At 60.5% G+C, this 52,450-nt stretch carries 67 protein-coding genes and 1 other RNA gene; 22 read left to right on the top strand and 46 right to left on the bottom strand.

Annotation, left to right across the window (positions count from 1 at the left end; all coding sequences use genetic code 11):
- Positions 1 to 195: 195 nt before the first annotated feature.
- The 19 genes from KHY18_RS06775 to KHY18_RS06685 all read right to left on the bottom strand — a co-directional run bounded on the left by KHY18_RS06775 (position 196) and on the right by KHY18_RS06685 (position 16,363).
- Positions 196 to 1,113, bottom strand: coding sequence for a hypothetical protein (locus KHY18_RS06775; RefSeq protein WP_213296228.1), 918 nt, complete (start codon positions 1,111 to 1,113; stop codon positions 196 to 198).
- Positions 1,114 to 1,188: 75 nt separating this feature from the next.
- Complete coding sequence (locus KHY18_RS06770; RefSeq protein WP_213296224.1) at positions 1,189 to 2,037, bottom strand: DUF2971 domain-containing protein; 849 nt, start codon at positions 2,035 to 2,037, stop codon at positions 1,189 to 1,191.
- Positions 2,038 to 2,046: 9 nt separating this feature from the next.
- Complete coding sequence (locus KHY18_RS06765; RefSeq protein ID WP_213296216.1) at positions 2,047 to 2,562, bottom strand: hypothetical protein; 516 nt, start codon at positions 2,560 to 2,562, stop codon at positions 2,047 to 2,049.
- On the bottom strand, positions 2,559 to 2,984 hold the full coding sequence (locus KHY18_RS06760; RefSeq protein ID WP_213296214.1) for a glycoside hydrolase family protein: 426 nt from the start codon (positions 2,982 to 2,984) through the stop codon (positions 2,559 to 2,561). The genes KHY18_RS06765 and KHY18_RS06760 overlap by 4 nt, the downstream gene beginning before the upstream one ends.
- Positions 2,981 to 3,388: a phage holin family protein gene (locus KHY18_RS06755; protein ID WP_213296211.1), complete on the bottom strand. Its 408-nt coding sequence runs from the start codon at positions 3,386 to 3,388 to the stop codon at positions 2,981 to 2,983. Before KHY18_RS06755 ends, KHY18_RS06760 begins: the two co-directional genes overlap by 4 nt.
- A 61-nt stretch (positions 3,389 to 3,449) precedes the next feature.
- A complete protein-coding gene (locus KHY18_RS06750; RefSeq protein WP_213296208.1) occupies positions 3,450 to 3,899 on the bottom strand; it encodes a hypothetical protein in 450 nt (149 codons plus the stop codon).
- 2 nt (positions 3,900 to 3,901) lie between these two features.
- Positions 3,902 to 5,359: a hypothetical protein gene (locus KHY18_RS06745; RefSeq protein ID WP_213296205.1), complete on the bottom strand. Its 1,458-nt coding sequence runs from the start codon at positions 5,357 to 5,359 to the stop codon at positions 3,902 to 3,904.
- A complete protein-coding gene (locus tag KHY18_RS06740; protein ID WP_213296202.1) occupies positions 5,356 to 6,291 on the bottom strand; it encodes a hypothetical protein in 936 nt (311 codons plus the stop codon). The genes KHY18_RS06745 and KHY18_RS06740 overlap by 4 nt, the downstream gene beginning before the upstream one ends.
- Positions 6,288 to 11,861 carry a tape measure protein gene (locus KHY18_RS06735; protein ID WP_213296199.1) on the bottom strand — a complete coding sequence of 1,858 codons (5,574 nt, stop codon included), beginning with the start codon at positions 11,859 to 11,861 and terminating at the stop codon, positions 6,288 to 6,290. The genes KHY18_RS06740 and KHY18_RS06735 overlap by 4 nt, the downstream gene beginning before the upstream one ends.
- Positions 11,862 to 11,976: 115 nt before the next feature.
- A complete protein-coding gene (locus KHY18_RS06730) occupies positions 11,977 to 12,189 on the bottom strand; it encodes a hypothetical protein (protein WP_213296197.1) in 213 nt (70 codons plus the stop codon).
- Between the two features lie 65 nt (positions 12,190 to 12,254).
- Entirely contained in the window at positions 12,255 to 12,668 is a 414-nt protein-coding gene (locus KHY18_RS06725) for a putative periplasmic lipoprotein (protein WP_213296195.1), read from the bottom strand.
- Between the two features lie 80 nt (positions 12,669 to 12,748).
- The gene (locus KHY18_RS06720; protein WP_249728966.1) at positions 12,749 to 13,012 is read right to left on the bottom strand and encodes a DUF1799 domain-containing protein; all 264 of its coding nucleotides are present in this window, start codon (positions 13,010 to 13,012) and stop codon (positions 12,749 to 12,751) included.
- A gap of 68 nt (positions 13,013 to 13,080) precedes the next feature.
- A complete protein-coding gene (locus KHY18_RS06715) occupies positions 13,081 to 13,494 on the bottom strand; it encodes a phage tail assembly chaperone (protein ID WP_213296193.1) in 414 nt (137 codons plus the stop codon).
- Positions 13,495 to 13,625: 131 nt separating this feature from the next.
- Complete coding sequence (locus KHY18_RS06710; protein WP_213296191.1) at positions 13,626 to 14,273, bottom strand: phage tail tube protein; 648 nt, start codon at positions 14,271 to 14,273, stop codon at positions 13,626 to 13,628.
- Between the two features lie 104 nt (positions 14,274 to 14,377).
- Positions 14,378 to 14,785: a DUF4128 domain-containing protein gene (locus KHY18_RS06705; RefSeq protein WP_213296189.1), complete on the bottom strand. Its 408-nt coding sequence runs from the start codon at positions 14,783 to 14,785 to the stop codon at positions 14,378 to 14,380.
- Positions 14,782 to 15,186, bottom strand: coding sequence for an HK97 gp10 family phage protein (locus tag KHY18_RS06700; protein WP_213296187.1), 405 nt, complete (start codon positions 15,184 to 15,186; stop codon positions 14,782 to 14,784). The genes KHY18_RS06705 and KHY18_RS06700 overlap by 4 nt, the downstream gene beginning before the upstream one ends.
- On the bottom strand, positions 15,186 to 15,560 hold the full coding sequence (locus KHY18_RS06695; protein WP_213296170.1) for a hypothetical protein: 375 nt from the start codon (positions 15,558 to 15,560) through the stop codon (positions 15,186 to 15,188). Before KHY18_RS06695 ends, KHY18_RS06700 begins: the two co-directional genes overlap by 1 nt.
- Before the next feature lie 3 nt (positions 15,561 to 15,563).
- Positions 15,564 to 15,944, bottom strand: a complete 381-nt coding sequence (locus tag KHY18_RS06690) for a ParB N-terminal domain-containing protein (protein ID WP_213296162.1) — start codon at positions 15,942 to 15,944, stop codon at positions 15,564 to 15,566.
- Between the two features lie 2 nt (positions 15,945 to 15,946).
- On the bottom strand, positions 15,947 to 16,363 hold the full coding sequence (locus KHY18_RS06685; protein ID WP_213296159.1) for a DnaT-like ssDNA-binding protein: 417 nt from the start codon (positions 16,361 to 16,363) through the stop codon (positions 15,947 to 15,949).
- 66 nt (positions 16,364 to 16,429) lie between these two features.
- On the opposite strand from KHY18_RS06685, the gene KHY18_RS06680 reads away from it, so the two are divergent.
- Positions 16,430 to 16,780 carry a KTSC domain-containing protein gene (locus tag KHY18_RS06680; protein ID WP_213296148.1) on the top strand — a complete coding sequence of 117 codons (351 nt, stop codon included), beginning with the start codon at positions 16,430 to 16,432 and terminating at the stop codon, positions 16,778 to 16,780.
- Here the strand turns inward: KHY18_RS06680 and KHY18_RS06675 are convergent.
- The 9 genes from KHY18_RS06675 to KHY18_RS06630 form a co-directional block, all read right to left on the bottom strand.
- Positions 16,777 to 17,043, bottom strand: a complete 267-nt coding sequence (locus KHY18_RS06675) for a HeH/LEM domain-containing protein (protein ID WP_213296137.1) — start codon at positions 17,041 to 17,043, stop codon at positions 16,777 to 16,779. The genes KHY18_RS06680 and KHY18_RS06675 overlap by 4 nt on opposite strands.
- A 39-nt stretch (positions 17,044 to 17,082) precedes the next feature.
- Positions 17,083 to 18,051, bottom strand: coding sequence for a major capsid protein (locus tag KHY18_RS06670; protein ID WP_213296136.1), 969 nt, complete (start codon positions 18,049 to 18,051; stop codon positions 17,083 to 17,085).
- Positions 18,052 to 18,071: 20 nt separating this feature from the next.
- Positions 18,072 to 18,809: a DUF6651 domain-containing protein gene (locus KHY18_RS06665; RefSeq protein WP_213296130.1), complete on the bottom strand. Its 738-nt coding sequence runs from the start codon at positions 18,807 to 18,809 to the stop codon at positions 18,072 to 18,074.
- A 999-nt stretch (positions 18,810 to 19,808) separates the two neighbouring features.
- Positions 19,809 to 20,918 (bottom strand): putative phage head morphogenesis protein, encoded by a 1,110-nt coding sequence (locus KHY18_RS06655; protein ID WP_213296113.1) that lies wholly within the window; start codon positions 20,916 to 20,918, stop codon positions 19,809 to 19,811.
- Positions 20,918 to 22,336 (bottom strand): DUF4055 domain-containing protein, encoded by a 1,419-nt coding sequence (locus KHY18_RS06650; protein WP_349630258.1) that lies wholly within the window; start codon positions 22,334 to 22,336, stop codon positions 20,918 to 20,920. The genes KHY18_RS06655 and KHY18_RS06650 overlap by 1 nt, the downstream gene beginning before the upstream one ends.
- Complete coding sequence (locus KHY18_RS06645) at positions 22,333 to 23,619, bottom strand: terminase large subunit domain-containing protein (protein ID WP_213296111.1); 1,287 nt, start codon at positions 23,617 to 23,619, stop codon at positions 22,333 to 22,335. Before KHY18_RS06645 ends, KHY18_RS06650 begins: the two co-directional genes overlap by 4 nt.
- Positions 23,606 to 24,070 (bottom strand): DUF2280 domain-containing protein, encoded by a 465-nt coding sequence (locus KHY18_RS06640; protein ID WP_213296099.1) that lies wholly within the window; start codon positions 24,068 to 24,070, stop codon positions 23,606 to 23,608. The genes KHY18_RS06645 and KHY18_RS06640 overlap by 14 nt, the downstream gene beginning before the upstream one ends.
- A gap of 30 nt (positions 24,071 to 24,100) precedes the next feature.
- Positions 24,101 to 24,739 (bottom strand): putative metallopeptidase, encoded by a 639-nt coding sequence (locus KHY18_RS06635; protein ID WP_213296096.1) that lies wholly within the window; start codon positions 24,737 to 24,739, stop codon positions 24,101 to 24,103.
- Between the two features lie 44 nt (positions 24,740 to 24,783).
- Positions 24,784 to 25,020: a DUF2158 domain-containing protein gene (locus tag KHY18_RS06630; protein ID WP_213296085.1), complete on the bottom strand. Its 237-nt coding sequence runs from the start codon at positions 25,018 to 25,020 to the stop codon at positions 24,784 to 24,786.
- Positions 25,021 to 25,594: 574 nt separating this feature from the next.
- Here KHY18_RS06630 and KHY18_RS06625 point away from each other — a divergent pair.
- Both KHY18_RS06625 and KHY18_RS06620 read left to right on the top strand, forming a co-directional pair.
- On the top strand, positions 25,595 to 26,089 hold the full coding sequence (locus KHY18_RS06625) for a DUF4760 domain-containing protein (RefSeq protein ID WP_213296075.1): 495 nt from the start codon (positions 25,595 to 25,597) through the stop codon (positions 26,087 to 26,089).
- A 255-nt stretch (positions 26,090 to 26,344) separates the two neighbouring features.
- A complete protein-coding gene (locus KHY18_RS06620) occupies positions 26,345 to 26,644 on the top strand; it encodes a hypothetical protein (protein ID WP_213296073.1) in 300 nt (99 codons plus the stop codon).
- Between the two features lie 119 nt (positions 26,645 to 26,763).
- Here the strand turns inward: KHY18_RS06620 and KHY18_RS06615 are convergent, their stop codons facing one another.
- The 9 genes from KHY18_RS06615 to KHY18_RS06575 form a co-directional block, all read right to left on the bottom strand.
- Entirely contained in the window at positions 26,764 to 27,405 is a 642-nt protein-coding gene (locus tag KHY18_RS06615; protein ID WP_213296071.1) for a hypothetical protein, read from the bottom strand.
- Entirely contained in the window at positions 27,402 to 28,010 is a 609-nt protein-coding gene (locus KHY18_RS06610; protein ID WP_213296069.1) for a recombination protein NinG, read from the bottom strand. Before KHY18_RS06610 ends, KHY18_RS06615 begins: the two co-directional genes overlap by 4 nt.
- Entirely contained in the window at positions 28,007 to 28,462 is a 456-nt protein-coding gene (locus KHY18_RS06605; protein WP_213296067.1) for a recombination protein NinB, read from the bottom strand. The genes KHY18_RS06610 and KHY18_RS06605 overlap by 4 nt, the downstream gene beginning before the upstream one ends.
- Positions 28,459 to 28,776, bottom strand: coding sequence for a hypothetical protein (locus KHY18_RS06600; RefSeq protein WP_213296065.1), 318 nt, complete (start codon positions 28,774 to 28,776; stop codon positions 28,459 to 28,461). The genes KHY18_RS06605 and KHY18_RS06600 overlap by 4 nt, the downstream gene beginning before the upstream one ends.
- The gene (locus tag KHY18_RS06595) at positions 28,773 to 29,429 is read right to left on the bottom strand and encodes a DUF6475 domain-containing protein (RefSeq protein ID WP_213296063.1); all 657 of its coding nucleotides are present in this window, start codon (positions 29,427 to 29,429) and stop codon (positions 28,773 to 28,775) included. The genes KHY18_RS06600 and KHY18_RS06595 overlap by 4 nt, the downstream gene beginning before the upstream one ends.
- The gene (locus tag KHY18_RS06590; RefSeq protein WP_213296061.1) at positions 29,419 to 30,450 is read right to left on the bottom strand and encodes a YdaU family protein; all 1,032 of its coding nucleotides are present in this window, start codon (positions 30,448 to 30,450) and stop codon (positions 29,419 to 29,421) included. The genes KHY18_RS06595 and KHY18_RS06590 overlap by 11 nt, the downstream gene beginning before the upstream one ends.
- Entirely contained in the window at positions 30,447 to 30,725 is a 279-nt protein-coding gene (locus tag KHY18_RS06585; protein ID WP_213296059.1) for a hypothetical protein, read from the bottom strand. The genes KHY18_RS06590 and KHY18_RS06585 overlap by 4 nt, the downstream gene beginning before the upstream one ends.
- Positions 30,726 to 30,964: 239 nt before the next feature.
- Positions 30,965 to 31,171, bottom strand: a complete 207-nt coding sequence (locus KHY18_RS06580; RefSeq protein WP_213296057.1) for a YlcI/YnfO family protein — start codon at positions 31,169 to 31,171, stop codon at positions 30,965 to 30,967.
- Between the two features lie 2 nt (positions 31,172 to 31,173).
- Complete coding sequence (locus KHY18_RS06575) at positions 31,174 to 31,380, bottom strand: hypothetical protein (RefSeq protein ID WP_213296054.1); 207 nt, start codon at positions 31,378 to 31,380, stop codon at positions 31,174 to 31,176.
- Positions 31,381 to 31,460: 80 nt separating this feature from the next.
- Here KHY18_RS06575 and KHY18_RS06570 point away from each other — a divergent pair, with 80 nt between their 5' ends.
- The 5 genes from KHY18_RS06570 (at position 31,461) to KHY18_RS06550 (ending at position 35,198) form a co-directional block, all read left to right on the top strand.
- Entirely contained in the window at positions 31,461 to 32,168 is a 708-nt protein-coding gene (locus KHY18_RS06570) for a S24 family peptidase (RefSeq protein ID WP_249728960.1), read from the top strand.
- Between the two features lie 9 nt (positions 32,169 to 32,177).
- Positions 32,178 to 32,981 carry a hypothetical protein gene (locus KHY18_RS06565; protein WP_213296051.1) on the top strand — a complete coding sequence of 268 codons (804 nt, stop codon included), beginning with the start codon at positions 32,178 to 32,180 and terminating at the stop codon, positions 32,979 to 32,981.
- Positions 32,982 to 33,095: 114 nt separating this feature from the next.
- Positions 33,096 to 33,374, top strand: a complete 279-nt coding sequence (locus KHY18_RS06560; RefSeq protein ID WP_213296043.1) for a hypothetical protein — start codon at positions 33,096 to 33,098, stop codon at positions 33,372 to 33,374.
- A gap of 286 nt (positions 33,375 to 33,660) precedes the next feature.
- Positions 33,661 to 34,686, top strand: coding sequence for a BstA C-terminal domain-containing protein (locus tag KHY18_RS06555; RefSeq protein WP_213296040.1), 1,026 nt, complete (start codon positions 33,661 to 33,663; stop codon positions 34,684 to 34,686).
- 98 nt (positions 34,687 to 34,784) lie between these two features.
- Complete coding sequence (locus KHY18_RS06550; protein ID WP_213296038.1) at positions 34,785 to 35,198, top strand: DUF3223 domain-containing protein; 414 nt, start codon at positions 34,785 to 34,787, stop codon at positions 35,196 to 35,198.
- A 113-nt stretch (positions 35,199 to 35,311) separates the two neighbouring features.
- Here the strand turns inward: KHY18_RS06550 and tnpC are convergent, their stop codons facing one another.
- From tnpC to tnpA, 3 genes are all read right to left on the bottom strand, one after another.
- Positions 35,312 to 36,826 (bottom strand): IS66 family transposase, encoded by a 1,515-nt coding sequence (gene tnpC, locus KHY18_RS06545; protein WP_213296035.1) that lies wholly within the window; start codon positions 36,824 to 36,826, stop codon positions 35,312 to 35,314.
- A gap of 65 nt (positions 36,827 to 36,891) precedes the next feature.
- Positions 36,892 to 37,224 carry an IS66 family insertion sequence element accessory protein TnpB gene (gene tnpB, locus KHY18_RS06540; protein ID WP_213296026.1) on the bottom strand — a complete coding sequence of 111 codons (333 nt, stop codon included), beginning with the start codon at positions 37,222 to 37,224 and terminating at the stop codon, positions 36,892 to 36,894.
- On the bottom strand, positions 37,221 to 37,748 hold the full coding sequence (tnpA, locus tag KHY18_RS06535) for an IS66-like element accessory protein TnpA (RefSeq protein ID WP_213296008.1): 528 nt from the start codon (positions 37,746 to 37,748) through the stop codon (positions 37,221 to 37,223). The genes tnpB and tnpA overlap by 4 nt, the downstream gene beginning before the upstream one ends.
- Before the next feature lie 82 nt (positions 37,749 to 37,830).
- Here tnpA and KHY18_RS06530 point away from each other — a divergent pair, with 82 nt between their 5' ends.
- Positions 37,831 to 38,031: a hypothetical protein gene (locus tag KHY18_RS06530; RefSeq protein ID WP_213296005.1), complete on the top strand. Its 201-nt coding sequence runs from the start codon at positions 37,831 to 37,833 to the stop codon at positions 38,029 to 38,031.
- A gap of 47 nt (positions 38,032 to 38,078) precedes the next feature.
- On the opposite strand, the gene KHY18_RS06525 is transcribed toward KHY18_RS06530, so the two are convergent.
- Together KHY18_RS06525 and KHY18_RS06520 are read right to left on the bottom strand one after the other, a co-directional pair.
- The gene (locus KHY18_RS06525) at positions 38,079 to 38,795 is read right to left on the bottom strand and encodes a hypothetical protein (protein WP_213296002.1); all 717 of its coding nucleotides are present in this window, start codon (positions 38,793 to 38,795) and stop codon (positions 38,079 to 38,081) included.
- 652 nt (positions 38,796 to 39,447) lie between these two features.
- Entirely contained in the window at positions 39,448 to 39,864 is a 417-nt protein-coding gene (locus tag KHY18_RS06520) for a hypothetical protein (RefSeq protein ID WP_213295999.1), read from the bottom strand.
- A 289-nt stretch (positions 39,865 to 40,153) separates the two neighbouring features.
- Here KHY18_RS06520 and KHY18_RS06515 point away from each other — a divergent pair, with 289 nt between their 5' ends.
- The 7 genes from KHY18_RS06515 to KHY18_RS06485 all read left to right on the top strand — a co-directional run bounded on the left by KHY18_RS06515 (position 40,154) and on the right by KHY18_RS06485 (position 44,864).
- Complete coding sequence (locus KHY18_RS06515) at positions 40,154 to 40,537, top strand: hypothetical protein (protein WP_249728959.1); 384 nt, start codon at positions 40,154 to 40,156, stop codon at positions 40,535 to 40,537.
- Positions 40,538 to 40,819: 282 nt separating this feature from the next.
- On the top strand, positions 40,820 to 41,044 hold the full coding sequence (locus tag KHY18_RS06510; RefSeq protein ID WP_213295991.1) for a hypothetical protein: 225 nt from the start codon (positions 40,820 to 40,822) through the stop codon (positions 41,042 to 41,044).
- Positions 41,041 to 41,343 carry a hypothetical protein gene (locus KHY18_RS06505; RefSeq protein ID WP_213295988.1) on the top strand — a complete coding sequence of 101 codons (303 nt, stop codon included), beginning with the start codon at positions 41,041 to 41,043 and terminating at the stop codon, positions 41,341 to 41,343. Before KHY18_RS06510 ends, KHY18_RS06505 begins: the two co-directional genes overlap by 4 nt.
- A complete protein-coding gene (locus KHY18_RS06500; protein WP_213295986.1) occupies positions 41,340 to 41,648 on the top strand; it encodes an XkdD/Y8K6 family phage-associated protein in 309 nt (102 codons plus the stop codon). The genes KHY18_RS06505 and KHY18_RS06500 overlap by 4 nt, the downstream gene beginning before the upstream one ends.
- Before the next feature lie 99 nt (positions 41,649 to 41,747).
- The gene (locus tag KHY18_RS06495; protein WP_213295985.1) at positions 41,748 to 42,701 is read left to right on the top strand and encodes a recombinase family protein; all 954 of its coding nucleotides are present in this window, start codon (positions 41,748 to 41,750) and stop codon (positions 42,699 to 42,701) included.
- Positions 42,698 to 44,524 (top strand): YqaJ viral recombinase family protein, encoded by a 1,827-nt coding sequence (locus KHY18_RS06490; RefSeq protein WP_213295983.1) that lies wholly within the window; start codon positions 42,698 to 42,700, stop codon positions 44,522 to 44,524. The genes KHY18_RS06495 and KHY18_RS06490 overlap by 4 nt, the downstream gene beginning before the upstream one ends.
- 67 nt (positions 44,525 to 44,591) lie before the next feature.
- A complete protein-coding gene (locus KHY18_RS06485; RefSeq protein ID WP_213295981.1) occupies positions 44,592 to 44,864 on the top strand; it encodes a KTSC domain-containing protein in 273 nt (90 codons plus the stop codon).
- A gap of 18 nt (positions 44,865 to 44,882) precedes the next feature.
- Here the strand turns inward: KHY18_RS06485 and KHY18_RS06480 are convergent, their stop codons facing one another.
- A complete protein-coding gene (locus KHY18_RS06480) occupies positions 44,883 to 45,536 on the bottom strand; it encodes a hypothetical protein (protein WP_213295979.1) in 654 nt (217 codons plus the stop codon).
- Between the two features lie 368 nt (positions 45,537 to 45,904).
- Between KHY18_RS06480 and KHY18_RS06475 the strand changes: the two genes are divergently transcribed.
- The 6 genes from KHY18_RS06475 (at position 45,905) to KHY18_RS06450 (ending at position 50,640) form a co-directional block, all read left to right on the top strand.
- Entirely contained in the window at positions 45,905 to 46,636 is a 732-nt protein-coding gene (locus KHY18_RS06475; RefSeq protein ID WP_213295977.1) for a hypothetical protein, read from the top strand.
- Between the two features lie 173 nt (positions 46,637 to 46,809).
- Positions 46,810 to 47,445: a hypothetical protein gene (locus KHY18_RS06470; protein ID WP_213295974.1), complete on the top strand. Its 636-nt coding sequence runs from the start codon at positions 46,810 to 46,812 to the stop codon at positions 47,443 to 47,445.
- A 7-nt stretch (positions 47,446 to 47,452) separates the two neighbouring features.
- A complete protein-coding gene (locus tag KHY18_RS06465) occupies positions 47,453 to 48,001 on the top strand; it encodes a hypothetical protein (RefSeq protein ID WP_213295971.1) in 549 nt (182 codons plus the stop codon).
- Positions 48,002 to 48,033: 32 nt separating this feature from the next.
- Complete coding sequence (locus tag KHY18_RS06460) at positions 48,034 to 49,164, top strand: hypothetical protein (RefSeq protein WP_213295969.1); 1,131 nt, start codon at positions 48,034 to 48,036, stop codon at positions 49,162 to 49,164.
- A gap of 91 nt (positions 49,165 to 49,255) precedes the next feature.
- A complete protein-coding gene (gene xisR / locus KHY18_RS06455; RefSeq protein ID WP_213295967.1) occupies positions 49,256 to 49,504 on the top strand; it encodes an excisionase family protein in 249 nt (82 codons plus the stop codon).
- Entirely contained in the window at positions 49,465 to 50,640 is a 1,176-nt protein-coding gene (locus tag KHY18_RS06450) for a site-specific integrase (RefSeq protein WP_213295958.1), read from the top strand. Before xisR ends, KHY18_RS06450 begins: the two co-directional genes overlap by 40 nt.
- A 117-nt stretch (positions 50,641 to 50,757) precedes the next feature.
- Here the strand turns inward: KHY18_RS06450 and ssrA are convergent.
- From ssrA to ubiG, 3 genes are all read right to left on the bottom strand, one after another.
- Positions 50,758 to 51,135: a transfer-messenger RNA gene (gene ssrA / locus KHY18_RS06445) on the bottom strand.
- A gap of 12 nt (positions 51,136 to 51,147) precedes the next feature.
- Entirely contained in the window at positions 51,148 to 51,822 is a 675-nt protein-coding gene (locus KHY18_RS06440) for an HAD family hydrolase (RefSeq protein WP_249728958.1), read from the bottom strand.
- On the bottom strand, positions 51,819 to 52,450 hold a 632-nt coding region (gene ubiG, locus KHY18_RS06435; protein WP_213295955.1), incomplete at its 5' end, for a bifunctional 2-polyprenyl-6-hydroxyphenol methylase/3-demethylubiquinol 3-O-methyltransferase UbiG. The genes KHY18_RS06440 and ubiG, both read right to left, overlap by 4 nt.

Raw genomic sequence — 52,450 nt, 5'->3', positions numbered from 1 at the left:
CATCTACTTTGGAGAGGGGTCAGTCGAAGTCGTGCGGTCTCCGGCACCGTTTTAGCCACATGGGGCTATTCAGCCGCATCGCTCCACGCAAGCGACTGATCCAAAGCAGTCTTTAACTTTGGGCTGGCTGGAAGCCAGCTTAATTCTATACTTTGGGAGCATGGATTTGAAATTAATATTTCATTAGGATCTCGTTTATTGGTCTTCCCCGCATGTGCAACAAATATCATATTCAAGGCTTAATACATTGCCTGGACAACCGCCTTGGCAACAGTCTTCTCGCACGACACTGTGCAACGAATCACAGACAAAACAGAATAAACTTTCAGAATTGGGCTCATTTGGTCTTAAGACGGCATATCTAGTCTCAAAAAAATCAAACCTATCAGCCTCATGCTTACACTCAGGGCAGATATAGAGGCGACTTCGTTTATTAACATTAAAAAACTTAAGTGCTTGCGCAGGCTCCAAGAACTTAAATACAGCCGAAAACTCTCTAACAACCAAAGCCTCGACATGTTCAGTGTCGAAAAATACCCGTGCGGCCGCTGAGTTATAAAGAAAATCCCGCCTTGTCTCAACCCAGCTTGCATCACCATATAAATTCTTGTGAAACTCGATAATATTTACCAAGACCTCCTTCACGGAGACATTAATATTTCTATCTACCGTATGCATCGCCTTATTACGCAACTTTCTGAGACTATCAAATAGAACAGAAAATTCAGAATTCAGCTTTTCCTCATGAACAGCATCATGAACTTTAATTAAATCTTGAGCATCAATTGCTCTAAAATCAGAAAAGCTTATTCCCGCTCCGGTGCTATCCTTAGGCCAATCTGAAGGACTTCCAGCAATGAGAAGAAAGGGACTAACTGCAACAATTCTACCCTTTAATGCAAGTTCAACTCCTTGCTGGGTAACGATTAGCGCTGTCATTACTCTCTGACGTGCTGCTTCCCAGAAGGCCTTTTCATCCTCCTCTTCGACCCCAGCATAGCCGCGCGCTTCTTCCAAGCTTAACAAAAATGAAATAGCGATATCCCAGGCAAAATCGAACTGGGCTTTTGCGGCGGAATCAAATTCCGCTACAGTGGGAATATCTTTAATCATAGATCTATAAATTACAGTTTTCCCACAACCAACACCAAACAACTAAACGTTTAAAAAATAAAACCTCTTAGAGAATCAAAACTGCCGAAGCGTGCACACAGAATGACTAACTCTACAGTCGATGCCATTTTTTTTCAAAATATTACTCAAACCCAATTCTGAAAGCTCGCGATTCACACTGGGGCCAACAATCACTTCCTTTATTGCCGCAGAGGGAATTTTTGCGCCAATATAAGGAGTAACAACGCCTCCAAAATTTCTAAATCTGGTTTTCAAAAATGGTTTGCCTATTTTTTTTGTCTGAAAAATCATCCGAACTTCATTCTCATCGGAAAACTGCTTCGACTTTACTGAGCAGCAGCCAAACAATGCGTCTTGTGCAAGTTCAACCATTGCCACAGCCGCATTTGACTCCTTGACTCTGCTCATTATTTTATCTAAGCTGCTTGAGTTACGCAGACGCATCCACTCGCCGTACTCAACGTCTTGCAAAGAATAGACAACGTCATTTGATATATTGCTTATCGACAATATATCATTTGACTCCAGTAATTTTCGATCAAATCCAATGCTATACGAAGAATTAGGCTTCCCATAAGACATCCATTGCCTTAAGCTATCTCTGGTTTTTGTAAATGACGAAATGAATGTGTCTTTTTCCTTAACATTATCCCTAATAACTCCCTCAAGTTTATTATAAAAATCAATACGAATATCGTCTAGACTTTTTTCTTTGTAAATAGATTTTACATTTTCCATGCAGGATTCAAGCTCTCGAAGTCCGGCAACGAGCTCCTCATAGTCATTTAAAAATCTAATATTGGTCGCCCAAATTTCCTTATTCTCTAGTATTCCTATAAGCCCCTCTGTTGTTGTGTGGTGGTAGATCAGGGCCGAGTCAACTTCGTCAATTAATACATTCATGGCTATAGTCTATCGCCCTGCCAACACCCCATCTGCCGCGACCTGACCCTGCAGCGCCCTCACTTCGGAGTCGCGCTGCTCGACCAAGCCGACAAACTCGCCAACCACTCCCGCGCCTTCTGCAACAAGGGCTGCGAGTTGCTGGTGTTGATCTGCGAGATCTCGCGCGGCAGCGGCGTCACCGGCAAGCTGGGCGTTGCGGGTGGCAGCGGCGCGCATGTCGTGCTGCAGGCCTGCAATGCGGCCAGCATCAGCAGCGCGGGTAGCTTCCAGGCGATGGAGGTCTTGTGTGTAGGCATGGGTGTTCTCCTGTTGCGCGCCGGCGTGTAATAGCAGCGCGCCGGCTTTCTTGGTGGTTTCGGCCTGGCCCTGCTGAGCCTGGGTAGCGGTGTTTGTGGCCAGGGCTTGCTGGGCTTTGGCCGCGGCTACTTCGGCGCCGGCCAGGCGCAGGGTCTGCCATAGCAGCAGGCCGGAGAGCACCAGGGCCAGTGACTGCCAGCCATAGGCCTTGATGCGCGCGATCATTGCCACACCCCCGACCGCATCTGTACGGAAAGGCGCTGCGCGCGTGCCGGCGTCTGCGTGGCCCACTTGCTGTGCAGCATGCCGGCCGCCGCGCCCGAGTAGTCGCCCGCCTTCACCATGGCCAGGGTGTTCTTGAAGCCCAGCAGGCCGTCGACTCCCATCTGAAATGCCATGTTCAGCATGACGCCGAAGCGCGCGGGGTCCAGCTGGGCCATCCACGGCGCGCGGCGCAGCAACTCGGACTGGCGCTTGTCGATGTCATTGCTCAGCAGGTAGGCCGATTCCTCGGCCGTGATGCCGCCGCCCTTGCGCTTGTCGATCAGCCGACCCACGCCGATCGTCCAGTAGCCCAGGTGGTCGGTGTAGGCGCTGAGCACCTCGCCCTCATCCCGGCGCAGTTGCTTTGTCAGTTCTGCCTTCATGGAGCCTCCTTCTGTTGATCGATTCCCAGCTTCTTCTCAAGCAGCTTCTGCCCTGCAGACTCGACCCAGATCAGCCCCTTGGCGCCGGCGTGGCCACTCATCCCGACGATGGCTGAGGTAAGCAGCGGGTTGAGGGTGAAGTATTCGCAGAGCCAGAACGCCACCAGGCCGGCGAAGGCGCTCACACACAGCTCGCCTATCAGCGACGAGAGATTCCAGGCCAGGATCTCGCCGCGGCGGACTTTCATCCACCACGACGCAAGCCCGCCGAGCAAGGCCGTGCCCAGCACGATCCCGTATTCCTGCAGCGAGTAGCTAAGGGGCGTTTTGACCACCGACTGGGCCCAAACACCGATGGGCACCAGCAGGTGCAGCGAGACAAGGATTGCGATAAATAAGCGCATCAGCTATTCCGATCGGGCGTAAAAAAACCCGCCGAAGCGGGTGCGGGTGGAGCGGCGCCGGTCAAAGCGTGACCGCCATTCGGAATAGGTCATCGAGCTGCTCGGGCGTGCCGCCCAGCTGCGCCCACATGGCTTGCACGAACGGGTTACCGCGCTCCCAGGTGTGGGCCTCGTACTCAATCTGAGCATCGCGGCGCTCGAGCGGATCGGCAATGGCCGCGATTGCCGCTTCCACATCGTCAAGGTGTCCGTGCACCAGCAATGCCCGCTGGCCCTGCCGGCGGGTGCAGGAGTGCGGCACAGGGTCGGGCTCAGGGCCAGGCGCCTCAGGCAGCGGCGGAACGTCCGCATTCGCCACCTGCTGCCATGCCGCGCCATCCCATACGCGCGTCTTGCCCGACTTCTTGCCGGGAAGTGCTTCGTAGACCGCGCCGGGAGGCTGCGGGCCCATCGGGTCGATAGTCTCGGTGCGCAGGTAGACCCCGCGCGAATCAATGATGTGCGCGTCCATACTCAATCTCCTGCCTTGATCCACGTCTTCAAGCCCACCACGCCTAGCGGGGCGGGGACATAGAACTGCGTGGCGGTGTTGTAGGGAAACAGAGGCGCCGTCTGCATGACCGTGCCGGCAGCGATGATGAGCCCGTTCAGATTTCGGAGAACGGTATACGCCCCCACCGGGATCTGCCGAGGTGTCCAGGTAACTCCGTCTGGGCTATCGGAAAATACTTCGTTTCCAGAGGCCGTAGCACCAATGGCAATGAATCGCCCGCTATAGAAATCCACGGCGGTATAACCGTAGCTGGCAGTAACGCCGGGAATGAATCGCGCCGTCCACGTAACCAGGTCGGGACTAGTCATCGCCCCCCGGGTCCCCACCGCAACCCACACCCCATTGCCGTAGACTACCCCATACAGAGTTCCCAAACCCGTAATGGAGGATAGTGCCGTCCACGTGATGCCGTCCACGGAGGAAGCCGCTTGTCCATTGCTGGCGAAAGCCACGAACTTCCCGCCGCTATACGTAACGCCGTATCCGTTCGACAGCCCGCTAGTGCGCAATGTCCACGTTGTGCCATCTGGAGATGTAGCGATTTGTCCTGCTACAGCGACCGCCACAAAAAGTCCGGCGGCATAAGTAACGCCGCGCCAAGCGAAAGCGCCAATTGTTCTCGCAGTCCAAGTGACGCCGTCTAACGAGGACGCCGCCACGTTTGTTCCAACCGCAACAAATACCCCGTTACCGAACGCGGCGGCCTCGCCCGCGCTAACTGTACGGGCTGTCCATGTAATTCCGTCCGGGCTGCTGGCCCCTGTATAGGCGGAGGAGGCATTAGTGCCTACAGCCACATACATCCCATTGCCGTGAGCGACGCCGCGGATAGTGGTGATCCCAGTCGGCGTCCGCTGATTCCAGGGGGCTACGCCGGGCACCAGTCCCAGCGCCGCAAACAGCACTGGGTAGCTCGACTGCAAATAGACGGCGTCAGTGTCCAGCCAAGCGCCAAGCGTGGGCTTCTTCGCGCCCACATAGATGCCGCCGACCTCAAAGCCGGCTGCCTTCCATTCGACGCCATTGCCTGCGGCGTTGACCGTGAGGGTCATACCAGCCTTGCCCACCATCGACGGCAAGCCCGCCGCCGCGCCGGCCGCTGCAGCAGCAGCCCAAGCGCTCGCCGCGCCGGCCTCGGATCGGATCGCCTCGATCTGACTGCGATTTGCCTCATTGAAAGCGGCGAGCGCTGAGGCAGCCGCCTGCTTCTGAGACTCGCCGGCCGCCAACGCCGTTTCATAGGCCGCCACGGCATTTGTGTACGCGGTCAAGGCAATCTCGCGGTCGCGCACCGACTGCGCGCGCGTCGAGTCACCCCACGCCACCACTTTCGGGTTGAACGTCCCTGCGGTGCGATCTGCGTTCGTCGGGAATTCCGTCGAATGCACGCCCTCAGGAACCGGAACGATGTCGGTCATATGAAGCCCTTGCCTGTGATTTGAAGTTTTGCCGTGCGCCAGGTTTCGGCCGTGGCCGTCCCGGAAATCAGGCCGAAGGTGTTGAGGTATTCGTAGCGCGGCAGGCCGCTGAGCACGATGGCCACCGGCTTTGCCAGCACCTGCGTCAAGACGTCGACCGCCTTGTTGGCCTGCTCCGCGTCGATGACGACGCTGCAATTGATGTTGGTGGCGGACGCGCGCGGCACGATCGAGGTCGAGCCGTCTTCCTCGGTCTTGATGTAGCTGTAGGTCTTGATTTCGGCTGACGCGCCGTACTCGACGCCGCCGAACTCGCCGGTTCCGAGCAGCGTTTCCCAGAACCCGCAGACCACCATGCCCACGCCGCAGACCCCGGTGCCGGCAGCCGTAATCCGGATGGTCAACTCGGCATCGGTGCCCATTGCGAGATCGGCGGCCAGGCGCTTGGTGATCTGGCGCAGCGGCATGTAGAGGTACTCGAACAAGCCGAATGGCTGCTCGAACATGTCGCCGATCCATTGGTAAATGATCGTCCCGCCCGGCGTGTTGCGCAGCGTGATTTCCAGCTGCTCGCCCACCAAGCCGTAGAGCGCCAGGCCGTTGAAGAACCCGGGCTTGATGACCAGTTTCAACTCGCCTGCGCCGATGCTCTTGGTGCTGAGCTTGTCGTCAAACGCCGCCATGCGATTGCTGGGCCCAGTCTCGCGCCACTTGGTCGTGTCGGTGCCCGGCTTCACCCCGGTACTCGCGGCCACTGCTGCCCACAACTTCCCTCCGTCGTTGATCTTGGTTTCCACGCCCGTGTAGGCCGTGCCGATGCTCCATGCGACCTCACCACGCGCAGAATCGACAACGGGCACCGAAGTGCCCGCTGTGATCATTGCCGCCGTGATTTGGTTTGGCAGGAGCAGCATTGCGCTGCCCTGTGTCATGCCATAGCCTCCGTGAGCAGGGCGTTACCGCCCGCCGATACGCTGTCGAACTGCTCGGCCAGCTTGGAAGTGCTGGCCTTGATTTCAGCCAGCTCTGCCGACATGCGCGCGTTCTGAGCAGTAAGCCGATCAACCGCCGCGACCAAAGCCGCGTTGTTGTTGCCCCCCAGAGCACCGGCGAGCTGCGACTGGTTCCAGACGCGGCTTGGCCCCGTGGCCTCGAGCTCTGGCCCACGCTCGCCCACGATCCGCAGGCCGCCTGCATGGAAACCGCCTTCTGCGAACTGCGGCACGCTGATCGCGGCAGCCGACGACATGGCCGAAGCCAGGCCAGCAATTGCCGGAATTAGCGATGTGCCGATGGCGCCCGCAAGCTCGGCAGGCAGGCTCTGCAGCGCAGTCGTGGTCATCACGCCTTGGTCGATCAGCTTCTGCGTCAGCGTCGCCTCGGTTTCGAAGGCCGTGGCCGACTCCACCAGCAGGTCATCAATCAGCTTCTGCGTTGCCGCGCTGACCTTGAACTGCTCTGCGGCGCTGGATGCAACCGACTCAGCCGCGGCAATCTGGCGCTCGAGCTGGCTGACCTGGCTGGATGCCGAGGCTTCCTGTATCGCCGCCGTGGCCGCAAGCTCTGCAGCAATCCGTCCCGACAGGACCGAGTAGTCCTGCTGGCTGACAGCCATCTGCTGCGCAAGCGTCAGATAGTTGCCCGTGACGCCCTGAAGGTCCTGCATCGCACCGGTGTCGCCGGCCCGGGCCTTCGCCAGCAGGTCACGGCGTTCGCTGTCCAGGGCTGCCAGGCGCTCAGTCTCGCCCAGCCCGGATGCCTCGCTGAAGCCCAGAGACTTGGCATAGCTGCCCAGGCCCTGCGCCGCGGTCAGGAGCTGCTTTGCCGCATTGACCTGCTCGCGCGCCGCATTGGCCCGCGCCGTCGCCGCTGCAGCTTCCGCCTGGCGCGCTGCCTGCTGACCATTCCACAGCCCCTGCTCGAGGTTGATGATCTGCTGCAGCGCCGCCACGCGGCCGTCCGTGGTTGTCGCGCTGGCATAGCTGCCCTGCACGACGCCAAGCTGCTGCGACAGGCCCGACGTGTTGCCGGTGTACTGCGCGGCCAGGCCCGCCATCGTCCCGAAGTTCGACCAGGCGCCGGACATGGACTGCACCGCCGACTGAGCCAGGTCATCGAAGAACTGTTTCGCGTAGTCGGCAGTCGAGGCAAACTCTCCGGACATCGCCAGCAGCTTGGCTGCCAGCTCGGTCTGGCCCGAGGCCATCGCTCCTTCGACAGTGCTGCGGAAAAGCTCCTTCGCCTTTTCGCCTTCGGCCGGATCGATGTACAGCCCCATTTCAGCCAGGGCAGCCATCTGCTGCGCGCGCTGGCTCAGTGCCCGCTCGCCCTCGCTGTAGAAGCCTTGGTTGAAGGCGCCCACATTGCTGACCAACGAATCCATGCCGCCAGAGGCCGTCACCAGCCCCGACTGCACCTCGGCCGAGAGGCCGGAGAACATCGCCAGCACCTTGCCCAGACCCGTCCACGATGTCGCCGCGGCCGCCGCTTCTTGCGCAGCATCCTTGGCCGCTGTCGCGGTCGCGTCCAGAAGGGTTTGGCCGTAATCAGCGGTCTCCACGAACGATGCCGACATGGCCAGGAGCTTTCCGGCCAAAGCCACCTGCCCCGAAGCCATGGCCTCTTCCACCGTCAGCCGCAACATCTCCTTTGCTGCATCGCCCTGGAAGGGGTCGATGTACAGGCCCATGTCGCCGAGAGCGCCCATCTGCAACTCGCGTTGCGTTTGCGCGCGATCGCCATCGCTGTAGAAGCTCTGGTAGAACGCCCCTGCGTTGGTGCCGAGTGCTTCGATGCCACCGGATGCGGCCAGCAATTGCGTCTGCAGCTCTCCGGAGAGGTCCGCAAACATACCCATGGTCTTGCCCAGGCCATCGAACACCGATTTCACGGTGGCGATCTGCTGCAACGCGGCATTCAGGCTGTCGAGGTCCGTTGCGGCCTTGAGCAGGCTATCCGACCATTCCGGCAGGTCCATTGCCAGGAACGCCGCCTTCACATCAACCGCGACCGCCTTCAGGTACTCCTCGTAGCCCTCCTTGCCATCCGCGAACTCCCGCGGCGCCCACTTGCTAGCCCGGTTATCAGACCAATCCACAAGCGTGCTACCAAGCTGGTCCAGGATCTTGAGCGAACCCCAAGACCCGTCATCGCTGCTGTCATCGGCGAAAGCGGTGGCCACGCTGTAGCCCGCAGACTTGCCGAAGGCCATTGCGAATGCATCGAGCGTCTGGCCCAGGCTCTGCGCAATGCCGCTGATGCCGGCCTGCATATCCGCGCTGTGCTCGTCGCGATGACCCATGCCGAAAGTGGCCTGGTTGTAGATGCTCGCGCCCTCCTGCACTCCCGTCGCTTTGCTGTACATCGCGCCAGCACCCATGTGCTTAGTGCCAGAGTCGTCCAAGCCATCCAGCAGACCGCCCAGCATGGAACCGATCATGGTTCCTATTCCCGGGAAGATGTAGGTGCCGATCGCTGCACCAGCGGCAGCTCCAACCTTTCCTTGCGAGAGGGAGTAGAGGGCGCCAACGTAGCCCGCAGCAGAGCCGATGCCACCAGACATGCCGGGGATGTCCTTGAGGTAGGTGTCGACACTGGTGATGGTTCGGCTCAGGCCGAGCATGGATGAGCCCATTCCCTCCCAGCCGTTCGTCACCAGCTTGAAGCTGGCATCAGATGCCCAGCCGCTAGCCTTGCTGCCCCAGGTGCTCCAGTCGGTGAAGCTACCGCCTGGCATGCCACCGCTGGCCGAGCTCGAGCCAGAGCCCTGCCCCAGCATCGACTGGATGCCACTGGTGATCGGCGCGGCGATGGGGTCAACGATCGCCTTGATGATCGGGCGCAGGATCAGCGTGCGGAAATAGTCCCGCAGCAGTTCCCCGCCGTCCTTGCCGCCGCGCATCAGCGCATCGGTCAGTGCCTGGCTTGTCTGATCGAATGCCTTTTCCCATTCCGAGACGTAAGCCTTGGTCTGGGCGTTGGCCTTCGCCTTCATCGCTTCGGCTGTGATCTTGTCGACGTCGGCCTGCCGCGCTTCCTCTGTCTTGTAGGGAGCGTCCTTGATCTTCTGGATACGCTGCCGCAGGTCCTGCTCGATGCGCAGCTGCTCAATGAGCGTCTGGCGGGCTACAGCATTCATGCCCAGAGTGGACGCCTCGAGATTCGTCATCTCGATCGAGTCCTGAACGCCAACGCTGTATTCGTGGATCGACAGGCGGGCAGCATCAACCTGCTTGTCCAAGTCGGCCATTGCCTTGGCCATCTCTTCGGCGCTGGCGACGCGTTCGTCGTTCAGCGCGAGCGCACGCTTGATCGCCTTCTCTTCGTCCTCCTGGGTCTTGAGCTTCGCGAGCAGGTCTTTTGCCTCGGCGCGGTGCGCGGCAGAGAGCTTCTTCGCGCCGCTGTCGAGCTGGGCCTGCAACTGGACGCGCAGCTTTTCCGATTCGGTTAGCTTGCCAGCCGCGAACAGCTCCGCGTCGTTGGCCGCGATCTTGGCCTTGATGGTGGCAACGAGGGTGGCGTAGGTGGACTGCTCCGCGCCTGCCGCGCTGGCTCCGGCTTTGGATTGCTTTGCAGCCTCCTTGCCGGCCTCGGTGCTTTCGTAGCGCTTCTTGTTCGCCTCTGTGACGGCTGCGGCGTATTCCTTTTCCGTCATCACGCCGGCCTTCAGCGCGTCCTGATAGGTCTTCAGGTCGTCCGTGAATTGCTTGGTGATCCCACTCTGTCGGGCAGTTATTTCGGCAAGGCGACGCGCAGCATCTTCACGCTCTTTTTGCGCTTGGGTATAGCTGGCGTACTGGGAGCCGTCGTTGTAGGGATCGCCGCCGGGCGCCGCAGTCGCACCCGCGCCGGCCCCCGCCAGGTTCTTCTGCGCTTGCGCAGCTTCGCGCAGCTTGTCCACAAGACGCTGGGCATGACCAAACGCCTCGCGCAGCATCAGATTGCTGCTTGACTGCGCGCCGGCGTCCTTGAGCGCCTGCAACTTCTTCTCCGCCTCAGCCAGCTGGTTGCCGGTCTCCAGGGCCGAATAGCCGATGGCATTGACGGGATTGATGAACTGCAGCGCCGCGCCGGCAGCTGCCATCAGCTGGCCTCCAAAGCCCTTGCCCGATGCGCTTGCCTGCTCGATCGCGTTGTTGAAATTGCCCATGCCGTCGGTCAGCACGTTCAGCTGCCCTGCCCAGAACTGACTCACACCAGAATCGCCCACGTTCTGCTTCAGCCGGGTCCACGCATCGTTGGCGCGGTTTACCGAGGCATCAAGGCGCTGCGCAGCCTTTTCCGGCGCGTCACCCAGGCTCTTCTCGAGCTCCGCCGCGAACTTCGGCAAGAAGTCTTCGGCGACCACCTGGCCCATTTCGAGCATTTTTCCGAGCTCGGCCGTGGTGACGCCCATCGAGCGTGCGGCTATCTGGAATGCGCCCGGCAAGCGCTCGCCAAGCTGCTGCTTTAGCTCTTCGCTCGACACGCTCCCCTTGGATATCATCTGCTGCAGAGCCAGCAGCGCGCCACTGGACTGATCTGCCGTCAGGCCCATCACCGCCGACGCCTTGGAGATCGACTCGAAAACGGCGCGGGCCTTGTCGCCCTCAATGGTGGTCCCCTTTGCGGCAGCCTGGAACTGCATGTAGGCCTGAGCGGTCCCCTGAAAAGACAGGCCCAAGTCGTAGGTCGCCTTCCGCAGGTATGCCATTTCCTCGGCGCCACCTCGTGCAGATGCGAAGTCAAGACCGATTTTCAGCCGCTCAGCAGCTGCGCTGGCTTGGAAGAGTGCCGCCGCCGAGTCCTTCGCCCAACCCGCAAGCTGCAGACCTAGGAAAGCCTGTACCCCGCGCACAGCCAAGCCCATACCAGCGCCGAGTCCGTTGCTAGCCTCGCCCATGCGGCCAACGCCTGCCGCTCCATCCTTTGCGTGAACGCCAACCGCCTGAAACACGCGCGCCATTTCCTGAGCGGTTCGCGTTGCGTCAGCCTGCGCCTTCGCCATGGCGTTCATAGACGCAACCGCCGCAGTTGTCGCGCTCGCCATTTGGGAGGTAGCCTGTGCCGACGCCAATGCCTGCGACTGCATCTCGCGCAGCATCTGCTGTGCGGATTTCAGCCCCGACCCGAATCCAGCCAGGCCGGCGCCTGCCTGTGAAGTGGCCACAGCCATTGACGCCAATCCGCGGCCAGCCTGCCCCGCAGATGCTGCGACAGAGCCCAGGCCTGCTGTGGAGGCGCCCATGCCTGCCAGCGCTTTCTTCGCGTCGTCGGCGCTCTTTGCGACCCGGCCCACGCCATCAGCGACCTTGGGCGCTGCGCGGCCTACCTCATCCAACCCCTTGCCCGCACCTTCGCCAATGGATTTGAGGCTCTTGCCGGCCTTTGCTGCGGTCTTCTCGACGCCATCAAGCGCTTTTTCGACCTTTGGGCCTTGCTGAGCAAGCGTTTCGAGCGACTTGATGCCGCGCGCGACATCATCCGTTTCCATCTTGAACCCGATGGATGCAATGTCTGTCATATGCGCCCCTGAAAAACAAAAGGCCAGCCGAAGCGAGCCAATGAAAATGCCCGCAGGGCGAACCGTGCGGGCATAAATAAACCACCCTAAGGTGGTTTTGGATCTGCGCGCCTGCTTATTGCTGGCGGCTTAGGAGTTCGATGATTTTCTCTCGCTGTGCGTGAGCTTTCACTTCAGCTGCGACCTTGAAAATCACATACGGGATTACGGCGAAGGCCATCCCCATTGCTGCCGCGGCCGCCTCTTGCGGGGCGCCTTTTGAAAACATCAATCCGCCAATCACGAATAGGGCGCCAATCACCGCGCCGATAAAAACGATATATCGCATATCCCCTCCTGTTGTTGCATGGATGGTAGCAGCCGCGGCGGGTTGCCAATCACCCAAGCAGGGAGTTAGCGCCACTCACCCTCGAGTTTCTTGATGTCTACGCCGCCGTCATCAATGATCTTGATCCCAACACCTGAAATGCTCGGGGCCCCCCATGCGAATGCCGCAACGCGGTACTTCACCTTGACCTCCACAACTGCGTCAGCTCCAACTTGGCGCGCCTTTGCAGCCATCGATTCATAAACCCGAGAGGTGTCCCCATAAAAGGATTGCTGCGCACGAATCTCACCGACAACCTCAACCTTTACTTCGGGCGGCAAGCTGCCTTTCGTCATCAAGATGGGCTTGTTGGTCTGAACATCGCTTTTGGCGATAGATCTCGCTTGCCCCACCCTCTCGCCTTTGTACACCGTGCTGCGAGCCCCGGCGCAACCCGCCAGAATAGCAGCTACGGCCAATATCAAAACAGTAGTTTTCATGCTCCCTCCTGGTTAATGGAGGGATCGTACTCGAGTCAAACATCGGGCGGCGTCGATTAAGCAACATCAGCCAGCCACGGTCATTTATCTACCTTCGGCGCAAACTCCCGCATGACGTCCGTCGCCTCCCACTCCATGACAGTCAGGTCGTCATACAGAGCGGTCCAGGCGTCGTCGTCTAGCTTGAGCCGGTCCATCAGCGGATAGATGCACTCCCACTGCAGGCCCACTGGCGTGCCGCCCATGGCCGGAAGTTTCCACTTTGTTCCCACGCGCCGGAAAATCTCAAGGGCTGGCTCGTTGTCCGGCCAGACCTCGACGATCTCCGTGGTGTAGTCCTCCAGCTCGAACCCCTCCGACCTGGCCTCAGCTTCGGTGATGGGGGGCTCGAACAGCGCGCGGGCGATGGCCTTCAGTTTCCCAGGCGGCCCTGGAACAGCGCAATGTCGATCTTGGTGAGGATGGCCTGGATCGAGCCGGGCACCAGGTCCTCGAGTTCGGCGATGTTGTCGGCAGTGAGGGGGTCTTCCAGATCCCAGCCGGTAGCGGCCTTGACGATCAGGTCGGCGTGCTCTTTCACACCTGTGCTGGCCTGTACAGCGAAGCTGAATTCGGCATCCACGGCCTTGCCTTCGGCGCGCAATGCGGCCAGGTGCTCATCACGATGGGTGGCCCAGGCGGACTTGCGCAGGCTCTTGACCTTCAGGGTAATGGACAGATCATCGCCATCGCGGCGAGCGATCGACACGGGCAGATCGAACACGGAAGCCGCGCCGCCCAGGGTCTTGAGGCTGAACGCGGGAACGGATTTTTGGGTCTTGGACATGATTGATTTCTTTCAGCGGGAAGAAAGCCCGTGCGCAGCCGCCCGCCCCCGCTGAAAGGAGCGAAGCGGCTGCGTCGGTGCAAGGGGTGCCCATACGGGCAAAGCGAAACCCGCCAGGCGGCGGGCGGTGATCAGGCGGCGTAGCGGGTGCTGACGTTCTGGGCGTTGATAGAGCCCTTGACCGTCACGGCCTGGCCTTCGGTCAGCGTTTCTTCTTCGTTGAACGCGATCTTTGCGGGGATCAACGAGACGGCGCCGGTCTTGGCGCGGCGGCGCACCACGGTGTCGGCGTTGGTGTCCGACAGCATCTTGAGTGCTTCGTAGGCCGGCGTACCGATCATGTCGGCGTCCATGTCGAAAGTGCGCTGCACGGCGTTGAAGCCATCGTTCAGCACGATTTCCACATCCGACTCGATGAACTTGACGTTCACAGTCTTGGCGTCGCCGCCGCTGGAGCCGTGGTTCATGGTGCGGTCCAGATCCACCCAGGTCGATACCTTGCGGACCGTGCCGCCGCCCCCGCCAGGGGTGAACAGCTCGGTGTTCGAGGTGTTGGCCATCTCGAGCACGAATGCGTCGGTGGTGACGCTCTTGATGCGGAAGGCGCGGAAGTTCAGCCGGCCCCAGCCAGAGTAGACGACGACGATGTCACCAACGCTGTAGCCGTGGGCAACGCAGGAAACGGAGGCCTCCACTGCGTTACTGATGCCTGTGATGGTCTTGACCGCGGCCAAGAGGGTGGCGACCGAGTGGATGGTGCCGGTGGGTGTACGTGCCATGATTGGCCCTTTCGAAAGCGAAAAACCCGCCGAAGCGGGTCAAGAAACGCCCTTTCGGGCACAAAAAAACCGCCCGAAGGCGGTGGGTGGTGGTGCGGCGCTGGCTACACCGGGAAGGCCTGCCAGCTGATCGAGACCGGCACGACATACCAGCCCTCGTCATCCGGGAAGCCGGAGGCGATGGCAGGCGTGCCGAGCAGGTCGACGCGGTGATTGCCGGCCGGCAGCATCTGGACTGGCGCAAAGGCCTCTGCGATGCGTTCGGCCAGCCGCTTCGCCTCGACCTTGCCGCGCCCTGCCGGGTAGATCACGCTGACCTGAAAGATGCCGGGCAGCTCGGCCGGGCCGCGCTCCATGAACAGGTCTCGCGGGCTGTTGTGCAGGTGGTGCACCTTCAGGTATGGGCTGCCGGTCGTGGGCACGTAGCTAACGTCCTCCCAGGCGATGGCCGGCAGATCAGCGATGGCCAGGAGCTTCTGCTCCAGCGCCGTCTCGATGGCTGCAATGCTCATATTCCCTTGACCTCCCTGGCTGCTTTCGCCACCGATGCCGCGTAGTTCTGGACGGCCAGGCGCACGACCCCGGCAGGGGCCTGCTTCGAGTGACCGAACTCCAAAGGCTTCGCATACGGCAGCGAGTTGGTGATGAAGATCGTTTGCCCCGGCTGCCAGGCGTCCAGCTTTGCGGCAATGCGGCCTATGGAGGATGCCCCCGACTTGTCGATTTCCTCGGTGGTGGATGCATCCAGGGAAGCACCTACCGCGGTCATCCAGTTGGACTTGAAGCGGCCCGTGTCGACCGGCGAACGGTCAATCATCTGCCCGCCCAGGTCCAGCGCGGCACGGCGCACAACCAACTCAGCCTTGCCGCCCGCGGCGTCGCACAGCTTCTTGAGGTCAGCAGCGAAGCCCATCACGCACCTCGCAGCTGCAGCTTGTAGAGCACCGGCCTGCCCGCAGGCCCGACGGCGCCGACGTCCTTCACGCTGAAGGTCGTCAGCTTGCCCAGGTGCATCGCCGTCACCGTGCAGGTGGTGTCGGGCACGGTTTCGATCTGCGGCGCCAGGAGCAGCCGCTGGTCACCGGCCATGATCTTGGTGGCGTCGATGTCGCGCTGCTTGTAGCCCACCAGCGCGCCAGTACCGGGATAGTCCACCATGGCGGGCGTGACGGGCTGGCCAGGAACAAACGGGCCGGGAGCTGCCTTGCGGTGCACCACAACCTCCTGCCCTGCTTCGTTGATGGCCTCCAAGGCGCTCGCTGCGATTTCGTCGTAGTCGATTGCCATGGGTCACTCCTGAAGTCGACAGGGCTCGGGCTTCCACGTCATGCGGCGCGCCTTGATGGTTCGTTTGCCCAGGGCTATGGCCTTGAGCACGCGGTGCCGGCCGTCTGCGATAGAGCCACTCCAGTCGAGCAGGATCGGGCAATCGAGGTCGGCGTCCATGCAGCGCTTCACATGGCAGGCCAGGACCAGCATGTCGGCGTCGCGCCAGATGATGTGTGACAGGTCCAGAGAAGCCAGCGGCACTTCGAACACCGGCAGGTCCTTCGTGTCGTCGGCGAGCTTTGCCACCGAGTACCAACCGCCCTTGCCGTCGTGGAAATAGTCCTGCAACGGCTCGTGGGCGCGGAATTCCACTTTCGGGGGTCGTGTGTCGCGTTTCGCCATGCCTATCCCCGGATGAGTTTGATGTTCATCGAGCTGCCCACAGTCAGCCCGCGCAGCAGCGCGTCGATCACCGTGATGCGCTTCACGCCGCCTTGCGAGCCCTCGGCCCACTTGGTGGTGATGACGTCCACGGTCTGCTCGGTCATGATCCGGCCGTCAGTGTCCTTGAACAGCTCGCCCTTGGCGGCGCGCCACGCGGCCTCGCAGCACGCGTCCTTGACCTTTTGGGCCACGGGGTCGAGGTGCTGCGGGTCAATGTCGTAGTTGCTCAGGACGTACTGCGTGGCGCGGCGCAGTGCAACCTCTTGGGCCGGCTCCGCCGCAGGCCACGCATGTCCGAACTTCTCCGCGTACGCCGCCGCCTCGTCCAGGGTCACTAGGCTGTCGTGGCCATCTTCAGGGGCAATGATCAATGCCATGGGCTACCTCAAAGAATGCCGCGTAGGGCAGTTAGGATGAAAGGCTCGAAAACAGAGGAGAGGCAAATGCTCAAACGGATCATCATTTCCACGCTGCTTTCCGTCGGAGTCGCAGCTGCGGCAGAAACCGTAGACGTCAAATACCATCGGCTGGTGCCGCTGGACGCATTCGAATGCTCAGACGTCCAAGAAGGCAGTGACGTCAAGCGGATTTGCTACGACAAAGCCGAGCGATACATGCTCATCCGCCTGAAGTCCACCTACTACCACTACTGCGAGATTGACGCAGCTACCGTGCAGAGCCTTCGGAGTGCAGGCTCGAAGCGTGACTTCTTTCAGAAGCGCATTCGAGGAAGCGGCTCAGACGGCCCATTCGATTGCCGAACCAAGCCAATCCCGAAGAAGTACCGCGGCTAACCCTGGGCGCCGTCCAGCAGGGCCTGCAGGTCGGCCTTCTTGGCGCCCTCGGGCACTTGGACGCCCTTGGCGGTCAGGGATTCGCGCAGCTCTGCCACGGTGGCGGCCTTCTTGACGCTCTCGGGTTCGCCGTCTTCGCCACGGCTCTCATGCCCCTCAGGCGCGAAAACCGCGTCGATGATTTGAAAGCCGCGCCCGCGCAGCTCAGCCTTGCGCGCCGGGGTCACCGGATGCGGCTCGTACCAGACCTTCTTTTCTTGCATGTGACTCTCCCAAAGGGAGAGGGGCCGAAGCCCCTCTGTTTACTTGGCGGCGTCGCCGATGGTGAGCACGCCGGCCGCGGCCTTGATGCTGTTGGCGACCAGGTCCCAGTTGGAGCCCGTTGCCAGTTCGGCATTCGTGGGGCTCTTGCCGCCGTTGGCCGTGTCCCAGGTGAAGCCCTTCAGGCCCAGGCCGAACGTGTAGTCGGCCTGCATCGTGGTCTCGATGCGCTCCTTGCCGTTCGTGGTCTGGATGTTGGTGATCAGGTCCGAGCCGTCCGAGACGACCGCAGCACCGCTCACCAGCGACAGAACCTTTTCCTTGTCGGGAGTGCCGGCCGTGAACAGCGAAGGCGCGTCGGTCACGATCACCGCCTTGCCCAGGATGTCCACGACAGTGACGCCTTGGAACTGGAACAGGTGGTTGGCGTTGGTCAGGTTCTGGCCGATCAGCTTGTGATACATCGCGCCGGTCATGACCTGGGCCACGATGCGCGCCGAAGCGTCGCCGAACTTGGCGTGCGCGCCGTTGATGGTGCTGTAGTTCACGCCGGCCGTGGCCGACACATCATTGACTGCGCCGGCCTGGTTGCCGATCGCAGCAACCAGCGAGGCGAGTGCTGTGTTGAGCTGGTCGGACATGATCGCCTCGGACAGGTTGCGCGAGATGACTTCCAGCGCTTCCTCGGGCGACTTCTGCACCCAGCTCAGTTGGCCCGGCTCCCACAGGATGGGGCCGAAGCCGCCTGCGATCTTCACCGAGTCATACAGCTTTTGCGACAGGGGCGTCGCGGACTGTGCACCGTTCGCGGCATAGCGATCCACGCGGCGCTGTGCGCCATGGATGCCGGCCCAGAACGATTCCTGCAGGAAATCGCCGTCGATGCTCTGCGTGGTGAGCTGGATCGCGCCGGCAGATGCAGCATTGAACTTGGCCACATCCTGGGCCAGGGTTTCGATGGTGGCTCGCTTGAGGTACTCGTTGAATACCTTCATGTCGGAAAGTGCCATGGTTTGCCTTTCTTGCCCTCTCAGGCGTAAGATGTGAGTTGCTTGATTGCGGCAACGCGGTCGGCCTTGGTGCCTCCGAAGTTGCCTGTTTTTTGACCGCCACCGCCGCCACCGCCTTGCGCTCCAGAGCCGGACGCGCCCGTGCCTTTGAGGATGTGCTCCTTGCCCGGGTACTGGTTGACCAGCATCTCCAGCGCCTCATCGAAGCCCGCCAGGTCGCCCGGATTGGCCGCGCTGTAGAGCTTGTTGCCGTTGGCATCCTTGGCGACGACCTTGCCCTCTTCGATGCCGAAGGCCTTGCCGAAGTAGGCTTGCACCAGGTCAGGAGGAATCGCCAGCTTGTCCAGGGCGAACTTGGAGCGGGCGAAGCTGCCGCCGATCATCTCGGCGTAGAGCTGCTGCTCGAGCTTCGATGCATTGCCGTTGGCTGCGTCGAGTTGAGCCTGGAAGGCTTTGCCAATCTCGGTCTTGACCTTGTCGATCTCGCCGGCATCCACCAGCTTCTTTGCGTCGAGGTTGGCGACCAACTGCAGCGCTTCCATGGCCTTGGCCGGATCGGCGATGCCTTCGAAGCCCTTGAGGGACTTCTCGGCAGTCTCCGCGCGCTCACGGTGGGACTTGGCTTCCGCATTGAGGCGGCTGATGGTCTGGGTGGTGCCCAGTACATCGAACGCCACCTCGGCGCCGTCATCCTTCACGTACACGGGCTTTCCGTCTTGCAGAACAGCGTGGCCTTGGTCGTCGAGCTTGAGTTTCATGGGGTGTTGAGGCCGTCCGGCCATTGGTGGAATGGGTCATCCGACCCGGTGCGCCCTCTGCCATCCGGCGTACGGGCATGAAAAAGCCCGCCGTGAGTGCTCAGGGCGGGCGGGAAAAGGAAAAGCCCGCACGGTGGCGGGCCATAGGTTTAGCTTTTGTGTTGCATCAAACGGCGCTCTTGAAAGCTACGTTCGCCGAACCACTTGCGAGGGTTCCCACACATCCAGCACGAACAGATACAGGCATGTTGGACCACTGCGCCCAAACGACGCGGTTCTAACCCGCCGACTTGGTTACCCCAATATGAGGCTCGTAAAGATTTCAAGCGTGCGATATGACTGCGCCGAATGGCGCGACTCTGATCTTTCAGAAACATACAGACTCCACCGACCGCATGCCGCTGTAGAAGTACAGCTATTCAAGGGCAAGCGGCCGTTCATATGTGGATCTGGCAGAACTCCATTTTCTTCACTTCACGACCTTTGGCTTCACGCGTCTGGGCTGGGCCTGCCGCACCTCACGGGGCTTGCTTGGGATCATGTCAACGATCACGCCTTGCTTCCAGCAGTGCGGGCAGATGCCTGTCTCGATGATCGTACCGGGTTTGACGCGACCGGCCTAGATGCGGTCACCGCTGCGAAGCAAAAGCGTTTGCCTGCCACCGCACTTGTTGCATTGCAGCATCCCGTCGGGCCTCTCCATTGCCTTGAGGCGCTCGACCAGCGCTGTCTTAGCATCAGGCGGGGATGGTGGAACCAGCTGAAGAGTCATTTGTCCCAGTCATTCCACGCATCGATCGCGGCATTAGGGTCGCTGTTTTTTGGTCCTTGCGAATCACATGCTCCGCTTTTGCACTTCACAAAGTGAATGTGAACACCACGAGAGGATTGCTCACTACTCATGGTGCCAATGGATCCACAAAAAGGACATCGTGCTTCAATGATGCTGTGTAGAGGCTTAGTCATACTGGTTACTATTTGTAAGAAACCACATCGTAATCAAAGTCCCGCGCGGTTGAAAGCCTCGACATCCCGAATACGCAGGTCATCGAGCGTTAGTAGCTCGCCGCGGGCGGTGTACATCTCGGCCATTTCCAGCTTGCCTTGGCGCAGCAGCTTGCCGCGCGTCGGGCCTAGCACCTGATCCTGGCGCGCTGCGCTCTGCTTCCGGATCCAGTCGGCATAGGTCGTATCGCGCGGCACCTGGCCGTCCAGGCTGGCCCGCGTCTGGCCTTCCACCACGATCTCGGGGATATCTATGCCCAGCTCCTTGTGACTCTTGAGCACCGGCACCTGACCGCTGCGGCAGCGCCAGTGCAGGCGGCCCGGGCCGGCCAGCCACGGCACCTTGTGCCCGATAGGCTTGTGGTCGCCTGGCGTGTACAGCAGCCGGTCGCGGATGCGGCACGGCGCCGAGGTGCGCAGGTCGAGCGTGGATGACCACTGCAGCGCCTTGAGCAGATCCGTGTTGGCCTCCATGACCCGGTCCTGCGCCATGCCAGCCGTGTGGCCCAGCGCAGTGCGCACAACGGCCTCCACATCGCGGCGGTCGCGCTGGATGATGCCGTCCTCGTAGCCCTTGGCCCGCGTGCCGCGCAGCTCACGAATGATCTGGTCGGTGCTGCGGCCCTCGAGGTAGCCCTGAGCAATCGACTGCCGAACCCGTTTGAACTTCTGCGCATCCAGGTCGCTCCACACGTTCATGAGCAGCACGCCTTGGAACGGCCGGGCCAGCGCTGCGGCGTAGACCGACTCGGCGCTGACCGCAGCGACATGCACGGCCACCGGCACATGCGAAATCAGCATCTGATGCTGGTAGCTCACCTCGTAGGCCACGAACTCGCGCAGCTCATCGCTGAGCGCCTTGCCGATCTGGTCATAGGCAGCGGTCGACAGGCTGCGCACGCTGGATAGCAGACTCTCCAGGCGCTCCATCTTGAACGTCGTGGGCGACATGCTTTCCAGCAACTGGGCAAGCTCGGCGGCCAGGCGCGCATCGGAGCGGTTCAGCACGGCCATGATGCGCTGAACCACGCCAGTGCTGTATCCCTGCAGTGCGACCTGATGCCGGATCGATTCGTCTTGCAGCAGGTCGTTGACCGATTCCATCATTCGACCCCTGTTTTACCCAGGCTCGGCGCGGACTCACTCGCCAGCGCCACCTCCGTTTCCACATCCAGATCAGGCGACAGCACGCCGCGGCGCTGCTGCTCCTTGAGCGCTGTTTCCTTGGTGATCAGTCCGGCCTGGGCCATGGCGATCACCAGCTGAGCCGACGCATCCGACAGCGTCGCCGCGCCGAAGTCCTTGAACAGCGCCACCGATCCCGCCTCACCAGCCTTGAGCCAGTCAGCCGTGAACTGCAGGCACTGGTCGACAGCATCCTCGAAGTCCTCGACCAGGCTCTGCAGGCTGGCCTTGTTGGCTTCGGCGTCGTTGCTGGCCTCGGTCGCGCTGCGCTGGCCGGGCGTGGCCACAAGCAGCTCAGCGCCCGTCTGGATCATCTGCTGCTCGAGCGCTTCGAGCTCGTTGCGCCCGACCGTCACCGCCTCGGCGCGCCCCTGCGCGACATCAAGCGTGGCATTCGGGGGCAGCTTCAGGATTGAATCGCTCGACAGCGTGATGTTGTCGCCGCTGTTGATGCCGGTCGCGTAGACCAGGGGCTTTGTCGCGTACCTGATCGACGTGTCCTGATCGCTCTGCTGTTGCCAGTGCTTGACGTTCAGGTAGGCCAGATCCTTGAGCGGCGGCCGGCTTTCCATTGGGCCAATGGGGTTGGCCAGCAGGAACACGAACGGGATGCGATCGAGCGTCGTCGTGCCGCTTTCGTGCACCTCCCATCCATCTTTGCCCTTGCGGTGGATTTCCCATGCGCCCGGGCGCAGAACGCGCACCTGCTCAACCATGGTGCTGCCATATTCGCCGTCTTCTTGCTCGATCGTCTCCAGCAGGCGCAGCAGCGTCATTTGAAGCCCTGCAGCGCCTTGCTGGAACCGCGCGCCAAGGATCTGCCCGTGCTTGTAGTGCACCCAGTAGGGCCGCGCGCCCATGCGCTTGGCATCGGCCACCGTCTTGGCCTGGCCGTCTGTCTTCGTGTGGTCCACAAGGATGCCGCCAAAGCCGTGGCTCACCATCTCGCGAAAGGCGCGGAACGCGAACGCGTGGAGCGATGCCCCCTTGTCATCGATGCTCGAAAGCAGCTCCTGTACTTGGCTCGGCACGGTCTCGGCGACTGTGATCTGCTTGCTGAAAGGCTTGCCGCTCATCACGGCCAAGGTGCGCTCAAGCGCTGGGAACAGCGTCGAGGTGCTCAGACGATAGTCATAGTCCTCATTGGACTCCCGCGGCTGCTGGGGCAAATACTTCTTCTTCGCCGCCCGCATGGCCGGAGTGCCACCGAGCAGCGCATCGATCACGGCCCAGTCGGCCTGCATTCGTGCGATCGGTGCGTCTACTTCGTTGACCTGAATTGCCATAGAAAAACCCGCTCCAGTTGCCTGGGCGGGTTCGGAGTTGTTGTTGCTCACCAGCGGAGTTGCTGGACGGTTGCCACCTTCTTGACGATGGGCCACATGTACGCGATGGGGTAGCCCGCCGCGTCGATGACGTGATCCACGCCGCTGGACTTGTCCGGCTGCCCGTTCTTGTCATAGGCCTGCTGCTCCAGGGCCTCGGTCAGCTTCGGGCAGCGCAGCGTGTTGACCTTCAGGCGCCGCACGCCCTCCCCGTTCAGGATCAAGGCGTTAAGGGCGTTGATGCGGTCGGCAACTGCCGGGTTGGTGCCGTTCACCTCCACCCTCAGCCCGTGCTCTCGAAGTATCGACAGATCGGACTCGCTGGCGTTCTTGCTGCTGCTGTTCTGACCCGAGGCATCGGGGTACACCGTGACGGCGTGCCCCTTGTCCTGATAGCGCTCCTTGAACAAGCGGGCCATGTAGGGAGTGTCACGTCCATCCGTGATCTCATCCACCGCCACCGGCCAGCCATCCCGGATCACATACGCCACAGCTGCCATGTGCAGCCTGTTGAAGTCCATCCCGAGCATCACGGGCTCGTTTTCCTGCAGCGAGTCGAAGCTGTGATTCAGCTTGCGGTCGAAGTCTGGATAGACGCTGCCCGAGGTCAGGTTGACGAACAGGCCACGCAGGTAGGCGTCGATCAGCTGCTTGGGGTAGCTGTCGAAGAGCGAAGGGATGTAGTCGGCCGGCAGGTTCTTGGCGTTCTCGAACGTGCTCGCCTGGATCAGGCCGTACAGCTTTGCCAGCTCGGGCTTATCCTGCGCCGCCTTCACGAACTGCTGGTGCGTGAACTTGAATCCTTCCGGGGTCGTCGTGACGTCCACGCCATTCTTCAGGCCGTCGACCTTGTAGCGCATCCGCGCGATGATCTTGCGCCAGGCCTGTTCCGCCTTCTGCTTTGCCATCACATCCAGCTCATCGACCAGGGCCTGCCCGATCTTGAAGCCGACGATGGATTCGGGCCTGTCCATGGATCGGCAGATCACCGTCGTGCGGTACTGCCGGCCCGAGTAGAGGTGAACTTCCTTGTTCGATTCCCGTATCTCAGTCCTCAGCCCCCAGTCGTGCGCCACCTCTTCAATCGTAGGAAAGAAGATATCGCGAATCTGCGGATAGCTCGGGGCGAAGTAGCCGGCGTTGATGCGCGGAAACTGCCAAGCATGTGCCGACAGCCCAGAGCACCCCACCCAGGTCTTGCCCGAACCGAACCCGGCCACGAAAGCGCGGAACTTGTGCGGCAGAGCGAGGAAACGAGACTGCGGGATGTTCAGGCGCGGGCTAACTGTCTGCATCAGCGCTGGCGTCCTGCACCTGCACGACGACCCTCACCGGTTGCGGAGCATCGCCCCCCTTACCATCACCATCCGATGGCTTGCGGTTCACATACATGTCGCCGCACTCCTTGGCCGCCTGCTCCAGCACCTGCAGGGCAAGCGGCATGTTCTTCATCGACTCCGCCTTGCTCACGATGCGCTGCAGCACCTTCAGGCGGTACGAGCGCTGAGCGATCGGAATCTCCGTGATCTCGCGCTTGAAGCCCTCGCGGGTCGCGGCGAAAAGGTCGCGCCACTTTTTGGCCAACTCCTTGCCGGCCACCTTGGTCGGGTCGTAGCAGCCCACATGCCCGCGGTCCACCACCGTGCCAAATTCTTCTTTCACAGCCTCCACCACCTGGGTGGGCGTGTCGTAGCAGGCGAGCGCTTGCACAATGAAGCGCTTTTCCGCCTCACTGAGCTTTGCCATATGCGGTATTCCGTCTAAAGGGGGTGAAAGTTATGCGACTGCCTTGAGGCAGGTTCCGCAGGAGTGGGCAATGCTGCCAAGGCGAAGCTCCGGGCCGGCGTTTGCCACATCCACAAGGCGCTTCACATCGACTGATGGGCCGTAGCGCCGGACCACGCCAACGAACTCTTCAACGTCGTGCCCGCGGATCTTGAGCTTGGGCAATCCGTCCTTGGTGAACTTGGGGGCGCCGAATTCATCGAGCGCCTGGGCAACGTGGTACAGCTCATGCTCGACCAGTGCGCACCAGTCGGCGTCACTGCACTGGGCGCAGTAGTCGGCGTCCAGGGTAATCATGAAGCCCGGCACGCGGCCGAACCAGTCTTCGAGCTGCTGCTCTTGCCGCCCCTTCTGCCAGCCACCCGCCCGGATCATCACTTCCTCAGCCTGACCGATCACGGTCTTCATGGCCTTGGTGAATCCAGCAGGTGCCCAAAGGAACACCAGGTCGGCGTCAAGGAGGTGCGCATGCTCCGGGTTGTGGATGCTGCCGTCCCTGGCGAGGATCTCGGATTGCACCCACTCTACGACCCCAACGGCCGGGAGGTAGCGTGCCAGGTCTTGCGGGGGGTATGGCCGGACGCCCATGGCAAGAGCCGGCGCTGTTACCTTTGCCGGTTTTGTTGCCATGGTCGGCCCTTATAAAAAAACCACCCTCTGGTGGCTTATTATTCTCAGAACGTCGCTATTGAGCTTCTAAGCGTTCTGCGCGCCGGCGGTTCGAATTTCTCCAAAACAGCGGCGTCAAACACACGCTCCTGCGGTGTTTCAACCCCTTTGATGGCGGCGAACCACACGCACTTCACGCCGTCTTTAGGGCCAAGCGGCCCGTAGTCCCCCAGGTCAGTCACGGCCATCACAGGCCCCCCTGACACTAATCGCACCTTCTCGCCCTTAGCAAACTCTGCCATGGAAATCCTCCCGAGCGCCAAAATCGGCAAGTGATAGGTCGCGACGATGTCGTCTGCTTCAACCCGGGGTTAACCCATATAAGCGCCACCGCTCCGGGTAAGACGTCCCTTGGGAGTGAGGCGTGCAGGATGCGCCCAAGCGGTGGCGGAAATGGAAACATCACTCGGAAGTAGCGTTATTCCTAAGCCGGGATGAGCGTTACCCGGCCCTGCGGCGCGTCGCGCCTTATGGATCCCACCTTCACCGGGAAAGAGGGCGCTGCCTCACCAAGTGCGGAAGTCTCGAAAGTTTCATTGAGCAACGGAAGTCGCTCTAGGAGGATCCTCCCCAGTAGCTCTCCGCTACCAACTTCACTTGGCTCTCGCAGATAAATATCTACCTCTATCGACATGCGTCACTCCAAAACAAGTTTAGGAGCTTCAATCCTAGTCCACTTGAGAAGCGATCGGCGGTAGGGCTAACGCGGGCGTGCAATTCGCACGCTCGGTTCTCTACGTCAATATTGCTTGCTTATGGACGCATGGACGGGTCATCTGCGTTACATTTCGCAACACCCGCCCACGAAATTCCCGAATGAGCCTCAGCGAAAAAATTTCTATCGTCCAAACAGTTATCTATGTGGTTTCAGCAATCGCAGCTGTTGCCCTACTTCACAGATCGCGCGTCGACGCTAAACGCAATGCACTAACAGCTTTGCTAACCCAGCATCGAGCAGATGCTCGATGGCAAGCTAGCACCAGTGCAGTTTATGAATACAGCAAGCACGGGAAATCTCTAGACGCCAATGCGCTACTTGATTCCCCAAAAGAACTGGCGACAATTCTTTTTCTCCTTGATGCGCATGAGCAAATTGCGATCCAAATCTACTATCGCTCTATAGATGAGAAGCTATTCAAAGCCAACGCATACTCCAACTATCTCAGTGTATGGAATACGCTGCGGCCTCTTGTCGTCGCCCTGCGCGCCAAGCGCGGCCAGCCCTCTCTTTACGAATATTATGAATTCATCGCCGGAGAATGGAAGTTTGATCCTCCTGTAAAGCCCAACAGCTTGCGCTGGGAGTGCTAGCCCCATCAGGACTTACGGTCAAGCCGCTGGGGTTGTGCCGTTCGCGTACTGTCCAGCTCCGCTGCGCTTGCGGTGGAGACAACCACCCCTTCATGCCACTCAGGGGCGGCCCCGGCTGGATCGGGTATGAAACGAAAAAGCCCGCCGAAGCAAGCCAGGGCGGGTGTGTACTGGTCAACGCCAGCAGCAACATGGTTAGTGCCGCCTTCAGACGGCGGGGTTTTAACGCAGACGCCCAGCCATAACAGGAGGCTGATGGCCACTAACTACAACGTCAAATTGGCATTCAGGCGCAATCACTTCAAGGTGCCGCCGGACGGCCGAAGGCATGCCCTCCAGGTCCAACTCTTTGTAATCAATCAGGCCAACCTCCATCCACTGCCCTGCCTTCGCGCGGTGCGAACGCTCAAAAATCTGCTCTGCGACTTGTTTCGCCAGGTCCTCGTTACTCATGCGCCCTCCTCAATAAAAATTGCAGGATATGGCATCGGCCTGGAATGCAAAAGCCCGCAGGGCGTGAACCTTGCGGGCTTTGATATTTTTGGGCGAGCTTAACCATCTATGGCTCACCAGCCCGCTACAGGCGGAACTGGCACGCTTCGACGGTGACGACGGTCAACAGGATGTTTCCTTGCGAACCGACAGTCGCAATTGTACATGCGACCGCGAAAACGTCAACGCCCTTGGTGAACTTTGTTGCCCACGCCCTGGCGCGCGTCGTTGATGCAGTCATCCATGTACGCCCGGGCCGCCTGCTCTACCTCGCAAGCGACGGGGCGATCGCCAGTGCCGCCGCAGCCGCCGCAAGCCTGCTCGGACAGCTCGGTCTGGCTCCACTTCACCAGCTGGAACTTACGGCCACTGCAGAACGGGCACGTAGGCTCCAGCCAGCCCAGGATGATTTGCGTAACGGATTCGTCGCTCATCCCTTCCAACAGAAGCTTGACCGACAGGTGCAGGCGCGCCGGCACCAGGGAGCGCAAGGACGCAGACAGCATGACCACCTCGCTGAGATACGCGGCCTCCAGCTTCTTGCGCGCAGCCTCGCTGGATTCCTTCGTGACCTTGGTGATGCCCTGGCCCAGGGACTTCTGAGCAGCCCAAGCAATATCGCGGCGCGTCGGCTTCGTCGGAATGCGGCGTGTTGACGAATCCCAGTCGGACTGCAGGCGCATCAGCAGCACGCCGAAGCTAGCCTTCGACAGGCCGGCAGCGATCAGGTAATCAGCGTCACCCGTGACCCGGGCGTCCAGTCGCAGGTGGCTGGACTGCGTAGCGGCGGCGTATCGTTCTTGAGTGGTTGGTGCTTCGTTCATGGCTTCCCTCGTTCCAATTCTTTGGTTTTTGCTCGGTAGGTGTCTCGGATGGCGGTCAATTCGTCGCGCGTCCATTTGCGGACTGGCGTAGGCGCTTTCACAGCCTCAAGCCTGGCGGCCCCGATACGATTCAGTAACTCGGTTTCGTACCGCTGGCTTACCGTCTTGGCCTTCGCCGGATTCTTGGCGCTGCCACCGTTGCACCCTTTGCATTGGCGGTGGCAGTTGTCTTCCATGAAGCGCTTCTCAGGGTGGGCGCCGCGACTCAGGAAGTGCCCGGCATCCCATGCGCCGCCTGTGCTCAGACTCGGCGGATTGAGCGTGCCGCACGAAATGCATGGCAAACCTTCATCGCGGGCCCGTACCCAGGCGTTGAAGGCGTGCTGTGCATCCCTGATGAAATCGCGCAGAGGTGCCAGCTCACGCAAGCGGCGCTTTGTCTCTGCCTTCTCGACCTTGGCCGCCATAAGTGCGGCCTTGGCCTGTGCACGCTCGGCTTTGGCGGCCTGGGCGTCGGCATAGCCGTCAATGCATTCGGGATGAATCCGCTGGCCAGCTTCGAGCTTGGCCTTGCAGTGCGGGCAACGTGTTCTCTTGAAACTCACTCGTCGTCACCCCATGCCTTGAACTGCACGCCCGCCTCAACACCGAAGGCATACAGCCACTCGATGAAGGCACGGGCCAGCTTGATCGTGAAGTCGCGCGACTGCGTGCCTAGCATCACAACCTCGCCACGCAGGCCGCGGCCCATGCGCACCTCGCCGAACTTGGCCCACTCCCCGGTCAGATCGGGATCGAGCTGCGTGTCCATCTTGAAAGCCGAGATCAGGATGCGCTTGGCGTCTTCGGCATCGGCCAGGTCGCCGCCGACGTGCGCAGCGATCTGCCCGATCAGGCTGTGAAAGTGGCGGTTGTGGTTGTCGCGCCGGTTCTCGGGCATGACCTTGGCGATCAGGCGCTGGCCGGCCGCAAGCATGGGCAAGGCCTGGCGGTATGCATGCGCCAGCGCGATCTTGGCCTGCTTGTCGTCGTTGAGGAAGACGGTGATGGCGGTCATGCGCGACCTCCTTGCAGCAGCTGCGCGTAGGGATTGCCGGCGAAGCGCAGTGCGCTGGCGTGGCGCGTCTGGATCAAGTGCGCAGGGTTGCAACACTGGTCGTTGTCGCAACGGGCCTTGATGGGGCCGCCCCAGGGCGACGCCTTGCCAGCGGCTTCCATCGCCTGCTTTTGGGCTGGCAGGTTCACGCGCTTGCCGTCAATGCACACCGCAATGCAGGGCTTGCCGTGGTTCTTGGCGCCGGTCCAGATCCAGCATTCGCCGTCGACGGCGCAGCGCGCCTTGATGGCGTCGAGGGTGACGGCCGCGCTCATGCTCGCAGCTCCACAGGTTGGGCGTTGGCAAGCAGGCGCATGGCATGCGCTGGCAGCGTGGAGATCAGCGTCTTGCCGGCCTGGTTGCCGTTCTTGAGCACGGAGATGGCTTTGGCCTGGTCGCCCACCAGCGCAGGGCGCGGAAGCGGGATGCCGCGGCTGGTGAACTCGAAGTCCGGCGAGCGGTCGCCGGCCAGGCGGCGCTGATACTCGAACTGACCCCGCCCCGTATAGGCGCGGTGCGATTCCTGGAAACGATGCTGCAGGAACGAGAGCTCCTTGAGGTCGGTGCGGCAGACCTTGGGCCAGCCGCCGAGGTCCTCGATCACGGCATGTATGGCCGGATCATCGAACACTACATCGGTGTACGCGCCAACCGATGTCATGGCCTCGAGCGTCTTGCCCCAGGCCAGCGCGGCGCGGTCGGTGGTCGTGCCTGCCAGCACCTTGACGATGTCGGCCACCTTCGGCGCGAACTGGCCGCGATCGGGGTCGGTGGCGTGGCGCTGCAGCGCGGTCGAGATCTGTTCGAACTCGAAGTTTGCGCATGCGCCCCACCAGACGTCCACCATGAAGGTCGAGACGTCCTTGCCGTAGTACGCCATGACGTCCGTCAGAAGGTCGGTAAACGCTTCGGTTTGCTCAACTCGCATGGACTTCTCCTTGTTGGGCCGCCCGGGCCCGGATTGCTGCCGCAGCCTCTCGGCCAATGGCGCGATTGCGCTGCTCGAGCGCCTCCTGCTTGTTCGGGGCACGCGCACCATCGAGCAGCGAGCGGGATCTGCTTCCAAGGCTTGCCACCAGCTCCCGGGCCTCTTTTTCCTCGCGCTCCACGATCGACAGGGCGTAGCTGAAGTTTTTGCCGCCCGCCATCGCCTTCTGGATCGCGCCTTCGAACTGCGCCACCGAGGCGCCAGCGTTGAGCAAAGCGTTCAGCTTGGAATTTCCTGGGTTGACCAGGGCAATGCCCATGCGCTTTGCCAGCAGGCAGACGGCGCCGGCCAAGTGGTGGGAGTTGTTGCCGGTGTTGCGCGGCAGATCGTGCGGCTCGGGCAGGTCATCGGGATCGAGCGGATCGAGCGGATCGAACCCCGCCCTCCCCCCTTGGGGGGTAAGGGGGGTATCTACATTGGTATTGGTTATGGGATTGGGATTGGTAGAGATAGCCGTTGCAGGTGCGTCACCAGAAACGACCTGTTCGCGTTGCAGGTCCGCTGCAGGTGCTTTCGGTTTCGCGTTGCAGGTTGCGTCGTGCAGCCGTTGCAGTTCTTTCATCGAAACATCCCAGGCCGGCACGACGCCATAGACTCGCAGTGCATCGAACATGGCTGCGCGGCGCTCACGGTAGCGGCGCATGCGCTCGCTCTCATGCTGGTTCTTTTCTTCCTGGGCCGACTGCTTGACGCGCATGGCGTCAATCTCTCGGTCAGCGCGCGGGCTGATCCAGCCAGCTTCTGTCTGGTGGAAAAACTCGTGCAGCACCACCTCGACGGCCTGGCGTTGATCGGGCGTTGACGCGACGACAAGGCGGCAGATTGCACGCAGGTCGTCGGGCAGCGGCTCTTCGCGGGTGTAGTAGACGTCCAGCAGGCGACGGTAGGCGCAGTCCTCTTCCCAAGACAGGTGGCGCGTAGCACTGGCGTAATCGCCAATGTGGAAGGCGTAGAAGTTCATACCCGTTCCCACACACGATAGCCGTCGCGCATCAGGTCTTCGCCGTTGAACTGCACCACGCGCGCGTTTCCGTTACGGAAAATTTCGGGCAGGCGACGGTCAATCTGCACAACAGTCAGGCCGGTGCGGTCCATGAGCTCTTGCGCAGTGCCTTCGCCCTGCTTCAGGGCCAACAGAATGCGCTCGCAATGCGGGCCTGAGAAGGCGCTGGCAGCCTCGGCAGCCATGACGCTGGTAATGGGGTCGTGCGCGCGCACAAGGGCAGAGGTATTCATCGGCGTCTCCGAAACGGGATCACCCTGGCCGGCTGCGCTTTGATGCGGTAGCGTGCGGACAAGGTGTGTTGTGCGAGCTGCGTTGCCGCCTGCTCGGGCGTCAGGCCATGCGCTGTGGCGTAGGCCTCGAGTGCTGCAGCTTCCCGATCCGACAGGTCGACCGGCTGCTGGTGTGGGGGTGGTGATGACACAGGAGTTCATTCCGCGTTACGCAAACGTTGAGAAAAGACACGCCTGCGTCACTGTTGAGCGGCTCGCAATTCGGGAGCGGGCGCCCCAGAATTGACGCCATGAACACGCGTCAGCCCTTCCAAGATCAACTCGCGCAGAAACACGGACGTCTGCATGCCGTTGAACTCCGCCATTGCCTCAGCCAGCCGAGCCTCGGCATCGTTGAGGGAAAGGTTCACGCGCTTTTTGCGAATGTGGGTGGGGTCGGCGTACATAGTCAGGCTTCTTGAGTGGCGGGAGTGGATGGGACTGGCTTGGAGCGCTGAACCTTGAACACCTTGGGGAACGCCAATTTGATGGCGGATGGAATTCCCCGCGTCCGCCAGTTGCACACCCGACGAACGCCTTTGGCGCCATTCAGGGAAAGAAGGCGGGCGAATTTCGACGGGCCGCCATAGTGGGCAATCAGTTCAAGATCAGTCATGCGCACATAGTACACATTAGGTGTACTGCATGCAATCTTTTTGTGTAACCACAACTTGTGTAATTCTTGAAAAATTCCGCATGAGCAAAGAAAAGCACGAAACGTTTGAGCGACTGATGAGCGCAGTGCAAGAGGTGAACGCAGGCATTACCGGGCCGCAAAAGCTGGCGGATGCAATGAATGAATCACCCCAGACCGTCACGAACTGGGGCGCCCGCGGCGTGTCGGCAAAAGCTGCGGCAAAGGCTCAGGCGCTTTTCGGGGTGTCTTCCAGCTATGTGCTTGACGGCGCAGGTAGCCGATTTGTGAAAGGTGCCGAAGCAGACGACACACAGCTTGCCCCGCCTGCGGACGACCATCTGACAGTGCGCATCCCGCTGCTGGCCAACGCGGGCAGCATGGGTCGAGGCAACGATGTTTTGGATGCAGACTATGTTGTTGGAGACTTAGCTCTCTCGTCGCACTGGATCAATCAGCAGATTCGGCCGACAAGCATCAGAGAGCTGCGGTTCATGCATGCAAACGGCGAATCCATGGCGCCGACATTCAGCGATGGCGATGTGCTTTTGGTAGACGCAGGCGCGCGCGACCCATCAACCACAGAAGGCATCTATGTGCTCGAGGTTCACAGCAAGGTCTACATCAAGCGCGTGCGCATGCGCATGGATGGGTCCCTGGAGGTCAGTAGCGACAACGCCAACATCAAGACGGTGGATGTGCTCAATGGCGACCATGAGGTGCGCGTGATCGGGCGCGTGGTTTGGGCCTGGAACGGTCGAAAACTATAGGAGAGAGGGATGAAGAAGGTAATTTTCCTGTCTGTACTCTTGGCAGGCTCTATTGGCGCCGAGGCGCAGAGCGGGAAGGCAGCAAAAGCTGCATTCGACTCAAAGCCTTTTGATACAACACTCGAGGCACTCCCGGTTGGCTATCGGGGTCACGACTGCTCTGCCATAGCTACAGTTCTGAAGAAGCAGAAAACCGACAAGGATGAGATGGAGACCACTGACGAGTACAAGGCTCGCATGGAAAACATGTCATCCATCAAGATCGGCCCAAACCTCACCGTCGGCGATACCATAGCTCTGCGGGCGGAGATTGAGCCCGAGAGAGGGGTCAAATACATGGCTGATGCGCGCATGCTTTACATCATGTCTCAGCCGCAGCCGTCAATGATGTATGTGAATGAGAAAGGCCCAGGCTCCAATTGGGTGTCCCTAGCGCGCACCGAGGGGCGAGAAAGACGATACCAAGCCTCGAATGCTTACGGAGCCACAGTTACCGTGACCAGTCGAAATTTCAAGACCTGCGCAGTAGCGTTTACCAATTTGGGGCATGCAGCCCACGAAAGTATTGATGTTTATCTGTCGGATGTGGGCGCAGACGTTGCTCGCAGAGCAAAAGCTGGAGTGAGCTTTTTTTACGTCGGGAAGCTTGAGCGGCCGTTCATCAAAGCTGTCTACGAAAGCTCGCTGCCAAAGATCGACTTCCCTTTTGAGAGTCACTGGACTGGCGACGCTGTTGTCATAAGACTCGAACAGGCCTGGGCCGTGGAGGCAAAAACCGGGGAGGTTTTAGGCAAGCGAGAGTTTTCTCACTAAAACTGTGGTCAACACAATCTGATGGCCGCGCGGCCGGCCCTGTGGGCGCGGATTCGATGGTGTTCTGACGCTCACGGCGCGAAAAGACTAACGACAGAAAAGAAGGAGAGAGGGATGAAGAAGGCAATGCTGGTCGCTTCCGCATGCGCGGCGCTCACAGGATGCGCAACCAGCTCCACAGGCGTGGCACCCATGGGTGATGGCTGGTACATGCTGCACGGCTCAGATCTGACTGGCTGGGGCACGCCGAACGAGGTCAAGGCGGCGCTGCTGAAGGAGGCTGGCCAGTACTGCTCCAAACAAGGCAAAGAACTAACCCAGGTGCAGCACAGCGGCACAGATGCGGGATGGATCAGCTCGGCCACGGCCGATGTTCGCTTTCGCTGCAAGTAGCGGCGCTCGGGCTCAGCGGGAGCGGATTCGATGGTGTTTTGAGGCGCCGCTTTTCCTGACGAGCACTTGTCCGACAAAAGATACAACCTATTACGACTAGCACTCTTGATAAGCGAGTGCTATCAGCTGGCAGTCTCTGTTACACTTCGATCTGCTCAAAAGAAAACCGGCACCCTATTACTAGGGCACCGGTGACTTTAAGCAATCTGTCGCAGTCGCGTGTGTCCGTGGAAAGATCCGCTTCTGCTTTCTTGTGCAGCGCTCGATTCTACACTCATGTATACGCATGTATACACAAAAAAGTGTAAATCTAGCTGCATGGTCACCTATGAGCGCAAAAAGCGCTATTTGTAGCATGCAAAAAAAACCACCTCGAGCAGCAGAGAATTCCGTTGTAATTCAAAGAGTTAGCACAACAACCCCTGCTTCCGGGCAGCAGCAGGGGCTGCTCTTTCCCGTCACTGAAGTTGAATTTGACGGCGTGGCAATGGGGGTGCTTAGTGACGGTACTCCCTATCTCCATCTCCGGGGACTTGCACGACTTTGCGGAGTTGACTCCGGAATGTTGTCGCGCCTCACATCCAACTGGAGTGAAGAGCGTACTAAGCCCCGTGGGGCTCGCATTAATGAGCTATTGGCTGAACAAAATTTTTTTGGCAATACACTTCATGTATTAACAGTGGGCCCCAGTGGCGAGGTTCCGGTTTATACAGATGCAGTGTGCATGGCCCTTCTTGAATACTACGCATTTGACGCAAAGCAAGGCAGCCCTGAGGTCGCACAAAGAAATTTTCGCCTTTTGGCACGAAAGTCATTTCGACAGTTCATCTACGATGGCTGCGGATACAAACCGGAGGCAGAAAAAAATGCACTTTGGCAAAATTTTCATGATCGAGTTTCATTGAATTTTGACTCCGTACCAGAAGGGTATTTTAGCGTCTTCAAGCAAATTGCGGACTTGATCGTCAGCCTCGGGCAGCGTGGTTTGCACATTCATAAAAAATTTGTTCCGGACATTAGCGTAGGCCAATGCTGGTCTGCATACTGGAAAACTATCGACGGTAGTTCCATATATGGCCAACGCATTCACTACAAGCACAACTATCCGGAATACTATCCTCAAGCCGCAAGTAACCCCCAAGAGCCATGGTGCTACCCTGAGATGGCACTTGGCGAGTTCCAGAAGTGGTTTCGTGAAAATTATGTCAAGGGCGGCCGGCTCAAAAACTACCTGCATACTAAAGTGAAGGACTCCACGCTGCCTGTAGAGTTTGTCAATCAAGCCGTATCGCTTCTGGAGGCTCCTCGCTAACTCGCAATGAAGGCGCGACAGTTGGGGCGAGCTAACTTTAACCTGCGTCCCTCGCTACTCGGTCGCGCGCGAATTCAGATCCCAATCAACAATCATGCATGCCAGAGCTGCACGCCGGCGGAATGCTTACTGACTTCATCATGAAAAAAATCGTGCCTAGAGGCACCCCTTTCGCGCTTACCAATGGAAGCGCATGGCCTAACAGAACAGCTGCAAAGAAGCATTTTTCAGTCATGCTCAATCTGCCGCAGTACTCGATTGGATCGACTATCACGGATGCAAAGCATCACGACGATCTCCTTGCTCTGGTAGTTGCTTATGATGCTGTAAAACAAGAATGGGCTGGCGCTAAGACGGGCTCAGGAGTTGATCACTTCATAAAGGAAAAGGACGATGAGCCATCTCGGCGTCATTACGGCACCTCGTGCTTTTACGTAGTCCGCACTGACGGAACTAAAGTTCACTTCAGCACGAACGACGCCATCGACGATATCGCTCTTGCTAGCGTCTAGATATCGAACGACCAAGCCACCTTCGGGTGGCTTCTTCTTTTGTGCCGCCATGTAGCAATGACGTAAGCGCGCGGCGATCCCATGTTGACGGCAGCCGGCCACCCAGGTATTGATCAGGAAGCGGCGGCCTGCCAGCGATGCGGCAGCAATTCCTCGATCCGGCTGGCACGGTGCGTGGGCAATCGCGTGAGCACGTCCTTCAGGTAGGCATAGGGGTCATGCCCGTTCATGCGCGCCGACTGCACCAGGCTCATCACTGCGGCCGCACGTTGGCCCGCGCGCAGACTGCCGGCGAACAGCCAGTTGTTTCTTCCAATCGCGATCGGCCGGATCTGGTTTTCGATCCAGTTGTTGTCAACTGGCAGTTGCCCGTCACCGGCGAAGCGCGTCAGCGCAGTCCAGCGCCGCAGGCTGTAATCCAGCGCCTTGGCCGTGGCTGAGCTGTCCGGCAGCTTTTGCCGCTGCAGCAGCATCCACTCGTGCAGTGCAGCTAGCAATGGCTTGGTGTGCTGCTGCCGGATGGCCTGGCGCTGATCGGCGCTCAGGTCTTTGACCTCACGCTCGATGTCGTAGACCTTGGCGAACTGCTCCAGCGCGAAGCCGGCGAGCTGGCTTTTGTTCGCCGCATGCAGATCGAAGAACTTACGCCGGGCGTGCGCCAGGCAGCCGACCTCGGTCACGCCGCTGGCGATCAAGGACTTGTAGCCGGCGAAGTCGTCGCAGACCAGCGCGCCCCTCCACTCGCCCAGGAAGTGGCGCGCATTCTCGCCAGCCCTGGACTCGCAGAAGTCGTACACCACGGCTGTCATGTCTTCGAAGGCACCTGGGGCGTAGGCCCAGAGGTAGGCACGGTGCGTTGCGCCCTTGTCGGGCTTGAGCATCTGCACCGGCGTTTCGTCGGCGTGCAACACCCGGCGGTCGAGCATCTCGGACTTGAGCGCATCGACCAGCGGCTGCAGTCGCACGCCGCAGGTGCCGACCCACTGCGCCAAGGTGGAGCGCGGGATGGCCAAGCCGGCGCGCGCATAGATGCCTTCTTGGCGATACAGCGGCAGGTGGTCTGCGTACTTGGCCACCAGCACCTGGGCCAGCAGGCCGGCCGTGGGGATGCCCTTGTCGATCACCTGCGCGTCGACCGGCGTCTGAGTGATGGTTTCGCACTTCGCGCATGCCCACTTGGCACGCACATGGCGCTCCACCGTGAACACGCCGGGCACATAGTCCAGCTTCTCGGCGACGTCTTCACCGATGCGCTTCATCGCACAGCCACAGGCGCAAGTGGTCGATGCGGGCTCGTGCAGGATCTCGCGGCGCGGCAGATGCGCGGGCAGCGGCTGGCGTTTGGGCTGCTGTTTGGTCTCGGGGGCCTGCGCAGGCGGCTGCAACTGTTCGATCTCGACGGCGACGGCCGCCAGATCAGCCTCGATCTCGTCGTCGAGCAGGCTGCGCTGCTCGGCATTGAAGCGCTCGGACTGGGCCGCGAACTTCATGCGCTTGAGCAGCGCGTTCTCGTGGGTGAGCTTGGCGTTCAGGGCCTGGCTATGGCGCAGTTCGGCAAGCAGTCGAGTGGTCATCTCGCGCAGTTGCTCTGCGCTGAGATCGTTCAAGAATTGCTGCGGCTCCACCATGGCCACCAGTGTGCCAAGGATGGTGCTGCGCTGTCATTCGCAGATCCACGCATTGCATACCGGCTTCAGACCACCGTGATGACGCCAGCATCTCCCATGCGCCGCCAGGGCAGACCCAGCACCAGGGCCTGGAGCTGATCGGACTCCAACTGCCATTGCTCATTGCCCGGCGCCGGCCAGACGAACTTGCCTTGATGCAAGCGCCGAGCCGCCAGCCAGATGCCGATGCCGTCGTGCACTAGCACCTTGATGCGGTTGGCGCGTTTGTTGGCGAACAGGTAGGCATGGTGAGGATGGGCGGCGCCGAACACGGCGACCACCCGGGCCAGCGCTGTGTCGGTGCCGGCGCGCATGTCCAACGGGGTCGTGGCAAGCCAAGCTGCGTCAATGCGGATCATTGCCGCAGCACCTGTAGCAAACCCTGCAATGCGCTGGAACACTCGGCAGCCGCTGCCACCGGCCAGCTCACCGTCACGCGGGTGCCGTGATGGCAGCACTCGATGCGAATGTCTGTGGACGCAGCGCTGGAAGCAGCTTGTACCTTCGCAGCCTTGGTCTCCATCACCGGCGAGCCCAGTGCCATCGCGATGAAGGCAGGCACGCCACTGGCGTGGGCGTGATGCGCCGGGGCGCCAACAGGCGGTGCATTGACCACGGGCACAGCAGCCGCATCGTCGCTGTGCGCCGCGATGTCGCACCCAACTGGGGCTGCCATATCGCAGTCGATCTGGTGCCGGCCCAGACGATGCTCCTTGAGCCAGCGATGCAGCACATTGGCGTTCATGCCATGTTCACGCGCAGTGGCGGCGATCGATGCGCCGGGCTGCAGGCATGCGGCGATCAGCTCGGCCTTGAATTGCGCGCTGTAGATCCGACGAGTGCGAGGGACGGCATAGCGCGCTGGGGAAGTCTCTTGAGACATGGTGTGCACGATGATTTACGTGGACACGATGGTGCTTGGAAGTCCTCAGTCCGGGTAGATGGGATTACCGGCCGCATACGCAATGACCTCTGCCCTCGCCTTCCAGTTCACCAGCGTCCGCACCCGCGTCGTGTACGGCAAGACGCTCGTCGGCCTGAAGCACACTGCCAAGGACGCGGAGGATGCGCGAGTCTCGACCGACTGGATCGAGATGCCGCCTGAGGATGTGGAGCGCCTGGTCAAGACGCTTCAGGACGCGCTGGCCGAGCTGGCGTCCAAGTAGCCCGCGCCGCTAAAGAGACTCGAGAAAGACTCTGCGCCCTCTCTATGTCATTGCGGCGTAACCACCCATGCAGAGCCTGCGCCAAACGCCGCTTTGCAGTACTTGCAGCTTTCGCTGTGCAGCGGGATCACCTTTTGACAATTCGGACAAATGCCCGGGGGACCGCTTTCCACCGCGGCTTTAGCGCGCGCGTCGTCTATCGCGCGCTGTGCAACAAGATCCGGCCACTCCGGTGGTGTTGAAAGGCGCTCCAGCAGCAAATCGGATTCCTGTGTGGAAATAGCCCCTGCAACGAGCTGTCCTTCGATAATCTTTTTTCTGGCGCTCAGCCAGTCTGGATTCATTTGCCTGAGCTTCACGAACACGCTTGCGAGAGCCACCCGCAATGCACTCGGCTCCAAGTCTCCATAGTGAAGATGGATCTCGCCAAAGTTCGCCACCATAGTGATGAATGTGTGAATCTTAGTTTTTGTCGACACCGCATTCAGCACCGTGGCGATGGCCATCCCCTCCAACGCGCCTTCAACTCCAAAGCCGCCGCCAACGAACCCTCCGCCAGATGTCACCGAGCCTGGGCCCGTGATCGAAAGCTCCGCAAGCTCAGCATACGAAAAGCTTGCAGCCCGCTGAGAACTGCGGAGGCTCACCCCGTTGGCATCAAACGTCACAGAGACCTGATCTGCTGGCAAGAACGGATAGCCGCTGCACCCGAGAACAATGCATCCCCTCAGGGTGGGTGCGCTGGAATTTGCAAGACTTGTCATTCTTTGATCTCCTCCTGTCGCAATTATCCGCGCACGATTCACCAGTGCCCCATCATTGGGCGCCCACCGCCAGCCGGTACTGAGCCATTCCGGCTCCCCGCCACGCCACTTTAAGGTGGCTTTTTTTGCGCTCGCAGATGGCCTCCCGAAAAAATACACAGCACAAACAAAAAAATTACACAAAACGTGTTGACTCGGAAGTACACGTGTTGTGTAATACGCCTATCGCAGCAACAAACGCGTTACGCAGAAGTTGCTCGGTGGGTGGCACGGCATCGAACGGCTTCCCTGGCTCCTTAAAAAGATGCTGGATGAACAGGCGCACTGAGTAGAAAGCGCCCCGCCCCTGTGATCTGTCGGCGGAAGCAAAAGACAGGTGGCGCGAGAACCAACACTCGCGGACCAGGCCCAGCCGGGCTAGATCAGAAACGCACATTTCGCGGCCTGAGCGGTAAATCAGGAGCTGGAGCCGGGCAACCGGGAGAGGCCAGCCGCCGCCCTCTGCGCGTCAGCAGAGGGGAATCAAAAACGCATTGAATCCCGCCTAGTGCGTTTCTGATTTCAACCAAGGAGAGATAAATGTGGGTGCAATTGGAAAAACAACAGGTGGTAGTCAGCAGGGCGGCGATGGTTGCCACGATTGCAGCCGCAACTATTTCGGCGCTTGCGGCTGGGCTGAATCTGGCTTCGGCTCTGTACGGGCAGTCGCGGATAGTCCGGATTGAGGCGCAGGTTCAGGCGCTCTCAGCAACGGAACAACCGAAGCAACCGCAGCTACAACAGACGCGATAGCAGCAATCGCAGTGAGCACGAAGCCTGGTGTAGTCGTCCAGTGCGGCAGGCTGGCGCGCTGCACCTCGCGCCGGTTCAACTCGGTGGACAACAGGTGAAGCGTGTCGTGATACAGAGTTCCTTCTAGCTTCACCTCCCCGGACATGATTCCCATGATTTCAGCGTCAGACATTGATTGAATCTTCTTTACTGAAAAGCGTATGGGGCTCATCCGTGCCATCTGTTTTCGGCTCTGCTCCATCGCCCGGTTCATCTCGTCGGTCTCCCATTGGTTCATTCCGGCTCCTTATTTTTTGTAGCCGAATATTACCCACCTATATCGCCCCGCCATCCGGGGCAATCCAGAGCGCTTTCACCGAGAGCGCTGCGGTTTGCAAGGCCCGGAATCACTGCGGATAGGCGCGCAGCTTGGCACGGGGAAATGCCGGGATATATCCAGGGTGAAGCTGAAGCCCACGCCGAACAGCACACGGACGCAGATTTTGATCTGCAAGCCCCAGCCAGATGGGGAACCACATTCAACACCGGCCAGCTTTCGAGCTGGCTTTTTCGTTCCTGGAGGTTCTATGAACGCTCGACACCCGCTGTCGTATATCACTGCCGACCCGGTTGTCGGCGCCACCGACTTCGATGACGACCGTGAGGCCGAGCAAGACGCCCACGAGGCGATGCTGGCCGAGGCTGAGCAGCAGACGCCGCTGATCGTGCTGGCCCAGCTGCAGGCACTCAAGCAGCCGGGCGACTGGCTCCGGCCCAGCATCAGCGCCGGCGCGCTGTCGTCGCCGGATGAGATTTTGTGCGATGCCATCCAGCACGACGACGCCAGCCGCGACGCCTACGCCGAACTCATGACAAGCCCTGCCGCGCAGCGCCTGCGCCAATCCATGGCCGAGTGGTTCGGCCGCAAGCACGCAATGGCGATCTACACCGAGCGCGCCGCCGCTGGCTAAGAAACCCCAAGACAAACATACGCCGCCCACTGAGGCGGTTTTCTCATTCTGGAGTGAGGCATGACCGAGATTGTCAAATCCCCCCCCCCGCGATGCGGCCCAGCGCAGCGAATGGCGCCAGAAGCTGCAGGAGCGCATGCGGCAGAGCGTCAAGGAGCAGGGTTCTTTCGGGGTTCGGCAAACCTCGATCTGGCTCGCGGCTTACAAGCGGGCCCGGCTTGCCGCGAACCGCGAAAGCTCCACCGTCGCCACGCTGCGCAAGCGAATCAAGGCCTTGGACGAATGTTTGAACTGGAGCGGAGCATGAAATTTATCCCCTGGATTCTCGCCCTGCTGATCACGCTGGGCATGGGTCACTTTGCGGCGCGGGCCAACGCCGAGGCCGATCAAGAAGACGCCGCGGCGCTCAGCAGCCGCGAGTTTGCCGGGCAGGTGCTGTGCGGCAAGAACGCTGTGGCGGTCTGGACCGACGACAAATCGATGGACTGTTTTAAGGAGCTGCCATGAGTGAAGTAATCAACGACGGCGGCCCGGCCTTCCCAATCACAGACGCCAGCGTCATGCATCGCGTCGGCATGGCGGCTGTAGAAGCGATCACGGACCCTGGCGAACGCGACAAGGCCTATATCGCCGCGACCGCGCAATTTGCCCAAGGCATGACGCTGCGCGATCACTTCGCGAGCCAAGCGATCCAGGGGGTCTTCGAAGGCGGCCTGCCCGACAAACTTTACTGCGAGGTGGTTGCGAAGCGTGCTTACGAGCTGGCCGACGCAATGATCCGCGCCCGCGATGGGGGTGCCGCATGAGCGAAGCAAAGCACACGCCGGGCCCCTGGCGCATTGGCAAGAGCTACGGCGCTGTGGTGGCCGATCACCCGGTGCCCGGCGTCCGCGGATCAGACGATGTGAAGGCCTACGGCGGTCACATGGTCGGCGAGTCGATTGCCAACCAGAACCTTGCGCTGATCTCCGCCGCACCTGAGTTGCTGATGGTGGCGCAAGACTTTTCAGAGGTTCTGCAAGAGCTCGGCCTCAATTGCGAGTGCGGGGAAGCTGATTGCCGGACCAGGCGTGTGCGGGCCGCCATCGCGAAAGCCACGACATCGCCATGAAACCCATGCTCCACGCCCTTCTCTTCTCCGGGCTCATGGCCATGAGCCTTGCCGCAGCTTTGCTGATCGCCAACACCCCATTTATCCACTGAGGCACACATGAACGCCATCACCCAATCACAAACCAGCCAGCTCAAGCCCTCTGGCGGCTTCGATCTGAGCCCGCAGAACTTCGAGCAGGCCCTGACCTTCTCCAACTACCTTGCCGACAGCGACATGGTGCCCAAGGACTTCAAGGGCAAGCCCGGCAACTGCCTGATAGCGATGCAGTGGGGTGCCGAGCTGGGCCTGAAGCCTCTGCAGTCGCTGCAGAACCTGGCCGTGATCAACGGCCGACCCGCGCTGTGGGGCGACGCGGTGATCGCGCTGGTGCTCAGCAGCTCGGTCTGCGAGTACGTCAACGAAGACGATGACGGCGAAACCGCTTACTGCCGAGTCAAGCGCCGCGGCGGCCTAGAACAGGTGCGCACCTTCAGCATGGAAGACGCGAAGCGCGCGGGCCTGGCCGGCAAGCAAGGCCCATGGATGCAATACCCCAAGCGCATGCGCCAGATGCGCGCCCGGGCGTTCGCACTGCGCGACGTGTTCCCCGATGTGCTGCGCGGCATGGCTGTGGCCGAGGAACTGCAGGATATGGCAGCGGCTGCGCAGGCGCCCGTCACCAAGGACATGGGCAGCGCCGAGGTGCTTGTCACGCCGTACACCGACGAGGAATTCGCCGGCAAGCTGCCCCAATGGCGCGCGCCAATCGAGGCAGGCAAGAAGTCTGCCGACGACCTCATGACCTTTGTGCTGTCGAAGGCGACGAACCGCGCCTTCACCGATGCGCAGAAGGCCGCGCTGCGAGCCATCAAGCAGAAACCGGCGGGCGCCGCCACCGCGCCAGTGGTCAGCATCGACCCGCTGGCCGAGCGCCTGCGCACCGCTGCAGATCACGACCAGCTCTATGAGGCTGCCAGCCTGATGGAAGCCGTCACCGACGAGGCGCAGCGCCTGCGCCTGAATGAAATCTTTGAAGCTCGCCAGGCCGAGCTCGATGGAGCCCAAGAATGAAAATCGTGAGCCTTCTCCAGGGCAGCGCCGAGTGGCATGCCCACCGCGCGCAGCACTTCAACGCTAGCGACGCGCCGGCGATGATGAGCTGCAGCCCGTACAAGACACGCACGGAGCTGATCAAAGAGCTCGCCACCGGCATCACCGCCGAGGTGGACGCAGCCACTCAGCGCATCTTCGACGCCGGTCACCAGTTCGAAGCGCTGGCCCGGCCGCTCGCCGAAGAGATCGTCGGCGAAGAGCTTTACCCGGTCGTCGGCGCCGAAGGAAAGTATTCGGCCAGCTTCGACGGCCTGACGATGCTGGAAGACGCCGCATTCGAGCACAAGAGCCTGAACGCCGCGCTGCGCGAGGCGATGTTCGAAGGCTGTGCAGGCTCCGACCTTCCGCTGGTCTATCAGGTGCAGATGGAACAGCAGGCTATGGTCTCGGGCTGCGCACGCATCCTGTTCATGGCCAGCAAGTGGGAGGCCGGCCGCGACACCGGTGAAATGGTGCTGGTTGAGCAGCACCATTGCTGGTACACGCCGAACCTCGATCTGCGCGCGCGCATCGTCGCCGGCTGGGCCGAGCTCGAAGCCGAGGTGGCCGCATTCGACCCGAGCGCCCAGCGCGCCGCGCCGGCCGTGGCCGCGCCTGTCGACAGCCTGCCAGCTGTGGCCGTGCAGCTTCAAGGCGCCCTGGCCGTCGTGTCCAACCTGCCCGCGTTTGGCGAGGCGCTGCGCGCTTTCATTGACCGCATCCCGGCCAAGCCGGCGACCGACCAGGAATTTGCCGACACTGAGGCGGCATGCAAGGCACTGAAGAAGGCCGAGGACATGCTGGAAGCCACCGAGGCCGGCGCGCTAGCGCAAATCTCGGACGTCGAACTTTTGCGCCGCACCGTGTCGGACTTGCGCAGCCTGGCCCGCTCGACTCGGCTGGCCAAGGAAAAGCTGGTGACTGCGGAGAAGGAGGCGCGCCGCACGCAGATCGTGACCGGCGCACAAGCGGCGCTCGATCAGCACGTGCAGGTACTGAATCAGCGCCTGGGCGCCAACTGGATTCCGCGCGTGAACGGCGGTTTCGGCGAAGTCATCAAGGGCAAGAAGTCGCTGGCCAACATGGAGGACGCCGTGGCCGTGGCCCTGACCGACGCAAAGCACGAAGCCAACCTGCTGGCCCAGCGCCTGGAGGCGAACCGCGCGCACCTGATGCAAGAGGATGGCGACTGGATTGCCCTGTTCGCCGACTTCGGCGTCGTGGGCGCCAAGGCTGCCGAGGACTTCGAGGCCCTGGCCGCGCTGCGAATCGGAAACCACAAGCAGGCCGAGGCCAAACGCCTGGAAGGCGAGCGCGAAAAGATCCGCGCCCAGGAGCAGACCAGGGCCGAGGCGACGGTGCGCGCCGAGCAGGAGCAGAAGCGCCAGGCGGAAGAAGCCGAGGCCGCCGCAGCGCGCGCCAAGGCGCTGCAGGCGGAGCAGGAGGCGCAAGCTGCCATTGCCGACGCCCGCAAAGCCGAAAGCCTGCCGGCGCCGCTGCTGAGTGACTTGAGCGCCGTAGCGACGCATGTGCGGGGCGAAGCGACCGCCGCCATCGATGCAGGCCAGGTGATCAGCGCCGCCAAGAGTGCCACCGCGCCGGCTGACACAGGCGAGACCATGACCCTGGGCCAGATCAACACCCTGATCGCGCCGATCAAGGTCGACGCCGCTGGCCTTGCTGAGCTAGGCTTCACGCCGAGTGCAACGGTCAAGGCCGCGAAGCACTTCCGGGCCAGCGATGTACCCCGCATCCTGGCCGCCATGGTCAAGCACCTGCAAGGCGCAATGGCCACGGCCTGACCCGCAGCCGCCTCGAACGGTGCCCGCCACGGTGCGGGCATTTTTGATCAATCACCCGAGATAAATCATGAACTTCAAAAAGACTCCCGCCGCGGCATTCACCGACAAGACTTATGAGCACATTCCGCTGACTGCAGTGGAATCGAACCAGGTGGCAGCGATTGGCTATGACGAGGCGAGCGGCACCATGGCCGTGACGTTCACCCGCGGCCCGGGCCATGTTTACCACTACCCGAACGTGTCGGCTGAGCTGCACCAGCAGTTCATGGCAGCGGAGTCCAAGGGGAAGTTCTTCGGGGTGAACATCAAGAATCTGCCGTTCGAAAAATTCAAAGCTTAGACGACATAGAACAATTTCCTACGGCAGCGAGGTACGCGGCACAACGCGAAAACCACGTGCGTCCAAATAATCGCGTATCGCAACCTGCGCTGCTTCGAAGCTGACGAACGCAGCAGCTGTCCTATCTTTGTAGTTTTGAATGATTGAGGCGCGCTGATGTATTGGCACATCAATGTCTGCCAGCAATTCGATGTCGGCGATGTTTTGCTCTATTAACGCGAGTGCTTGCGACAAGTGATGGGACACGCTGCGTTTCGAAACTATTAGTGAGAGCACATCCTGTTCGGTAGCAATTTCTCTCTTGAGATGAGCCTTCATGAACTCTCGTGCCGCAAGCGCGTGCTCGCTATCAAAGAAAAGGTCATATGGCCCTGCGGTGGTGTCCCGCGCTCGAATATAGCCATCAAGACGCCGCCAGACTCGCAGCGCTACCTGATCCGCCACTTGGAGCATCCGCCCCAACTCAGCTCTTCGCTGCAGACAGTGCGAGCCCCAAGCCACACAAAAAGCCGCGACGATTGCGACGATACTAAAGACAGCTTGTACCCAAGCAGCCCATTCAGAGCTACTCATACATGCGGGCCATTCAGCTAAGCCCCAGCAATGCTCCGGCGCCGGCTTCGCCGCTACAACGGCCCGCGCGATTGCCTCTGCAAGTTCATTTGCATCCATCTGCTCCCTCCATGTAGTAGGTGCCGATGGTAAGCGCTATGCCTGTCATTCAGGTCTACCCCGATGGCGTGAAGGCCGTGAAGTGCAGCGGGCACCGCGCAGCACAACTGGAGCCCGCTCGGCGCTGCATCAGCTGCCACGCAGAAGCACCCGCCCACCTCGAAGAAGGCCAGGGTTTGCCCTGTAGACACCAATCTGCCCCCTGCCGCTGAACGAGTAAGTTGTTGCGCGTCTATTCCAAAGGCGCTGCCACGTATTGTCGGTTACATTTTGTATGGCATGATTGACCCACGTAAGCTGAAGCACGGCCGAATAAACGCAATAAGCATTGAAAAATAAACAGATTAACCAGTATCAAATTGCATTCAATGTCCAGTCCAAACACATTTCAAACCACCGCAAAAAGCTTAGCAAAAAATCCGCTAGGAATAATTGCTTTATTTATTGTTCTAATCTATGGATTTGCTGCACTAACTCTTGGATTCAATTCAAGACTTGAAGCCACCGAGCGAATACCGCTCGTATATTTTCTGGTTTCCTTCCCTGTAGTCGTTCTGCTTTTATTCGGATGGCTTGTTAGTTGCCATCATGAAAAGTTGTATGCCCCCAGCGACTTTCGCTCAGATGAAATTTTCCTAAACAGAGCCAGCGCAAGTAATCTACACGTAGAAGCGCTTCGCGCCGATGGCGCTGAGCTGGAGAAAAAGATTCTCGAATCTGTTACCAACCTGCTAAACACTAGCACGCCACCCAAAGAGATTGCAGAGCAAGTAGCCAAAGAGGTACAGGAGGCAACAACTTTCACTGTAGACGCTGCTGATTTCTTGGGGCGTCCTGATGCCGTTTATACATATCCGATTGCAGCATTCGACACAATAAGCGATCTAACAAATCACATCTATTTCCAGCTGACACCCAAGGTGCGCCCCTTTCAATATGGCTCACTTTGGGTCATAAGGAACAAAGCAACAAACGAGATACTTCGCACTGTGCGCATGCTAATCGGCGGATCCCCTGGAAAGCCGATTTCAGATATACGCTCATTGAAGGAGGCCGGCGTGTTTCCGGGGAGTACTTGGGTAGTAGAGGCTCCACAATAGCGACATACACAATATTGATAAATCATGCAAGGTGGATGACTTAGATAATTTTTTCCTAATATAAGAACAAACCAGTTTTAAGGGCCTGCATCATGCGGGCTTTTTTATACCGTTGAAACCCGCCCGGTGCCGTGCCGCGAGCGGGTTTCTTTTTTCCCAAAGAAACCCAATCCATGAAGCGTGACGCATTCACCCTGCCGCTGCAGCAGACCGTAGCGGTGCTGTTTGCCCGCGCAGACAGCACCTACAAGACACTGCCCGGGGCAGACGTTTGGGACATCGAGCGCGACGCCAAACTCTGGCCAGGCGGCGCTCCAGTCGTGGCGCACCCGCCCTGCCGAGCTTGGGGCCGGCTTCGCCAGTTCGCCAAGCCTCGCAAGGGCGAGAGACAGCTGGCCATCTGGAGCGTTCGCCAAGTGCGGCGGTTTGGCGGCGTGCTCGAGCATCCCGTGGGATCGCTGCTCTGGAAAAAGGCAGGATTGCCCCCCCCTGGTCAGATCGATGCGTATGGCGGCTGGACTCTGCCCATTCATCAGAACTGGTGGGGGCACCGCGCCGAGAAGGCCACGCTGCTCTACATCGTCGGCTGCGCGCCCGCCAACCTGCCGCCGATCCCTATGCGGCTGGGCGAGGCCACGCACGTCGTTCAGAGCCGCAAGCGGATTGACCACCGCCCGCACATCACCAAAGCCGAACGCGAACACACGCCGCCCGAACTGGCGCAATGGCTTTGCGAGCTGGCCCGCAGATGCGCGGTCAGCCAACCAACCACCCCGAGCACGCACCAGCGTGCTTTTTCTTTGGAGTGACAGCAGCATGACCACTACAGCCAGCCCTTACCAGATCGAACTGCTGCACCACACGCTGGGCCTGCGCGCCGACAGGCGGGAACCGTTCCGCGACTACTTTGTCGCCGGCCCAGGCCATCACGACATGCCGGACCTAGAAGCGCTTGAGCGCCTGGGCCTGATGGGCCGGCATCGCGCGCCGAGCTTCTGCGATCCGAGCGACATCGTGTTCTACACCACTGACGCTGGCCGCGCGCTGGCATTGGAGATGCTGCCGCAGCCGCCGCCGCCGCCGCCGCCGAAGCATTCGCAACACCGCGAATGGATGGACGCCGACACCGGTTTCTCGTTCGGAGAGTGGTTGTGCGGGGCGCGGCTGCCGAAGTTCGAAAGCCGTGGGGATTGGTGGCGGGGCGCCGGGGAGTACCGCATGTACCGGGACGCATGGGATGGCGACTACGGCACCTATCGCGATGCGGAAGGCCAGTGGGCCAAGACCAAGAAAGAGGCCAAGGCCAGCTACAAGGCCGCCCTGCGCGGGCTCCTTGCGCGCCGGCGCGCGACCCTCGCAGCATGAATTATTGCCAACGAATAAACAGGAAAAAAACCATGACCGACAAGACACAACCCACCGCGCATGCGGAGATTACGGAGCCAATCTCCGCAGATTTGCGGCGAATAGAGCAGGAGGCGCAGGAGCTTCCAGAACCAAGCCCCACGGCAGGCATGAACCTGGGCCAGCGCATTCTGCACGTTGGCGGGCGCGAGAACGCAGCGGGCTACATTGAGTTCGGCAGCGTTGCGGCCGTGCGAGCGCTGGTCGGCCAGGTGCTCCGCGATCTGCCCTCCCAGGCAGCAGCGAAGTGCCTGCACCGTGCGGACGCGGCGCATGACCCGGCGCTCGAAAAGCCAGAGGCAGGCCGCTATGTGCTGGCCTGGACCGAAGGCGTAAAGGTGCCGATCCGCGCCATGTGGGCGCCGCAGTTCTTTCTGGAAATGGCGGATGACGACGCCGAATCCGGCGAGTACTGCGAGGCAAAGGACCAGTATTTCTGCCCCGAAGGCTGGTACGAGAACAACGCCCACGAAGAAACGCATTGGAACGTCGATAGGCCGGTGATCGCGTGGATGGAGTTGCCGCGACTCGACGCCGCCCTGCAAGCCGCCCCACCAACGCCCGCAGCCGTGGCAGTGCCGAATGACGCCGTTCGCAACGCCATCAAGGAACTGCGCGAAAAGGCAGACGAGTGCCTGAGCCAAGCGCCGAGCAGCATAGGCGTGTTTGCAGGGCTGGGTGGTGCTGCTGCATTGTGCATCTTGGCGGACTGCTTTGAGCGCGCCACTGGCAACATCCCGGCGCAGGAGCATGCAACCCAGCTTGCGGGCCAGGCGCAGGAAAAATGCGTCTGTACCTTCGCGCAACGGGTGGTGGGCGATGGCTGCCGTCACTGCAATCCGCAGGAATACATCGACCGGCTGCATAAGTGCCTAAACGATTACCGGGAAGAAGCCGACACGCCCGCCCAAGCGCAGGAGGATGCGCTGGATGCGGCCGAGCTGCGAGAGATACAGCGGGCGGCCGAGCAGTTCGCGGACTGCGGCGAGACGGACGTGGACTCTGCGCTGCTGATGCGCGCCGCGCAGGCTGGCTATCTGGAATGCACTCACTTCCAGGTCATGAATGAATCGGCCTTGAATCTCGACGCAGCCAGCGCTGCGCAAGGGGGTGCCAAGCCATGAGCCGCCGCAAACGAGAGCGCCGCGGCAAGCGCGCACCCATCCCCGACTTTGACCAGCCCGCCCAGCAAGCGGGCTTTTTTAGGCCTAAATCATGAAACACAAAGTTACAGAGCAAGCATCTGCAGGCACTACCGTGCAGGCCGTTGAACCCGTTTGGGTGCGCGCCGAGAAGTATTTCGAGCTGACCGGCACCCCTGTCGAAACTGTTCGCCACTACCGCAAGAAAGGCTGGTGGTTGGCGGGAAAACACATTGCCACCGTGGCAAATCGGTTGCACGTCAATATCAAGGAAGCAGACGCATGGATCGCAAGACAAGCCACACAACCCCACCGGGGGTAACCCTCCGAGAAATGAAGTCCGGGCCGCGGCTGCAGATTTTTTTCACCTATGGTGGTGAGCAATGCCGCGAGCTCATGCCAGAAGGCCCAATTACCAAAAACGCCATCCAATACGCAGCCAATCTGCGCAATGAAATCCGCCGAAAAATTGCCGATGGCAAGTTCGAATATGCCGACTATTTTCCGGAAAGCCCCAAGGCGAAGCGCCCCGCCCCGGGAGCTTCCCTCATGGAAGACATGCTGGAAAAGCAACTGGCGCTGTACCAGAAGCAGGTGTTGAACGGGAAGATGAGCAAGGCCACTTGCAACGGCTACGCCAAGAGCATCACGGGTGAGCGCATGCGCCATTGGCACGGATGGAAGCTGCACGAGGTCACGCCCAGTGCCCTGCGAGAATGGGTGAGCGAGATGGATTGCACCAGCAAGGCCATCCGCAATATGCTGATTCCTCTTCGGTCCGTCATGGAAGATGCACTCAACGATGGGCTGATCGAGTTCAACCCTTTTGACCGCATCGCGCTGGTGAAGCTCATCCGCCAGACCAGCAAAGCGAGTGATTACGTGATCCAGCCTTTCACGCAGGCTGAGCGCATCACGATCCTTGAGGCATGCCGGCTCGATGAGAGGCCGATGTTCCAGTTCTGGTTCAACACTGGCCTGCGCCCTGGTGAGCTACAGGCGCTGGAATGGCGGCACGTCGATTTTGACAAGGCGACGGCGCGAATCGAACAAAATCAGGTGGCAGGCGTGCTCAAGGCGCCAAAAACTGCGGCCGGCATCCGAACAGTCGACCTCAACCCCGAAGCGCTGGACGCGTTGAGGGCGCAGAAGCCGATGAGCCAGCTGCGCGGTGAACGGATTTGGCTCAACCCACGGACGCTGAAACCCTGGGATACGGATGCTCAGATTCGCAAGACGGCCTGGCTGCCCATCATGGCCAGGTCCGGCATCGAGTACCGCAACCCCTACCAAATCCGGCACACCTACGCGTCAACGCTGCTGACCGCCGGCGCCAACCCCTGGTACGTGGCCCAGCAACTGGGGCATGAGGACGTTGAGATGGTGTTTCGCACCTATGGCAAGTTCATCCGCGAGGACTACCAGAAGCCCAAGGCGATACTGCAGGCCGTCGGCTGAAGCGGCCCGTGCATTTTCGGTGCACTTTCGGTGCATTCCAGCGCACCAGCCGACACCATCTGAGCACAAAAAAAACCGCCCTGCACTGGGCTTTACCTAGTGCAGGGCGGTGTATGGTGGTGGAGCTGGCGGGAATTGAACCCGCGTCCGCAAGCCTTTACCGGGCAGATCTACATGTTTAGTGTTCTGATTTAAATCTCGCCTCGGTCACCGCGCAGGCACACGCTGTGAACAAAGCCAGTACCCTATTTTCTTGTTCCATACCAAGGTACCCGGCACAGAACCAGTTGATGAAGATTCCTTTGCAGCCTGGAAGTCTTGCGACCCCCTTGCCCAGCCCATCAACGTGCTGTTGCAAAGCTCACCGGATTAAGCGGCGAGTGCGAAACGTTCGTCGTTTGCAGTTAGTTTTTTTGAACGGAGATTTACGAGCGTCATTCAAGCTCGACATGCACCACACCGGCTCCGAACCCACGTCGAAACCAGGACAGCCCCATGAAGCACATTTTAGGCTACATCGAGCCATTGCAAGAGCTCGTGGGGGTATTTAATTGCGGCGTCGGCGCCCCAGTGCTCTGTGGCGGCCACTGCGCCGAGATAGCCATAGAGGGCGGCGACGGTTTTCATGCCTGCGGCGCGGCCGGCGACTATGTCGCGTTCGTCGTCGCCTACGTAGATGCAGGCTTCGGGCGGCAGGCCCAGGCGGCTGGCGGCTTCGAACAGCGGCGCGGGGTGGGGTTTGGCATGCGGCGTGGTGTCGCCGCTCACCACGGCGCCGGCGCCGTGAAACAGCGGCATGGCGCGGGTCAGCGGGTCGGTAAAGCGTGACGATTTGTTGGTCACTATGCCCCAGCGCAGGCCGCGCGCTTCGATGTCGGCCAGCAGCTGGGCGACGCCGTCGAAGGCGTAGGTGGTCTGCGTCATGCGCGCTTCGTAGTTGCGAAAGAACTCTTCGCGCAGCGTGTCGTAGTCGGAGGCCTCGGGCGTGATGCCAAAGGCCACGCCCAGCATGCCGCGTGCGCCCGCACCGGCCATGGGACGGTAGTTTTCCGCGGGCAACGAGGGCAAGCCGCGCTCGGTGCGCATCTGGTCGGCGGCGGCGCCTAGGTCGGGGGCACTGTCGATCAGCGTGCCGTCGAGGTCGAACAATACGGCCTGGATGCCTTTGAAAGCCATGTTCATTGCGCTGGCCTTTGCGTGGCGATCATGTAGTTGACGCTGGTATTGGCGCTGAGCCAGTAGCGGCCGGTGATCGGGTTGTGCTGCAAGCCCTTGGCGTGCAGCACGTTGAGCCCGGCGCTGCGGCAGAAGCCGGCAAGCTCGCTGGGCTTGATCATTTTTGCGTATTCGTGCGTACCACGTGGCAGCAGGTTGAGCAAGTACTCGGCTGCAACAATTGCTTGCGCAAAAGATTGAACGTTTCTATTCAAGGTCGAAAAAAAGACCCATCCACCGGGTTTTACGAGGTCTGCGCAGGCCTTGACCACCGATTCGGGGTCGGGAACATGCTCCAGCATCTCCATGCAGGTGACCACATCGAAGCTCGCGGGCTGGCGTGCGGCCAGTGCTTCCACGGCCACTTCTTCGTAGCGAATGCGCGGCGTTTCGGCTTCCAGCGCATGCAGTTGCGCCACGCGCAGCGACTTGGTTGCGAGGTCGATTCCGGTCACAACGGCGCCTTTGCGCGCCATCGAATCGGCCAGAATGCCGCCGCCGCAGCCCACATCGAGCACGTCGCGGTCATGCAGGGGCGCGATGCCGTTGATCCATTCCAGGCGCAGCGGATTGATCTGGTGCAGCGGCTTGAATT

This window comes from Acidovorax sp. CCYZU-2555, assembly GCF_018413525.1.
Lineage (GTDB): Bacteria > Pseudomonadota > Gammaproteobacteria > Burkholderiales > Burkholderiaceae_C > Comamonas.
The sequence above is the reverse complement of the archived record's forward strand: the minus strand, read 5'-3'. Positions and strand labels throughout refer to the sequence as shown.

What these genes read in the sequence shown, in the direction of transcription:
- KHY18_RS06510 (WP_213295991.1), top strand. Translation starts at nt 40,820, where the DNA reads ATGTTTGAACTGGAGCGGAGCATGAAATTTATCCCCTGGATTCTCGCC.
- KHY18_RS06690 (WP_213296162.1), bottom strand. Translation starts at nt 15,944, where the DNA reads ATGGCGAAACGCGACACACGACCCCCGAAAGTGGAATTCCGCGCCCAC.
- KHY18_RS06565 (WP_213296051.1), top strand. Translation starts at nt 32,178, where the DNA reads ATGAAGAAGGTAATTTTCCTGTCTGTACTCTTGGCAGGCTCTATTGGC.
- KHY18_RS06670 (WP_213296136.1), bottom strand. Translation starts at nt 18,051, where the DNA reads ATGGCACTTTCCGACATGAAGGTATTCAACGAGTACCTCAAGCGAGCC.
- KHY18_RS06695 (WP_213296170.1), bottom strand. Translation starts at nt 15,560, where the DNA reads ATGGCAATCGACTACGACGAAATCGCAGCGAGCGCCTTGGAGGCCATC.
- KHY18_RS06665 (WP_213296130.1), bottom strand. Translation starts at nt 18,809, where the DNA reads ATGAAACTCAAGCTCGACGACCAAGGCCACGCTGTTCTGCAAGACGGA.
- KHY18_RS06640 (WP_213296099.1), bottom strand. Translation starts at nt 24,070, where the DNA reads ATGGCAAAGCTCAGTGAGGCGGAAAAGCGCTTCATTGTGCAAGCGCTC.
- KHY18_RS06700 (WP_213296187.1), bottom strand. Translation starts at nt 15,186, where the DNA reads ATGGGCTTCGCTGCTGACCTCAAGAAGCTGTGCGACGCCGCGGGCGGC.
- KHY18_RS06520 (WP_213295999.1), bottom strand. Translation starts at nt 39,864, where the DNA reads ATGAACCAATGGGAGACCGACGAGATGAACCGGGCGATGGAGCAGAGC.
- KHY18_RS06750 (WP_213296208.1), bottom strand. Translation starts at nt 3,899, where the DNA reads ATGGACGCGCACATCATTGATTCGCGCGGGGTCTACCTGCGCACCGAG.
- KHY18_RS06730 (WP_213296197.1), bottom strand. Translation starts at nt 12,189, where the DNA reads ATGCGATATATCGTTTTTATCGGCGCGGTGATTGGCGCCCTATTCGTG.
- KHY18_RS06480 (WP_213295979.1), bottom strand. Translation starts at nt 45,536, where the DNA reads ATGGATGCAAATGAACTTGCAGAGGCAATCGCGCGGGCCGTTGTAGCG.
- xisR (WP_213295967.1), top strand. Translation starts at nt 49,256, where the DNA reads ATGAAACACAAAGTTACAGAGCAAGCATCTGCAGGCACTACCGTGCAG.
- KHY18_RS06615 (WP_213296071.1), bottom strand. Translation starts at nt 27,405, where the DNA reads ATGAACGAAGCACCAACCACTCAAGAACGATACGCCGCCGCTACGCAG.
- KHY18_RS06685 (WP_213296159.1), bottom strand. Translation starts at nt 16,363, where the DNA reads ATGGCATTGATCATTGCCCCTGAAGATGGCCACGACAGCCTAGTGACC.
- KHY18_RS06450 (WP_213295958.1), top strand. Translation starts at nt 49,465, where the DNA reads ATGGATCGCAAGACAAGCCACACAACCCCACCGGGGGTAACCCTCCGA.
- KHY18_RS06775 (WP_213296228.1), bottom strand. Translation starts at nt 1,113, where the DNA reads ATGATTAAAGATATTCCCACTGTAGCGGAATTTGATTCCGCCGCAAAA.
- KHY18_RS06680 (WP_213296148.1), top strand. Translation starts at nt 16,430, where the DNA reads ATGCTCAAACGGATCATCATTTCCACGCTGCTTTCCGTCGGAGTCGCA.
- KHY18_RS06625 (WP_213296075.1), top strand. Translation starts at nt 25,595, where the DNA reads ATGAGCCTCAGCGAAAAAATTTCTATCGTCCAAACAGTTATCTATGTG.
- KHY18_RS06550 (WP_213296038.1), top strand. Translation starts at nt 34,785, where the DNA reads ATGCCAGAGCTGCACGCCGGCGGAATGCTTACTGACTTCATCATGAAA.
- KHY18_RS06490 (WP_213295983.1), top strand. Translation starts at nt 42,698, where the DNA reads ATGAAAATCGTGAGCCTTCTCCAGGGCAGCGCCGAGTGGCATGCCCAC.
- KHY18_RS06515 (WP_249728959.1), top strand. Translation starts at nt 40,154, where the DNA reads ATGAACGCTCGACACCCGCTGTCGTATATCACTGCCGACCCGGTTGTC.
- KHY18_RS06600 (WP_213296065.1), bottom strand. Translation starts at nt 28,776, where the DNA reads ATGAGCGCGGCCGTCACCCTCGACGCCATCAAGGCGCGCTGCGCCGTC.
- KHY18_RS06635 (WP_213296096.1), bottom strand. Translation starts at nt 24,739, where the DNA reads ATGGCAACAAAACCGGCAAAGGTAACAGCGCCGGCTCTTGCCATGGGC.
- KHY18_RS06735 (WP_213296199.1), bottom strand. Translation starts at nt 11,861, where the DNA reads ATGACAGACATTGCATCCATCGGGTTCAAGATGGAAACGGATGATGTC.
- tnpC (WP_213296035.1), bottom strand. Translation starts at nt 36,826, where the DNA reads ATGGTGGAGCCGCAGCAATTCTTGAACGATCTCAGCGCAGAGCAACTG.
- KHY18_RS06555 (WP_213296040.1), top strand. Translation starts at nt 33,661, where the DNA reads ATGTATACACAAAAAAGTGTAAATCTAGCTGCATGGTCACCTATGAGC.
- KHY18_RS06485 (WP_213295981.1), top strand. Translation starts at nt 44,592, where the DNA reads ATGAACTTCAAAAAGACTCCCGCCGCGGCATTCACCGACAAGACTTAT.
- KHY18_RS06620 (WP_213296073.1), top strand. Translation starts at nt 26,345, where the DNA reads ATGGCCACTAACTACAACGTCAAATTGGCATTCAGGCGCAATCACTTC.
- KHY18_RS06495 (WP_213295985.1), top strand. Translation starts at nt 41,748, where the DNA reads ATGAACGCCATCACCCAATCACAAACCAGCCAGCTCAAGCCCTCTGGC.
- KHY18_RS06760 (WP_213296214.1), bottom strand. Translation starts at nt 2,984, where the DNA reads ATGAAGGCAGAACTGACAAAGCAACTGCGCCGGGATGAGGGCGAGGTG.
- KHY18_RS06745 (WP_213296205.1), bottom strand. Translation starts at nt 5,359, where the DNA reads ATGACCGACATCGTTCCGGTTCCTGAGGGCGTGCATTCGACGGAATTC.
- KHY18_RS06570 (WP_249728960.1), top strand. Translation starts at nt 31,461, where the DNA reads ATGAGCAAAGAAAAGCACGAAACGTTTGAGCGACTGATGAGCGCAGTG.
- KHY18_RS06590 (WP_213296061.1), bottom strand. Translation starts at nt 30,450, where the DNA reads ATGAACTTCTACGCCTTCCACATTGGCGATTACGCCAGTGCTACGCGC.
- KHY18_RS06580 (WP_213296057.1), bottom strand. Translation starts at nt 31,171, where the DNA reads ATGTACGCCGACCCCACCCACATTCGCAAAAAGCGCGTGAACCTTTCC.
- KHY18_RS06440 (WP_249728958.1), bottom strand. Translation starts at nt 51,822, where the DNA reads ATGAACATGGCTTTCAAAGGCATCCAGGCCGTATTGTTCGACCTCGAC.
- KHY18_RS06465 (WP_213295971.1), top strand. Translation starts at nt 47,453, where the DNA reads ATGACCACTACAGCCAGCCCTTACCAGATCGAACTGCTGCACCACACG.
- KHY18_RS06605 (WP_213296067.1), bottom strand. Translation starts at nt 28,462, where the DNA reads ATGACCGCCATCACCGTCTTCCTCAACGACGACAAGCAGGCCAAGATC.
- KHY18_RS06715 (WP_213296193.1), bottom strand. Translation starts at nt 13,494, where the DNA reads ATGTCCAAGACCCAAAAATCCGTTCCCGCGTTCAGCCTCAAGACCCTG.
- KHY18_RS06630 (WP_213296085.1), bottom strand. Translation starts at nt 25,020, where the DNA reads ATGGCAGAGTTTGCTAAGGGCGAGAAGGTGCGATTAGTGTCAGGGGGG.
- tnpA (WP_213296008.1), bottom strand. Translation starts at nt 37,748, where the DNA reads ATGTCTCAAGAGACTTCCCCAGCGCGCTATGCCGTCCCTCGCACTCGT.
- KHY18_RS06645 (WP_213296111.1), bottom strand. Translation starts at nt 23,619, where the DNA reads ATGCAGACAGTTAGCCCGCGCCTGAACATCCCGCAGTCTCGTTTCCTC.
- KHY18_RS06460 (WP_213295969.1), top strand. Translation starts at nt 48,034, where the DNA reads ATGACCGACAAGACACAACCCACCGCGCATGCGGAGATTACGGAGCCA.
- KHY18_RS06770 (WP_213296224.1), bottom strand. Translation starts at nt 2,037, where the DNA reads ATGAATGTATTAATTGACGAAGTTGACTCGGCCCTGATCTACCACCAC.
- KHY18_RS06500 (WP_213295986.1), top strand. Translation starts at nt 41,340, where the DNA reads ATGAGCGAAGCAAAGCACACGCCGGGCCCCTGGCGCATTGGCAAGAGC.
- KHY18_RS06595 (WP_213296063.1), bottom strand. Translation starts at nt 29,429, where the DNA reads ATGCGAGTTGAGCAAACCGAAGCGTTTACCGACCTTCTGACGGACGTC.
- KHY18_RS06560 (WP_213296043.1), top strand. Translation starts at nt 33,096, where the DNA reads ATGAAGAAGGCAATGCTGGTCGCTTCCGCATGCGCGGCGCTCACAGGA.
- KHY18_RS06725 (WP_213296195.1), bottom strand. Translation starts at nt 12,668, where the DNA reads ATGAAAACTACTGTTTTGATATTGGCCGTAGCTGCTATTCTGGCGGGT.
- KHY18_RS06525 (WP_213296002.1), bottom strand. Translation starts at nt 38,795, where the DNA reads ATGACAAGTCTTGCAAATTCCAGCGCACCCACCCTGAGGGGATGCATT.
- KHY18_RS06470 (WP_213295974.1), top strand. Translation starts at nt 46,810, where the DNA reads ATGAAGCGTGACGCATTCACCCTGCCGCTGCAGCAGACCGTAGCGGTG.
- KHY18_RS06530 (WP_213296005.1), top strand. Translation starts at nt 37,831, where the DNA reads ATGACCTCTGCCCTCGCCTTCCAGTTCACCAGCGTCCGCACCCGCGTC.
- tnpB (WP_213296026.1), bottom strand. Translation starts at nt 37,224, where the DNA reads ATGATCCGCATTGACGCAGCTTGGCTTGCCACGACCCCGTTGGACATG.
- KHY18_RS06705 (WP_213296189.1), bottom strand. Translation starts at nt 14,785, where the DNA reads ATGAGCATTGCAGCCATCGAGACGGCGCTGGAGCAGAAGCTCCTGGCC.
- KHY18_RS06475 (WP_213295977.1), top strand. Translation starts at nt 45,905, where the DNA reads ATGTCCAGTCCAAACACATTTCAAACCACCGCAAAAAGCTTAGCAAAA.
- KHY18_RS06765 (WP_213296216.1), bottom strand. Translation starts at nt 2,562, where the DNA reads ATGATCGCGCGCATCAAGGCCTATGGCTGGCAGTCACTGGCCCTGGTG.
- KHY18_RS06575 (WP_213296054.1), bottom strand. Translation starts at nt 31,380, where the DNA reads ATGACTGATCTTGAACTGATTGCCCACTATGGCGGCCCGTCGAAATTC.
- KHY18_RS06585 (WP_213296059.1), bottom strand. Translation starts at nt 30,725, where the DNA reads ATGAATACCTCTGCCCTTGTGCGCGCGCACGACCCCATTACCAGCGTC.
- KHY18_RS06655 (WP_213296113.1), bottom strand. Translation starts at nt 20,918, where the DNA reads ATGGAATCGGTCAACGACCTGCTGCAAGACGAATCGATCCGGCATCAG.
- KHY18_RS06740 (WP_213296202.1), bottom strand. Translation starts at nt 6,291, where the DNA reads ATGACACAGGGCAGCGCAATGCTGCTCCTGCCAAACCAAATCACGGCG.
- KHY18_RS06710 (WP_213296191.1), bottom strand. Translation starts at nt 14,273, where the DNA reads ATGGCACGTACACCCACCGGCACCATCCACTCGGTCGCCACCCTCTTG.
- KHY18_RS06505 (WP_213295988.1), top strand. Translation starts at nt 41,041, where the DNA reads ATGAGTGAAGTAATCAACGACGGCGGCCCGGCCTTCCCAATCACAGAC.
- KHY18_RS06755 (WP_213296211.1), bottom strand. Translation starts at nt 3,388, where the DNA reads ATGCGCTTATTTATCGCAATCCTTGTCTCGCTGCACCTGCTGGTGCCC.
- KHY18_RS06675 (WP_213296137.1), bottom strand. Translation starts at nt 17,043, where the DNA reads ATGCAAGAAAAGAAGGTCTGGTACGAGCCGCATCCGGTGACCCCGGCG.